Below are 56,695 nucleotides of genomic sequence, written 5' to 3' on the forward strand. Positions count from 1 at the left end.
CTGCGATCAGTTGCTCGATCGGCCGGGTGAGCCCGCGGTATTCCAGGCTGCCACCCAGGCTGGCGCTCCAGTCGTTACGGTTGTGCTCGCGCACTTCAGTGTCATGCACCGCCCGATTGTCGATGTGCTCGGCATCGATTTGCAGAGTATCGCCGGCAGTCACCCGTGCGGCTTCGGTGACCAGTTGCTTGCTGTTGATATGAAGGTTGCCTGTGGCCGAGAGTTCGCTGCGCTGCACCTTGCTGTCCTTTTGCTGTTGCGTATCGCGGTTGTGGTGGCCTTCGAAGGCCGCACCGAGCTTGTCGATGCCGCCGCTCAACAGCAGGCCGCCGCCGCTCTGGCTGGAGCTGTCGAGCGACTCGTGCTGATTGTGGGTGGCGCTCAGAGTGGTTTGCTCTGCGTTGATGTTCAGGTCGCCGTGGGTGGCCTTGACCTGTGAGCCGTTGACTTGCAGGTGGGCATCGCTGCGCAGGTCGACGTTGCCGGCTTGCAGCTCACTGCCCAGCTGGGTGGTGTCTTGCTGCTCATGCTGGCTGTTGACTACCTGATAGCCCAGGCCCGCCTGGTACTGGTGCGAAGCAGGCTTGCCGTCCTCAGCCTCCTGGGTCTGCTTGGCAGATGCGGTGAGGCCGCGTTGATGAGTTGAAGCCTGCTGCTGGGATCGAGACTGGGCACTGTCGATCAGCAGATCGCCCTTGGCGTCGACCTTCAACTGCTGGCCAGCCTTGAGCCTGGAGCCGTGAATGCGCATCTGCTCGGCGCTGGCCAGGTGCAGGTTGCTCTGGGCCTGCACTTCGCTGGCCTGGGCTTGTTCATGTTGCTCGGCGTCGTCCTTGCTCTTGCTTATGATGCCGAACAACTTGCTGTCGCGGCTGTGCGAGTTGGAGCTTGACTGGGTCTGCCCGCTGGTGACCTCGAGGCTGCCCTGGTCACTGTGCAGGACTGCATCGCTCTGGCTATGCACTTCACTGCCGCGGACGTTTATCGCGCCGGTGGCACTGGCGCTGACTTGGCCAGCCTGAAGGCGGCTGCCGCGGGCGGTTTCCTGATAGTCGTCGCTGTTACTGTCGCCATTCCACAGGTGTTTGCGATGGCGGATGGTTTGGTTTACCCGCGTGCTGTCGACAGCTGCGTCGATGTCCAGTTTGCCGCCGCTGGCGAGATTAATCTGGCCCTCGCTGGTTAGCGTTGCGGCAGCCATTCGCAGGTCGCCGCCCGACTGCAATTGGACCGCTTCGTCAGCCTTCAACGTGGTGCCTTGCACGGTGCGTTCGGTGGTAGTGCGGTCGCGGTTGTAAGTTTCGGTGGTCACGAACCACCAGCCTTTATCCCAGTTCTCCTGCTCGCGGGCGATGGTTTCGCGGGTAGTGGTATCCAGGGTCAGCTGTTGCCCGGCCTTGGCTTCGATACGCTTGGCCTGGCCATCAATAGCGCGCAGGGTCAAGTTGTCCCTGGCCTGCAGCCTCAACAGCCCCTGCTCACTGCGTAACGTGGCGGCCTGGCCGGGTTCACCGCTGATGAACAGATCGCCTGCCGAACCGATGCTGACGCCGTCACGGCCGTTGACCTGCACCGCGCCAACGCGCACGCCGGCACCTTCGCCAGTGCTGACTACCCGAATACGCCCTGCGTGCATCGCACCGAACAGCTGGGCGTCGATGCTCGAAGGCGTCGCAGCCAGGTGTTCGACGACGTTACCGGTCACCGCATCGATACGATTGCGGCCAACGGTGATGTTGAGGTCGTCCTTGGTGCCGAGCTCGCCCGTGCTGTGAATCTGCGGTGCGATCAGGTCCAGCGCACCGCCGTCGTTGCGTTGGCCGCCGCTCAGCACCTGCAGCGAGCCGCTCGCCTGCAAGGTATCGAGCAGCTTCAACTGCTGGTCCTGGACCTCTGCAGTACCGACCGCGAAGCCGGCCCGGGTGGTGTTGATGAAGCTGCCGCCGTTGAGGGTGATGCCGTTGGGGTTGGCGAGGATGTAGTTGGCCGCGCGACCGAAGATTTCCTGCGGGCCTTCGATCAGCGAGGCGTTGCGGCTGACCACCTCATTGAGGATGGTCGAAGCGGCCTGACCGTGAAACTGCGGGTTGGCCGCCAGGGCGCCGGCCAGTTGCGACTGGCCCGACTGCAGCGAGTTGTTGAGCACCAGCCCGGGCTTGCCGACGTTATAGTCGATGAACTGGTTGTGCGACAGGCCACTGGCATTTGGCGGGACGATTTCGATCACCGGCACGCCATGGGCCGGGTTGATCACGGGCGTTCCACCGGGGCCGCTGCTGGGCTGCAATGCGGGTTGGGCAAGGGCTGCGCCCGTGCAGAACAGGCCGACAAACACCGCCCAGCGCAGTGTGTCTGGTTGGATCAGGGGGAGTTGCGCAAGGTTTTTCATTATTGTTTTTCTCGTGGTGGTGGGTGAATCACAGGGACAGGCTCCAATCCAGCACCCAGAATCCCGGCTCGAGGGCCTGTCGAGAACGGTCACTGGCGTACAGCGGAAATTGATAGTCGAGGCGCAAACGGCTGCCCGGCAGGCTGACCTCGACGCCAGCGGCGGCGCCGGCCAGTCGTTGCCAGGGGCTGTCGCTGGTGAGGCGGGCCCAACCCAGGTCTAGGCTGAGTTGTGGGCGTAGCTGCAAGTTGAAGGGCAGGGGTATGGCCAAGGGTTGGCTAACGCTGTTGCGCCAGACCGCGCCGCTGGCGCCGGCGACGCTGTAGGCGCGAAAACCGCGTACCGCCGAGTCGTCGCTGAGCAGCAACTGTTCGATGGCCGGCAGCACATCGCGGCTGTACTGCAGATTGAGTTCGCTCTGCCAGCGCCAGGGGCTTTGCGCTGGCCCCTGACGCACATGCAGCAGATTTGCCCGGTACTTGAGAAACTGCGCTTGTGGATGCGCGGCTGCGCTAGCCGGTGGGTCTGCGCCAAACCAGGCCAAGCCGCGGGCAATGCCGAGGTAGCCGTGCCACAGGCCTGCCTCCAGCCACAGCAGATTGACCCCGGCGTCCAGCGTGGTCAGGGTCGGGCTCTGTAGTTGCAGCAGGCTGTCGTCGAGGCGGTTCTGCAGTTGCTTGTGGTCAAGCCGCGCGCTGGCGCTGAGCATGCCGTGCTGACCGCGCCAGAGCACGCGCTCGGCGCTCACGCCCTGGAAGCGGCTAGTGCCGTTGCTGGTGTAACGGGTATCCGGGATCGGCGCTCGGTAGCTCAGCTGGCTGGCGTTGACGGCGAACGTCCACGGGCCGTAGGGCACGCTGTAATACAGGCTGGCGCCCTGGCTCTGCCCCGGTGCGTCGAATACGGCGGCGTTGAGGGTCAGGCGCAGGTCGTCGTTGACCTGCAGCGGGCTGTCGACGCCGAGGCCGAGGCTCAACCTGTGGCGACCGGTAAGGGGGCTGCCGCGGTTGTCCAGGCGGCTGTCCAGGTGCCAGCGCGAACCCACTGCGCGCGGCTCGATGAGTATCTGGGTGCCGCCCTGCAGGGTGCCCGGCAGCAGCGCGGCAGTCAGGTCGTAGGCGCGCAGCCGATTGAGTTGGTCGAGGCCTTGCTCCAGATCAGGCAAGTACAACGGCCGGCCCAGCAGATTGGGAAAGGCGCCGCGTAACGACAATGGCAGGTCGGGATCGGCAAGCCTGATCGACTCGACAAAGCCTTCGATGATGACCACCTCGAGTGGCTTGCCAGTCGCCGGTTGCCGGGCCAGGTACGGTCGACTGGCCGGATAACCGGCGCGTACATAGAGTTCGGTGATGGCCTTGAGTAGGCGATTGAGATCGGCCACGCCCGTGCAGGATGGCAGCAGCGGCCGCAGGTGTTGTTCAAGGTCGGCGCTGGAGATCTGTTTGTTGCCGGTGATGCGCACACCGGAGATCGCCCAGCACTGTTGATCAGGCGGGGCTGACGTGGTCGACTCGACAGTGCTGTCGACCCGCCCCCGGCGCTGCCACTGCTGCAAACGCTGGTGCTGCTCGATTTGCTGCAGCGCGCGTTGTTGATCACGTATCTGCTGGCTGGCGGGGTCGCTGGCGAGCGCCTCTACTGTGCCAAAAAGGCCCAGCAAGAGGGCGCAAAGGATTAGTCGACCTACACGGGGCAGGCAAGTAGGCATTGTGAACTTCCGCAACTAGGGCACGGTTTGCGTGCTTCTTTGCGGAAATTTTAAGAAGTTGGCTATTGGAAAATATGCCGTACCTTGCCGACCGGAGCGTCAGACAAGTGTGCTAATTGTGTAGGAGATTTCTTGTCAGGAGCCGGCCGCTTCAGGGCCGGATCTCGATCATGGTGCCATCCTTGACCATGCTCCATACCTCGCGCATATCGGCATTGCGCATGGCGATACAGCCCTCGGTCCAGTCCAGGGTATGGAAATACCACTCCGGGTATTCCTCATCCAGCGGCGTACCGTGGATCATGATCATGCTGCCGGCGGATACGCCTGCGCGGCGGGCTTTGGCGGCGTCGGTGATGTTTGGGTAGGAGATGTGCATGGCCAGGTTGTAGCGGTCGCTGGCCTTGCGCCAATCGAGCCAGTAGAAACCTTCCGGGGTGCGTTTGTCGCCTTCGCGCTCCTTGGCGCCCTTGGGCTGCTTGCCCAGTGAGATGCGGTAGGTCTTGAGCGGCTCGCCGCGGCTGATCAGTTGCAGGCGGCGTTCGGACTTGAGCACCAGCACCTTGTCGATCAGTGGCTGCTGGGTCTGCTGCTGCTGCTGCTGCTGCTGCTGCTGCGCGGGCGCCTGGGTTTGCACCTGGCCCTGGGGCTTGCGAATGATGACTTCGGTAAACGCCGCTTGCGACACCGAAGCGACACCACAGCAGATAAGGGCTAGCAACCAACGCATGAAACGGTATCCCTGCAGACTAGGTAATGGGCGGCGCAACGGTCATCGGCGCCACGTATTCATGGCCTATGGGGAAGTGCTGCTCGATGCGGTCGCGATAATAGCATTCTAGTGTGCGTGCGACTGTGCGAAAAGCCAGATGGTCCCACGGGATCTCATGCTCCTCGAACAAACGCACCTCCAGGCTTTCGACGCCGACGGCATAGTCCAGATCGGCCAGTTCGGCGCGGAAGAACAGGTGCACCTGATTGATATGCGGCAGGTCGAACAGCTGATACAGCCTCATTTCGCCGACCCTGGCGCAGGCTTCTTCGACGGTTTCGCGACGAGCGGCCTGATCGATGGTCTCGCCGTTCTCCATGAAGCCTGCGGGCAGAGTCCAGAAGCCGCGGCGCGGCTCGATAGCGCGGCGGCACAGCAGCACCTGGCTGCCATGGGTCGGTAGCACCCCGGCGACGATGTTGGGGTTTTGGTAATGGATGGTCTGGCAATGGTCGCAGACGTAGCGCAGGCGGCTGTCGCCGTCGGGGATGCGCTGGATGACCGGCTTGCCGCACGCACTGCAGAAATTCATGCTTTGCTCCCTTTATATGCGCCTATCTTGGCGCGCCTTGCCGCCCGCCAGCAAGTGCCCGTCGGCCAGGGCTTGGGTGGCCCGCAGCTTTTGGTGCATCATGCACGGCAGGCCTTGCAATCGAGAGTGCGTATGCTGGACGAGCTGTTGCGCCGAATGAGCAACCATACCCCCGCGGCCATGGCGGGTGACCGTCGTTTTCCGGAAGCGGCGGTGCTGCTGCCCATCACCCGCAGCGATGAGCCCGAGCTGGTCTTGACCCTGCGGGCCAAGGGCCTGTCGACCCATGGCGGCGAAGTGGCGTTTCCCGGTGGACGGCGTGACCCGGAAGATCCGGATCTGGTGTTCACCGCGCTGCGCGAAGCCCATGAAGAGATCGGCCTGCCGCCGGGCCTGGTGGAAGTGATCGGGCCGCTCAGCCCGCTGATTTCGCTGCATGGCCTGAAGGTGACGCCGTTCGTCGGTTTGATCCCTGACTACGTCGAATACCGGCCCAACGACGCCGAGATTGCCGCGGTGTTCAGCGTGCCGCTGGAGTTCTTCCGTCAGGACCCGCGCGACCACACCCACCGCATCGATTATCAAGGCCGCAGTTGGTATGTGCCCAGCTATCGCTATGAGGGCTACAAGATCTGGGGTTTGTCGGCGATCATGATCGTCGAACTGGTCAACCTGTTGTATGACGCAGGTATCAGCCTGCATCAGCCGCCTGAGCGTTTCATCAATATCTGAGTGGGGTCGACCCCACCAAGCCGCCGACCGTGAGGAGCCAACCATGAAGTACCGCCTGGGTGACATGCACGTAGAGACCCATCCCACCAGCTGGACGGCACCGACCGCCACGCTGATCGGCAAGGTCCGCCTGCAGGCCGGGGCCAGCGTGTGGTTTGGCGCGGTGCTGCGCGGCGACAACGAGCTGATCGACATCGGCGAGGGCAGTAATGTCCAGGACGGCACCGTAATGCACACCGACATGGGCTCGCCGCTGACCATCGGCAAGGGCGTGACCATTGGCCACAACGCCATGCTGCATGGCTGCACGGTTGGCGACCACAGCCTGATCGGCATCAACGCGGTGGTGCTCAACGGCGCGCGTATCGGCAAACACTGCATCATCGGCGCCAATGCGCTGATTGCAGAAGGCAAGGAAATCCCTGACGGCTCGTTGGTGATGGGCTCGCCGGGCAAGGTCGTGCGCGAGCTGACCGATGCGCAGAAAAGCATGCTCGAAGCCAGCGCCGCTCACTACGTGCACAACGCCGAGCGCTATGCCCGCGACCTCGCTGTGCAGGAAGACTGACATGAGCGAAGTCGAACGTCCGGTCAGCTCGCCCTGCGTGAACATCTGCGCGCTGGATGAGCAGGATATCTGCACCGGTTGCCAGCGCAGCGTGGCCGAGATCAGCCGCTGGGGGCGGATGGATAACGACGAACGTCGGCAGGTACTCAGGCTGTGCCATGAGCGGGCGCTGGCGTCCGGGATGATTGTTGGCCTGTGAGGCTGGCGTTGACTTGAAAATCAAGTAATCTGTGCGGCTTGCCCGAAGGTCGCTCACCATGTTCTATCTGCTCGCCTATATCAGCAGCGTAGTGCTGATCAACTACGCGTTTTCCAGCGCTCCGCATCTGGACGTGATCTGGTCCGCCTGGGGCGGGCTGGTGTTCATTCTGCGTGACATGGTGCAAACCCGCTTTGGCCACGGCGCGCTGGTGGCGATGCTGGCCGCGCTGGTGCTGTCGTACATCACCTCGGAACCGGCCATCGCCCTGGCCAGCGCCACCGCGTTCTTTGTCTCCGAACTGATCGACTGGCTGGTGTTCAGCATCACCAAGCGGCCGCTGCGCGATCGCCTGTGGCTGAGTTCGGCGCTGAGCATTCCGGTGGACACCTTTATCTTCTTCGGCATGATCGGCGCGTTGACGCCGCTTGTGGTCGGCACCGCCATGGCCTCCAAGTTTGCCGGCGTCAGCGCCGTGTGGTTGGCGATGACCTGGCGCGCACGCAAGGCAGCGCTGCTGCGCTGAGCGCCGCGCCTGTTGTAGAATACCGGTCCTTTTTCAGCGGGTAGCGCTCAGCCTGACGCCGCCCCGCACGCCCACGAGGACCTGAAATGACCCGTATCGGAACTCCACTGTCGCCGACCGCGACCCGTGTACTGCTGTGCGGCTGCGGCGAGCTGGGCAAAGAAGTGGTGATCGAGCTGCAGCGCCTGGGCGTCGAAGTGATCGCCGTCGACCGCTACGCCAACGCGCCGGCCATGCAGGTCGCGCACCGCAGCCACGTCATCAACATGCTTGATGGGGTTGCGCTGCGGGCAGTGATCGAGGCAGAAAAACCGCATTACATCGTCCCTGAAATCGAAGCCATCGCCACCGCGACTCTGGTCGAGCTGGAAAACGAAGGCTTCAACGTGGTGCCAACCGCACGCGCGACTCAGCTGACCATGAACCGCGAAGGCATTCGTCGCCTGGCCGCCGAAGAGCTGGACCTGCCGACCTCGCCGTACCACTTCGCCGACACCTTCGAAGACTACGCCAGCGCCGTCAATGACCTCGGCTACCCGTGCGTGGTCAAGCCGGTGATGAGTTCGTCGGGCAAGGGCCAGAGCCTGCTGCGCAGCGCCGATGACCTGCAACAGGCCTGGGACTACGCCCAGGAAGGCGGCCGCGCCGGCAAAGGTCGGGTAATCGTCGAAGGCTTTATCGACTTTGAATACGAGATCACCCTGCTGACCGTGCGCCACGTCGGTGGTACCACCTTCCTTGCGCCGGTCGGCCATCGTCAGGAGAAGGGTGATTATCAAGAGTCTTGGCAGCCACAGGCGATGAGCGCCAAGGCTTTGGCCGAGTCGCAGCGCGTCGCCCAGGCAGTCACCGATGCCCTCGGCGGGCGTGGCCTGTTTGGCGTCGAGCTGTTCGTCAAAGGCGATCAGGTGTGGTTCAGCGAAGTCTCGCCGCGCCCGCACGATACCGGCCTGGTCACCTTGATTTCCCAAGACCTGTCGCAGTTTGCCCTGCACGCACGGGCGATCCTCGGCCTGCCGATTCCACTGGTGCGTCAGTTTGGTCCGTCGGCGTCGGCGGTGATCCTGCCGCAAGGCAAGTCGCAGCAGACCAGCTTCGCCAACCTTGGCGCTGCCCTGAGCGAGCCTGACACGGCGATCCGCCTGTTCGGCAAGCCCGAAATCGACGGCCAGCGCCGCATGGGCGTGTGCCTGGCGCGTGACGAGTCGATCGAGGCCGCACGGGCCAAGGCGACCCGTTCAGCGCAGGCGGTCAAGGTCGAGTTCTGATTCAGCAATGGGGCTGCCTTGCAGCCCCAACTTCCATCAGAGGTGCGCGTTGCGCGTCTCCTTCAGGCACAGCACAGCCAGCAGGCTGATCAGCGCTGCCGCCGACACATACCCGCCAACCCAGCTCAAACCGCCCATGCTCACCAGCTTCTGGGCAAAGAACGGTGCCGCCGAGGCGCCGACAATACCGCCCAGGTTATACGCCGCCGACGCGCCGGTATAACGCACCTGAGTCGGGAACAGCTCGGGCAGCAACGCGCCCATCGGCGCGAAGGTCACGCCCATCAAGAACAGTTCGATCGCCAGAAACAGCGCCACGCCCGCGGTCGAGCCTGAGGTCAGCAGTGGCTCCATGGTAAAGCCCGACGCAATTGCCAGCAGTGCGCCGACGATCAGCACCGGTTTGCGCCCGTAGCGGTCGCTGAGCCAGGCCGACAGCGGCGTGGCCAGGGCCATGAACACCACCGCAAAGCACAGCAGGCCGAGGAAAGTCTCGCGGCTGTAGCCAAGGGTGCTCACGCCATAGCTGAGCGAGAATACCGTCGAGATGTAGAACAGCGCATAGCACACGACCATGGCCGCGGCGCCGAGCAGGGTTGGCCGCCAGTGTTTGGCAAAGAGATCCACTACCGGCATCTTCACCCGCTGATTGTCGGCAATGGCCTTGGCGAACACCGGGCTCTCTTCAAGCTTGAGGCGCACATACAGACCGACCAGCACCAGTGCGGCGCTGAGCAGGAATGGGATGCGCCAGCCCCATGCGCGGAACTGCTCGTCACTCAGGCCCAGAGCGAGGCCGAGGAACAGCCCGTTGGCCGCCAGAAAACCAATCGACGGGCCAAGTTGCGGGAACATGCCGAACCAGGCGCGCTTGCCTGGCGGGGCGTTCTCTGTGGCCAGCAGTGCTGCGCCGCCCCATTCGCCACCCAGGCCCAGGCCTTGGCCAAAGCGCAGGATGCACAGGATGATCGGTGCCCACACACCAATGCTGTCGTAGCCCGGCAGCACACCGATCAGCGTGGTCGACACGCCCATCAGCAGCAGCGAGGCAACCAGAGTCGATTTACGGCCGATCCGGTCGCCAAAATGGCCGAACAGGGCGGAACCCAACGGCCGCGCCATGAAGGCGATGCCGAAAGTCAGAAACGCCGCGAGCATCTGCGCGGTGCCCGAGCCGGACGGGAAGAACACCGGGCCGATCACCAGCGCGGCGGCGGTGGCGTAGACATAGAAGTCGTAGAACTCGATCGCGGTGCCGATAAAGCTGGCGGTAGCCACCCTCGCTGGCGAGTTGACCGGTGCTGCCGGGGTCGAATCGGAATAGGTGCTGCTGGTGGTCATCTGTGTAGATCCCTGACAGTCGAAGCTCCATGGCCGGCGCAGGTCAGACAGGCAGCTGCGCGCGCACAGGCGCTGGAGCGAATGGTTGTGGGTCGCTCGACTGATCAAAGCCCTGGGGGTAGGCGAGGGGAGCGGGCACTGTTCAGGATGGTGAGGCAGGCGCGCGGGGTACATCAGTGGAGCGGACTGGCCGTGTGGCGCCAAATGCGGATAGCGGGCGCGACGGCAGGGCTGGGTAAGCGTGACACGAGTATAGCTAGCGGGTCACGGTCCAGACCAGTACCTTGCTCGCACAATTGTCTTCGGTTTCAAGGATTTCCAGCCGGTAGCGGCCAATCTTCAGGCACACGGCACTGGCCGGGATGCTTTCCAGTGCCTCGGTGACCAACCCGTTGAGGGTCTTCGGCCCGCCGTCACAGGGCAAATGCCAGCCCAGGCTGCGGTTGACCTCGCGCAGCGAGGCGGCGCCTTCGATGACGAAGCGGCCGTCGGCCTGCGGATGAATGTGCGGGTTCTGCGGGCTTTGCTCGTCCTCGAACTCGCCGACGATTTCTTCGAGGATGTCTTCCAGAGTGACGATGCCCAGCACTTCGCCGTATTCATCGACCACCACGCCAAGGCGCCGTTGCTGCTTGTGAAAGTTCAGCAGCTGCATCTGCAGTGGCGTGCTTTCGGGTACGAAGTAGGGCTCATAGCAGGCGGCGGCAATCGCCTCCAGGGTCAGCTCGGCGTGTGGCAGCAGATGGCTGATCAGCTTGGTGTTGAGGATTGCCTCGACCTGGTTGATGTCGTTGTGAAACACCGGCAGGCGGGTATGCCGGCTGACGATCAGTTGTTCGATGATGCGTTCGATAGGGTCGTCGAGATTGATCCCATCGACTTCGTTGCGTGGCACCAGAATGTCGTTGACGGTGATCTCGTCAAGTGAACGCAAACCATCGAGCATGCCGTGGCGCTGGGCTTCGAACTCGTCCTGATCGTCATCGTCGTTATTCTGTGGGTGCAGCGCAACCGCAGTCGGCGCCGGGCGGAACGGGCGCAGGATGAGCTTGGCGATGCCGTCGAGCAGGCACGCCAGCGGTTGCAGCAGAGTCAGCGGCAACTTCAGCAGGTTGGCGCCAAGGCTGACGAACGCTTCCGGATTACGCCGTACCATTCGCCGCGGCAGGTATTCGGCCAGTACCAGCACCAAGACCGCAGCCATCAGACCGCCCAGCCAGAAGCCGTGCTCGCCGCTGTAGCGCTGACCCAACAGGCAGCCCAGGCCAAACACCAGTAGCTTGCCCAGGCTGGCGCCGAACACCAACGCCTGAGCCGGCAAGGCAGGTGCGGCAGGCTCTGTGCCACGTGGTTGCGCGTTGAGTTGTTGGCGGGCGCTATCGACCGCAGTGAACAATGCCGCCCACAGCAGCGCCAGGGCCAGGCAACCCAGCAGTGGCGCATGCAACTGGACGAACAGCGGCAGACTATCCATGGACCACCGTCAGATATGCAGGATGAATTCGCGTACCAGCTTGCTGCCGAAATAGGCCAGCATCAGCAGGCAGAAACCGGCCAGGGTCCAGCGGATCGCCTTGTGCCCGCGCCAGCCCAGGCGGGTGCGGCCCCACAGCAGCACGCTGAACACCACCCACGCCACGCAGGCGAGCAAGGTCTTGTGCACCAGGTGCTGGGCAAACAGGTTGTCGAGGAACAGCCAGCCCGAGATCAGTGACAGCGACAGCAGTGCCCAGCCGGCCCAGAGGAAGCCGAACAGCAGGCTTTCCATGGTTTGCAGCGGCGGGAAGTTGCGGATCAGCCCGGACGGGTGCTTGTGCTTGAGCTGGTAGTCCTGCAGCAACAGCAGCAGCGCCTGGAACACGGCGATGGTGAACAGCCCGTATGCCAGGATCGACAGCAGGATATGGGCAAGGATGCCCGGTTCTTCGTTGATCAGCGGCACTGTACCTGCGGGGGCGAACTGCGCCAGCAAGGCGGTGATCGCGCCGAGCGGGAACAGCAGGACCAGCAGGTTCTCCACCGGAATGCGCAGGCACGCCAGCAGGGTCAGGGCGATCACTGCGACGGCGATCAGGCTCGAGGCACTGAAGAAGTCCAGGCTCAGCCCCAACGGGGTGATCAACTGGAAGAACAGCGCGCCGGCCTGGGCGATGACCGCGATCGTGCCGAGCAGACCGAGCAGGCGCTTGTCGGCACGCGTGCCCTGGGCCAGGCGCATGCTGTGGTAGATCGCAGCGGCAATATAAAGGCCGGCGGCGAGCAGATTGGGGATGAGGCTGGGTGAAGAGAGCATAAGTCCTGATAGGCAAGCCCGGGAAGATCGCGAGTTTGGCATAGAACGCGGGTGCCAAGGAAGGCCGAAGCACGGCTCTGCCGTTGATCCAGCGCAGGCCTCGCGCTGCGGATGATTGGGCCGATGGTCCTGTACATGGTGTGCGCGGCGTCAAGTCTCCGCTATAATCGCCGGCTTGCTGTTCCCCGTGCGTGTCGATTACCGCCGGGGCGCCTGACAAATCGCGGCTTTGCCAAGCCTGAAAGGATCACCATGTTCGAAAACCTGACCGACCGCCTGTCACAGACGCTGCGCCATGTCACCGGCAAGGCCAAGCTGACCGAAGACAACATCAAGGACACGCTGCGCGAAGTGCGCATGGCGTTGCTCGAAGCCGACGTTGCGCTGCCGGTGGTCAAGGATTTCGTCAACAGCATCAAGGAACGCGCAATCGGCACCGAGGTGTCGCGCAGCCTGAGCCCGGGCCAGGCGTTCGTGAAGATCGTCCAGGCCGAACTCGAAAGCCTGATGGGCGCAGCCAACGAAGACCTTGCCCTGAACGCCGCCCCGCCCGCCGTGGTGCTGATGGCCGGCCTGCAGGGTGCGGGCAAGACCACCACCGCCGGCAAGCTGGCGCGCTTCCTTAAAGAGCGCAAGAAGAAGTCGGTAATGGTGGTGTCTGCCGACGTCTATCGTCCGGCGGCGATCAAACAGCTGGAGACCCTGGCAGGCGAAGTCGGCGTGACCTTCTTCCCGTCCGACATCAGCCAGAAGCCTGTGGCAATCGCTGAAGCGGCGATCCGCGAGGCCAAGCTCAAGTTCATCGACGTGGTCATCCTCGACACCGCCGGTCGTCTGCACATCGACAGCGACATGATGGACGAGATCAAGGCGCTGCACGCTGCGGTCAAGCCGGTCGAGACCCTGTTCGTGGTCGACGCCATGACCGGTCAGGATGCCGCCAATACCGCCAAGGCGTTTGGTGATGCGCTGCCGCTGACCGGCGTAGTGCTGACCAAAGTCGACGGTGACGCCCGTGGCGGTGCCGCGCTGTCGGTACGCTCGATCACCGGCAAGCCGATCAAGTTCATCGGTATGGGCGAGAAGAGCGACGCGCTCGAGCCGTTCCACCCTGACCGTATCGCCTCGCGCATCCTCGGCATGGGCGACGTGCTCAGCCTGATCGAGCAGGCCGAGCAGACCATCGACAAGGCCAAGGCCGACAAGCTGGCCAAGAAGCTGAAGAAGGGCAAGGGCTTCGACCTCGAAGACTTCCGCGACCAGCTGCAACAGATGAAGAACATGGGCGGCCTCGGCGGCTTGATGGACAAGCTGCCGAGCATCGGCGGGGTCAACCTGTCGCAGATGGGCAATGCCCAGGGCGCGGCCGAGAAGCAGTTCAAGCAGATGGAAGCGATGATCAACTCGATGACCCCGGCCGAGCGCCGCGATCCCGATTTGATCAGCGGTTCGCGCAAGCGCCGCATCGCCCTCGGCTCCGGCACTCAGGTGCAGGACGTCGGCCGGTTGATCAAGCAGCACAAGCAAATGCAGAAGATGATGAAGAAATTTTCCACCAAGGGCGGCATGTCGAAGATGATGCGCGGCCTTGGCGGCATGATGCCAGGTGGCGGCATGCCCAAGATGTAACCCTACTCAGGCCAGTGGCGCGAAGGCGCGGCTGGCCGGGATCCCGCTTCGGCGGGGACACCGCTGCCTTGCGAGAGGCAGCTTTATCGCAGATCGGCAGGCGGGTCTTTTTTCAGGGTGAACAACCCGGTGAAAAAAGGCATTTGCAAATGTCCGGATATTCCTTGAGAATATGCGGCCTTTCGGGCACCCGTGTGCCCGCTGTGCATCATGATTTGCAGCACCGACTACAGGAACGATGTTCAATGCTTACCATTCGTCTTGCCCGTGGCGGCTCCAAAAAGCGCCCGTTCTACCAACTGACCGTAACCGACTCGCGTAACCCGCGTGACGGCTCCCACATCGAACAGGTTGGCTTCTTCAACCCAGTCGCTCGTGGTCAGGAAGTTCGTCTGTCCGTTAAACAAGACCGCGTTGCTCACTGGTTGAGCGTTGGCGCACAGCCGTCTGAGCGTGTTGCTCAGCTGCTGAAGGAAGCTGCCAAGGCTGCTGCCTGAACAGTATGAACGCGACGCCAGAAAAGGCTGACGACCTCATCGTCGTTGGCAAGATTTTTTCGGTACACGGCGTTCGCGGCGAGGTGAAGGTTTATTCCTTTACCGATCCGATTGAAAACCTGTTGGATTACCAGAACTGGACGCTTCGGCGCGAAGGGACGGTCAAGCAGGTCGAGCTGGTCAGTGGTCGTTCCAATAAAAAGGAGCTGGTCGCCAAGCTCAAGGGCCTCGACGATCGTGACGAAGCACGTCTTCTGAGCGGTTACGAGATTTGCATCTCGCGAAGCCTTTTGCCCAACCTGACTGACGACGAGTACTACTGGTACCAGTTGCAAGGTCTGAAAGTCATCAACCAGGACGAGCATCTGTTCGGCACGGTTGATCATCTGTTGGAGACCGGCGCGAACGATGTAATGGTGGTCAAGCCTTGTGCAGGCAGCCTGGATGACCGTGAGCGTCTGTTGCCCTATACGGCGCAATGCGTGCTTGCAGTCGACCTTGAAGCCGGCGTGATGCGGGTCGAATGGGACGCGGATTTCTAACTGATGGGTAACCTTCGCGTAGAAGTCATCACGTTGTTCCCCGAGATGTTCTCGGCCATTACTGAGTACGGCATTACCAGCCGCGCGGTGAAGCAGGGCTTGTTGCAAGTCACTTGCTGGAATCCGCGGGACTACACCACAGATCGTCACCATACGGTGGATGATCGGCCGTTTGGCGGTGGTCCGGGGATGGTGATGAAGATCAAGCCTCTGGAAGATGCACTGGCTAGCGCCAGGCAAGCGACCGGAGCAACGGCGAAGGTGATCTACCTCTCGCCACAGGGCCGCAAGCTGGATCAGCAGGCGGTTCAAGGCTTGGCCGAACAGGAATCTTTGATCCTGATCGCCGGCCGATACGAAGGCATTGACGAGCGCTTTATTGAGGCTCATGTCGATGAAGAGTGGTCGATTGGTGACTATGTACTTTCCGGTGGCGAGCTGCCGGCCATGGTACTGATCGATGCGGTTACGCGGCTGCTGCCCGGAGCTTTAGGGCATGTAGGCTCGGCGGAGGAAGATTCCTTCACCGATGGCTTGCTGGATTGCCCGCACTACACCCGACCTGAGGTGTATGCGGATCAGCGTGTACCCGACGTGTTGCTAAGTGGCAACCATGCACATATCCGGCGATGGCGGATGAAGCAGTCCCTTGGTAGGACCTTCGAACGTCGCGCCGATCTTCTGGAAAGTCGCTCACTTTCTGGAGAAGAGAAAAAGCTGCTCGAGGAATACCTCCGCGAGCGGAACGATAGTTAACGTATCGATGGTGGATCACGTTTTCCACCTTAGGAGCACAGCATGACTAACAAAATCATCCAGCAGCTCGAAGCAGAGCAGATGAGCAAGGAAATCCCTACCTTCGCACCAGGCGACACCATTGTCGTCCAGGTTAAAGTGAAGGAAGGTGATCGTTCCCGTCTGCAGGCATTCGAAGGCGTTGTTATCGCCAAGCGTAACCGCGGTCTGAACAGCGCCTTCACCGTGCGCAAGATCTCCAGCGGCGTTGGCGTTGAGCGTACCTTCCAGACCTACAGCCCGCAGATCGACAGCCTGGCCGTGAAACGTCGTGGTGACGTGCGTAAAGCCAAGCTGTACTACCTGCGTGACCTGTCCGGCAAAGCCGCTCGCATCAAAGAAAAACTGTCCTGAGTACAGTTTGCCTGGCGGCTGCGGCCGCCATGCGAGAAAAAAAGCAGCCTTCGGGCTGCTTTTTTGCTTTCTGCAACCTTGCCTTAGTGATGTGACATAACCATGACCAATACCCGCGAGCAGGAAATCCAGCGCCGCACCGAACTGTCGGTAACCCGCGTGACCAAGGCGGTGTTCCCCAACACCACCAACCACCACAACACCTTGTTTGGCGGCACCGCGCTGGCCTGGATGGATGAAGTGTCGTTCATCGCCGCAACGCGCTTTTGCCGCTTGCCGTTGGTGACCGTGTCGACCGATCGCATCGACTTCAAACACCCGATCCCGGCCGGAACCATCGTCGAGCTGGTCGGCACTGTGATCAAGGTGGGCAATACCAGCTTGCAGGTGCAGGTCGATGTGTTCGTCGAGAACATGTATTTGGATGGCCGCGAGCGCGCCATTCATGGGGTCTTCAGCTTTGTCGCCATCGACGAGGACAAACGCCCGGTGCCGGTGCTGGCCGGGTTCTGACGGCTGCAGCGCCGAGCGCCGATGACAGCGTGTCGGTGGCTGTGAAACACTCAGCCCATCTTCCCTGGATAGCGACTGTGCATGCCCGCCCTTGACCACCCTTTGATTGACCAGTTTCTCGATGCGCTATGGCTTGAGAAAGGCCTGTCCGACAACACCCGCGTGTCCTACCGCAGTGACCTTGCGCTGTTCAACGGCTGGCTGCAGGAGCATGGCGTTGCCCTGCCAGATGCTGGTCGCACGTTGATTCTCGATCACCTGGCCTGGCGCCTCGATCAGGGTTACAAGCCGCGCTCGACGGCGCGTTTCATCTCCGGCCTGCGTGGCTTCTTTCGCTACCTGCTGCGGGAGAAGCTGATCGCCGTCGATCCCACCCTGCAGATCGACATGCCGCAACTGGGCAAGCCACTGCCCAAGTCGCTGTCGGAGGCTGACGTCGAGGCGTTGCTGCAGGCGCCGGATCTCAGCGAGGCTATTGGTCAGCGTGATCGGGCCATGCTCGAGGTGTTGTATGCCTGTGGTTTGCGCGTTACCGAACTGATCAGTCTGACCCTTGATCAGGTCAATCTGCGCCAGGGCGTGGTGCGGGTAATGGGCAAGGGTAGCAAGGAACGGCTGGTGCCAATGGGTGAGGAAGCTGTGCTGTGGCTGGAGCGCTATGTGCGTCATGGCCGCCCTGAGCTGCTCAACGAGCGCCCCAGCGACGTGCTGTTCCCCAGCCTGCGCGGCGAGCAGATGACCCGACAGACCTTCTGGCACCGGATCAAGCACCAGGCCAAGGTTGCCGGAATCGACAAGGCCCTGTCGCCGCACACCCTGCGTCATGCCTTTGCCACACACCTGCTCAATCACGGTGCAGACCTGCGCGTGGTGCAGATGCTGCTGGGCCACAGTGACCTGTCGACCACGCAGATCTACACCCATGTAGCCAAGGCTCGGCTGCAGCAGCTGCACGCACAGCACCATCCGCGTGGATGAAGCAAATTCATGTTGCGCCGAGCGGTCGCTGAGGGCTCATTCAGCACAGCCTGATGTGGTAGGCTTGGGCGGTTTGCACCAAGGGCCGCACGGTCGCCGCGGTTTTTTACCCGCAGGTGACGTCTTCGGCCCGGTCCGTCTTCAGGAGTACCCCATGCGCGTGACCCGTATCATTGCCGCCGCCGCCTTGGCGCTGGCCAGTACCTTTGCTGTGGCTGCAACCAGCGAAACCAACAATGGCGCCGCCGAGCAGGCAATCCGCAAGAGCCTGCAGACCCTCGAACTGGAAGTGCCGATCGAGAGCGTCGCCAGCAGCCCGCTCAATGGCCTCTATGAAGTCAAGCTGCAGGGCGGCCGCGTGCTCTACGCCAGCGCCGACGGCCAGTTCGTCATGCAGGGTTATCTGTTCCAGATCGCCGACGGCAAGCCGGTCAACCTGACCGAGAAGACCGAGCGCCAGGGTATCGCCAAGCTCATCAACGGCATTCCAGCTGCCGAGATGGTGGTTTATCCTGCCAAGGGCGAGACCAAGTCGCATATCACCGTGTTCACCGACACCACCTGCCCGTACTGCCACAAGCTGCACGCCGAAGTACCCGAGCTCAACCGTCGCGGTATCGAAGTGCGCTATGTCGCCTTCCCGCGCCAGGGCCTGGGTTCGACCGGTGACGAGCAGTTGCAGGCCGTCTGGTGCTCCAGCGACCGCCGCGCGGCGATGGACAAGATGGCCGATGGCAAGGACGTCAAAGCGGCCAAGTGCGTCAACCCGGTGGGCAAACAGTTCCAGTTGGGCCAGTCGATCGGTGTCAACGGTACGCCAGCCATCGTGCTCGAAAGCGGGCAGGTGATTCCTGGTTACCAGCCAGCCCCGCAAGTGGCCAAGCTGGCCCTGGCTGCCGGCAGCAAGTAATCCAATTCAGTGCGCCGTCGCCATGCGGCGGCGGTAGTTTTCACGGTCGGCCGAGTGCCGGCCGTTCTATGGGGAGTTCACAGTGAAACCGGTCAAAGTAGGCATCTGTGGGTTGGGGACCGTCGGTGGCGGTACCTTCAATGTACTTCAACGCAACGCCGAGGAGATTGCCCGTCGTGCCGGGCGCGGTATTGAAGTTGCTCAGATTGCCATGCGCTCGCAGAACCCGAACTGTCAGATTACCGGTACCCCCATTACCGCTGACGTGTTCGAGGTTGCCAGCAACCCGGAAATCGACGTCGTCATCGAACTGATCGGCGGCTACACCATTGCCCGTGACCTGGTCCTCAAGGCCATCGAAAACGGCAAACATGTGGTTACCGCGAACAAGGCGCTGATCGCCGTGCATGGCAACGAGATCTTTGCCAAGGCGCGCGAGAAGGGCGTTATCGTTGCTTTCGAAGCCGCCGTTGCCGGTGGTATTCCGGTGATCAAGGCGATCCGCGAAGGGCTTTCGGCCAACCGCATCAACTGGCTGGCCGGGATCATCAACGGCACCGGTAACTTCATCCTCACCGAAATGCGCGAAAAAGGCCGGGCGTTCCCCGATGTGCTGGCCGAAGCGCAGGCGTTGGGTTACGCCGAAGCCGATCCGACCTTCGACGTCGAAGGCATCGATGCAGCGCACAAGCTGACCATCCTGGCCTCGATTGCCTTTGGTATCCCGCTGCAGTTCGACAAGGCCTACACCGAAGGCATCACTCAGCTGACCACTGCTGACGTCAACTATGCCGAAGCACTGGGCTATCGCATCAAGCACCTGGGCGTGGCTCGTAGCACCGAGGCCGGTATCGAGCTGCGCGTGCACCCGACGCTGATCCCGAGCGACCGCCTGATCGCCAACGTCAATGGCGTGATGAACGCCGTCATGGTCAATGGCGATGCCGCGGGTTCCACGCTGTACTACGGCGCTGGCGCCGGCATGGAGCCGACTGCTTCGTCGGTGATCGCCGACCTTGTCGACGTGGTACGGGCGATGACCTGCGACCCGGAAAACCGCGTGCCGCACCTGGCCTTCCAGCCGGATTCGCTGTCGGCCCACCCGATCCTGCCGATCGAAGCCTGCCAGAGCGCCTACTACCTGCGCATCCAGGCCAAGGATCACCCCGGTGTGCTGGCTCAGGTCGCGAGCATCCTCTCCGAGCGCGGGATCAACATCGAATCGATCATGCAGAAGGAAGCCGAGGAGCAGGACGGCCTGGTGCCGATGATCCTGGTCACTCATCGCGTGGTCGAGGAGCACATCAACGACGCGATCCTGGCTCTGGAGAGCCTGCAGGATGTAGTCGGCAAGGTCGTGCGCATCCGCGTCGAGCAGCTCAACTAATTTCGCCGTCGGGCCGCGTCTGCGGCCCGGGCCCCAGCATTGAAGGTTTGCACCATGCGCTATATCAGCACTCGCGGCCAGGCACCGGCCCTGAACTTCGAAGACGTCCTGCTTGCCGGTCTCGCCAGTGATGGCGGCCTGTATGTGCCGGAGAACCTGCCGCGTTTTACCCAGGAAGAAATCGCCTCGTGGGCCGGCCTGCCGTACCACGAGCTGGCCTTCCGGGTGATGCGCCCGTTCGTGGCCGGCAGCATTGCCGACGCCGACTTCAAGAAGATCCTCGAAGAAACCTACGGCGCCTTCGCCCATGCGGCAGTGGCGCCGCTGCGTCAGCTTGGCTCCAATGAATGGGTACTGGAGCTGTTCCACGGCCCGACCCTGGCGTTCAAGGACTTTGCCCTGCAACTGCTCGGCCGCCTGCTCGATCACGTATTGGCCAAGCGCAACGAGCGCGTGGTGATCGTCGGTGCTACCAGCGGCGACACCGGCTCGGCAGCTATCGAAGGCTGCCGCCGTTGCGACAACGTCGACATCTTCATCCTGCACCCGCATCAGCGCGTATCGGAAGTGCAGCGCCGGCAGATGACCACCATCTTTGGCGAAAACATCCACAACATCGCCATCGAAGGCAACTTCGACGATTGCCAGGAGATGGTCAAGGCCAGCTTCGCCGACCAGTCGTTCCTCAAAGGCACGCGCCTGGTGGCAGTCAACTCGATCAACTGGGCGCGGATCATGGCCCAGATCGTCTACTACTTCCACGCCGCCCTGCAGTTGGGCGGGCCGGCGCGTTCTGTGGCGTTCTCGGTGCCGACCGGCAACTTCGGCGACATCTTCGCCGGTTACCTGGCGCGCAACATGGGCCTGCCGATCAGCCAGCTGATCGTCGCGACCAACCGTAACGACATCCTGCACCGCTTCATGAGCGGCAATCAGTACGTCAAGGAAACCCTGCACGCGACCCTCTCGCCGTCGATGGACATCATGGTTTCGTCCAACTTCGAGCGGCTGCTGTTCGACCTGCACGGGCGCAACGGTGCGGCGATTGCCGAGTTGATGGCCAACTTCAAGCAGGGTGGTGGTTTCAGCGTCGAGCAAGACCGCTGGACCGAGGCGCGCAAGCTGTTCGATTCGCTGGCGGTCAGTGACGAGCAGACCTGCACGACGATTGCCGAGGTGTTTGCCAGCACGGGTGAGGTGCTTGATCCGCATACGGCGATTGGCGTGCATGCGGCACGTGAGTGCCGGCGCAGTCTGGATACGCCGATGGTGGTGTTGGGGACGGCGCATCCGGTCAAGTTCCCCGAGGCGGTGGAGAAGGCTGGGGTGGGCAAGGCGTTGGAATTGCCGGCGCACCTGACTGACCTGTTTGAGCGGGAAGAGCGGTGTACGGTGTTGGCCAATGACCTGAAAGTGGTGCAGGGGTTTGTTAGCCAGCATGGCAATCGCGGTAAGCCATTGTGATGGGGTAGCTGGGGGACGCTTCTACATCTGGTTTGCCTAGTGCGATTTCTGTAGGAGCGGTCTCGTGTCGCGATTGGGTCGCGCAGCGGCCCCGGCGATCTCCGGTTCGTTCACCATTGCTGTGGGCTTATCCGTTTTCCGATGGTGGTTATGCGGGCCCCTTTCGACCTTACGGCGAGTCACTTTTTTGGCAAACGCCCCAAAAAAGTAACCCAAAAAGGGCTTGGCTCCACATCCGGCCCCTGCGCTGCGCTGCGGGGTTCCCTCGCTCCGGTCTTGCTCCCGGGAGGACCGCGCTGTACGGGCCATCCTGGCCCGCAGCGCTTGCCGGCCATCCATGGCCGTCACCTCCCTTCGCAAGACCTGCGCTCGGCCTCCTGAGTCGCCGGTGGATCAACATCAAAAGCAGATCAAGATCAAAAGCACGCCTCGCTGCGCTGGCGCAGATTAACAGCGGGACCGCTTCGCGGGTGAATCCGCTCCCACAGAGTTCGCGTTGCCAGGAGTGGTGTGCAGTATGGAAGCGAGGTTGCTGGAGCGTCGAACCAAGGGTCTGCTGAGAGCATCGCATCCTGTGGGAGCGGGTTCACCCGCGAAGGTCTGCGAAGCAGACCCCATTCACGGATTGGCCTGTTCGCACTTTCAGCCTTTTCCTATATCCCTCGCACTTGACCCTTTCTACAGTTGGCGCTACTTCAACCCGGGCGCGCGGCGCTCAGGAGCGCCCTATGTACCGGCTCAACGTCGTCATCTATCACACTCGTCCCGCCCAGCAGATCAGCCTGCATCAGGCTTGCAATGCTCAGGGCATATTCAATGTGCGCATCGCCGACAACCTGATCATCGCCACAACCTTGCTGGCTCGCCGGCGTGCACCTGATCTGCTGATCATCGATCACGCCATGCCCAGTGCCGACGGCAAGGCGTTGCTGCAGCACCTGAGCTTGACCTGCCCATCTACGGCGTTGCTGTTGATCGGTCAGCCCCGTCCCGCGCATCTTGATATCGCCCAGCAGGCCCGCCAAAAAGGCTTGTGGGTGGTCAACGAACTGGCCTGGCCTTTGTCGATGCCAGCACTGCAACGAACGCTGCAGCGAGTGGGTGGCAGCCGCCATAAGCCTGCTGTGAGCGATTTTCAAACTGTCATGATGCGCGCGCATGCTCACTGAGTCCCGCAGTAACGAACTTTCTGCGGCCGCCAAGGGTCAGTACCCATATAGCCAAAAAACAAGTGAGTGCGCCGGATGGAAAGAATTTGCAGACTGCTCAATGATGCTCTGACCCCTTACCAAGCTCACCTTGCCGCGGCCGATGCCGATGGTAATCGTCAATTGGTTCTGCGTGACCCTCAAGGCAATGTCACCCTGCAACGGGCTGTCACCTCGCGACAATTGCAGGAACAGAGCCTGCTGATAGATCTGGTCGATGGCCTGCATCGGGATGTGCAGATTGCCGAAGGACGCCTGCAGCCTTGTGTGATCGCTGCGCTGCAGCAGCGTCAGCCGATTCACGGAACCTTTGCCAGCTGATTGCGTCTTATTTGCTAATGGCAGCCCAGCGGCGCTTTGCTCCGGTGACGTTGAGCTGCCACGGAAAGTCCAGATGACTTTCGCTTGACCCCGGTCGTCTTCCCCAGCGACCGGGGTTTCTTTTTTCTGGCTCAGGGCGTGGCGTAGGCCTGATCGTCGGCCAGCTCTGCGGCCCGCTGCATATACGCTTCGCGCTGCTCTGGATCTAGCCAGCGGGCATACAGATCCGGCAATGTGTCACGGCGCAGCGCCGGCAACAGTTTGTCGATATGGCCGATCGCCTCACGCCCGAGCGGTGTGTCGGAGCAGGCGACATGCATTAGCTGGTAGGGCTGCACGCTCTGGATCGGATAAAAACGGTAGCTGTGCGTATCCGCGCCTTGCTGATTGAGCAGGTAGCGCAACTCTGGCCAGTAACCCAGCACCAGCTGCAAACGGCCCAACTGCTGCATCTGCAGCAAGCTGGCGGTCGCTTCGGTGCCGTAGTGACGGTTGAAAGCGCTGTCGGGCAGTTGCCTGAGCAACTTATCGACCGAGGCGCTGTAACTGCGCTCGGCAACAATCCCGAGCTTCAACGTGCTCTGGGTCAGTAGGCGTTTGAGGTCGACGCTGCCGCCTTGCAGGTAAGGTTCGATCAGCGCCTGGTCCTCGTTGCGCACCAACAGGCCGCTGCTCAACGTGGCCATGGTCGGGCTGGAGAAATAAGCGTACTTGGCCCGCTCCGGGGTCCACAGCAGGGTAGGGTCGCAGGTGAAGGAGGGCTCTTGCAGCATCTGGATACCGCGGGCGCGGTTGACCCGGACGATGCTGTGCTCGTACTCGGGCATCTGCGCGATCAGCAGCGGCAGCATGCGGTCGAGCACGCCTTGGCCTTGTTCAGGCCCTTCAAAGATCGTGAAGGGCGGCAGATCGCGGATCAGCCACAGCAGCTTTTCCTTGGCCGTGGCTACGCCGGGCAGCAGCGCGCAGCTAACTGCAAGCGTCAGCAGCCAGCGTAACTTGAGCCTGAACACCACGGCGGCGCGGTTCAGACCGCGCCGTCCTTGCGCAGCCGGGCAATGGCTGCAGGATCGTAGCCAAGCCCGCTGAGCAGCGCCGTGGTGTGTTCGCCCAGCGCCGGGCCAACCCATTCAGTCGAGCCTGGCGTGTCGGACAGCTTCGGCACGATGCCGGGCATCTTGAACGCTTTGCCATCGGGCAAGCGGCCCTGCAGGAACATTTCGCGGGCCAGAAACTGCGGGTCGCTGAACATGTCCTCTGCCGAGTAGATCCGGCTGGCCGGCACCTGCGCGGTGTTCAAAACCTCCAGTACCTGTTCCAGCGGCAAGCCATTGACCCAGCGATCGATCACGCCGTAAAGCTCGTCACGGCGCAGGTCGCGGCCGTCGTTGCTGGCCAGGGTTGGGTCATCGGCCAGGTCGTCGCGGCCGATTGCCTGCATGAAGCGCTTGAAGATCGCATCGCCGTTGGCGCCGATCTGCACATGCTTGCCGTCGGCGCTGGTGTGGATGCATGAGGGAGTGATGCCGGGCATGATGTTGCCGGTGCGCTCGCGGATAAAACCGAACACGTCGAATTCCGGCACCATGCTTTCCATCATGGCGAAGATCGCTTCATACAGCGCCACATCGACCACTTGCCCGGCACCGCCATTGACCTCGCGGTGACGCAGCGCCATCAATGCACCGATCACGCCCCACAGGGCGGCAATCGAGTCGCCGATGGAGATACCGGTACGCACGGGCGGGCGATCATCGAAGCCGGTGATGTAACGCAAGCCACCCATCGATTCGCCGACCGCACCGAAGCCTGGCTGGTCTTTCATCGGCCCGGTCTGGCCGAAGCCCGACAGGCGCACCATGACCAGGCGCGGGTTCAGCGCATGCAGCACGTCCCAGCCCAGGCCGAGTTTTTCCAGCACGCCGGGGCGGAAGTTCTCGATCAGGATGTCGGCTTCGGCCAGTAGCCGCTTGAGGATCTCGCGACCTTCCTCGTGCTTGAGGTTCAGCGTCAGCGACTGTTTGTTGCGCGCCTGGACGAACCACCACAACGACGTACCTTCATACAGCTTGCGCCATTTGCGCAGCGGATCACCGCCGTCGGGCGATTCGACCTTGATCACCTCGGCGCCGAATTCGGCGCAGATGCGCGACGCAAAGGGGCCGGCGATCAGGGTCCCGAGCTCGATGACTTTAAGGCCGGCGAGGGGTTTGCTGGGCGTGGGCATGGGGGCATCCGTGGCGGCAGAAACAAAGCGCTGGTTTTATCACAGCTCGCCTGCGGCAGATACTGTCGCGACGCAAGCAGGGCAGGATCAGTTAGACTAGCCGACTTTCTCCAGCTAGAAGCCCGTCACCCATGGCCCAGCCGTCCACCACCTACAAGTTCGAACTGAACCTGACCGACCTCGACCGCAACGTCTACGAAAGCGTCAAGCAGACCATCGCCCGCCACCCTTCGGAAACCGAAGAGCGCATGGCCGTGCGCCTGCTCGCCTACGCGCTCTGGTACAACGAGCAACTGTCGTTCGGCCGTGGTCTGTCGGACGTCGACGAGCCTGCGCTGTGGGAAAAGAGCCTGGATGATCGCGTCCTGCACTGGATCGAAGTCGGCCAGCCCGACGCTGATCGACTGACCTGGTGCTCGCGTCGCACCGAGCGCACCAGCCTGCTCGCCTATGGCAGCCTGCGCGTGTGGGAAACCAAAGTGCTCGGCGCGATCAAGAACCTGAAAAACGTCAACATCGCCGCCGTCCCGCAAGATGTGCTGGAAGTCATCGCCAAGGACATGCCGCGGGTGATCAAGTGGGATGTGATGATCAGCGAAGGCACGGTGTTCGTCACCGACGACCGCGGCCAGCACGAAGTGCAGCTGCAGTGGCTGCTCGGCGAGCGCGGCTGATTTCAACCTTTATAGACTGCTGAAGACCCCATGCGTATCGAACCCCGCCCGTTGCCGCCCACCCTGCCTTTTCTGGGAGCCTTGCCGCCGCTGCTGACCCGCCTGTACGCCGCTCGCGGCGTGCAATCGGAGGCTGAACTGGACAAGAGCCTGGCCCGTCTGCTGCCGTATCAGCAGCTCAAGGGCATCGACGCGGCGGTCGATCTGCTGGTCGAGGCGCTGGACCAGCGCCAGCGCATCCTCATCGTCGGCGACTTCGATGCCGATGGCGCCACCGCCAGCACCGTTGGCGTGCTGGGCCTGCGGCTGCTGGGCGCGGCGCATGTCGACTATCTGGTGCCAAACCGCTTCGAGTACGGCTATGGCCTGACCCCGGAAATCGTCGAAGTCGCGCTGCAGCGCCAGCCGCAGCTGCTAGTCACCGTCGACAACGGTATTTCCAGTGTCGAGGGCGTTGCCGCTGCCAAGGCGGCCGGGCTCAAGGTGCTGGTGACCGACCACCACTTGCCCGGCCAGCACTTGCCGGACGCCGACGCCATCGTCAACCCGAACCAGCCAGGCTGCGAGTTCCCCAGCAAGTCGCTGGCCGGGGTAGGGGTGATCTTCTACGTACTGATGGCCTTGCGCGCGCGTTTGCGCAGCCTTGGCCGTTACCAGACCCAGGCGCAACCGAACATCGGCGAGCTGCTCGACCTGGTCGCGCTGGGCAGTGTCGCCGACGTGGTGCCGCTGGATGCCAATAACCGCATCCTGGTCCATCAGGGCCTCGAGCGAATCCGTGCTGGTCGCGCCCGCGCTGGCTTGAAGGCGATCCTGGAAGTCGCTCGCCGTGACTACCAGCGCATCACCTCGACCGATCTAGGCTTTATCCTCGGCCCGCGCCTGAACGCCGCAGGCCGGCTGGACGACATGAGCCTGGGCATCGAATGCCTGCTTTGTGACGACCCGGCGCTGGCCCGCGACATGGCCGAGCAGTTGGACGGCCTCAACCAGGACCGCAAGTCGATCGAGCAGGGCATGCAGCGCGAGGCGCTGGCCCAGCTTAAGGACCTGCCGCTGGAGTCGATGCCGTATGGCCTGTGCCTGTTCGATGCCCAGTGGCATCAGGGCGTGATCGGTATCCTCGCCTCGCGCCTGAAAGAACGTTACCACCGCCCGACCATCGCCTTTGCCGATGCCGGTGAGGGTTTGCTCAAGGGCTCGGCGCGTTCGGTGCCAGGCTTTCATATCCGCGATGCGCTGGATGCCGTGGCTGCGCGTCACCCGCAACTGATCAGCAAGTTTGGTGGTCACGCCATGGCCGCCGGTTTGTCGCTGCCGGCAGAGAACTTCCCGGCGTTTGCCGCCGCGTTCGACGAAGAAACCCGGCGTCAGCTCAATGAAGACGACCTGACCGGGCGGTTGCTGACCGACGGCACCCTGGCGGTTGAAGAATTCCACTTGGACCTGGCCCGCGCCCTGCGCAACGCCGGCCCGTGGGGCCAGCATTTTCCCGAGCCGCTGTTCCATGGTGTGTTCCAGCTGGTTGAGCAGCGTGTGGTCGGCGAGCGGCATTTGAAGGTGGTGCTCAAGAGCGAGTGCGGTGCGGTCAAGCTCGACGGTATTGCCTTCGGTATCGACCGCGAAGTCTGGCCCAACCCTACTGTGCGTTGGGTCGAGCTGGCCTACAAGCTGGACGTCAACGAGTTTCGCGGCAACGAAAGCGTGCAACTGATGATCGCGCACATCGAACCACGCTAACCGGCTGCTGCAGGGATACTCCTGCGACCGGGCTGAACCCTGGTCGCAGCAAACTGGTCTAGGCTCAAGAGAACCGGTACCAGGCCACGGCTGCACATCAGTGCCCGGGCCGGTCACCCATTTGGAGTCCCAGGGAGATCCCCCATGAGCCTGCTGTTAGAGCCCTACACCCTCCGCCAGTTGACCCTGCCCAACCGCATCGCCGTGTCGCCGATGTGCCAGTATTCGGCCGCCGATGGCTTGGCCAATGACTGGCATCTCGTGCACTTGGGCAGCCGTGCCGTAGGCGGGGCCGGGCTGGTCTTCACCGAAGCCGTGGCGGTCACCGCCGATGGTCGGATTACCGCTGAAGACCTCGGTCTGTGGGATGACCAGCAGATCGCGCCGCTGCAGCGCATCACCCGCTTTATCACTGCCCAGGGTTCGGTACCCGCCATTCAGCTGGCCCATGCCGGGCGCAAGGCCAGCACTCATCGGCCCTGGCTGGGCAAGCACGGCAGCGTCAAACCGGAGGACGGCGGCTGGCAGCCGGTCGGCCCGTCGAAAATCGCCTTCGACCCGGAGCACACTGCACCGCGTGAGCTGAGTACCGGCGAGATCCAGGAGATCATCGACGCCTTCGTCAAAGCCGCCGAGCGCGCGCTCACTGCGGGTTTCAAGGTGGTCGAACTGCACGCTGCCCATGGCTACCTGCTGCATCAGTTTCTCTCGCCGCTGAGCAACCAGCGCCGCGATGAATACGGCAGCAGCTTCGAAAACCGCATTCGCTTTACCCTTCAGATTACCGAGGCTGTGCGTGCGGTATGGCCCAAAGAGCTGCCGCTGTTCGTCCGGGTGTCGGCCACCGATTGGGTCGAAGACGGCTGGAACCCTGACGAAACCGTCGAGCTGGCGCGCCGCCTGCGTGCGTTGGGCGTCGACCTGATCGACGTGTCGTCGGGCGGCACTTCGGTCAACGCCGAGATTCCCACCGGCCCGGGCTATCAAACGCGCTTTGCCGAGCGCGTGCGCAAAGAGGCGGAGATCGCCACCGGCACCGTCGGCATGATCACCGAACCCGCCCAGGCCGAGCACATTCTGCGCACGGGGCAGGCTGACCTGATCTTCCTCGCCCGTGAACTGCTGCGTGATCCGTACTGGCCGCTGCATGCCGACGACGATCTGGGTGGCAACAAGGCCACGTGGCCAGCGCAATACCAACGGGCAACCCACCGCGCCAACCCGATTCACGAGTCCGACCTGCGCGACGCCTGACGTTGATGTGGCTGCCTTGTCGTCGACAGAAGACGGCGACAAGGCAGCCAACACGGCTAGTGCTTGAACATCACATGGCGGACACAGGTGTAGTCCTCCAGCCCATACATCGACATATCCTTGCCGTAGCCCGATTGCTTCTGCCCGCCGTGGGGCATCTCGCTGATCAGCATGAAGTGCGTGTTGACCCAGGTGCAGCCGTATTGCAGGCGTGCGGCAAGGCGGTGCGCGCGGCCCACGTCAGTGGTCCACACCGATGAGGCCAGGCCGTACTCGGAGTCGTTGGCCCAATCCAGCGCCTGGGCTTCGTCGGCAAAGCGAGTGACGGTGACCACCGGGCCGAACACCTCATGACGAGCGATCTCGTCGTCCTGCAGCACGTCGGCCAGCAGGGTCGGCGCGTAGAAGAAGCCTGCACCCTCCAACACCTTGCCGCCAGTGACCAGGCGGATATGCGGCTGGTCGAGGGCGCGTTGCACCATGCCTGCTACCTTGTCGCGGTGTTGCGCACTGATCAGTGGGCCGAGTTCGGTGTCGGCCGCATCCTGAGGTCCCGGCTTGATGCTGGCGACAGCCTGGCCCAGGCGCTCGACCAATTCATCGTAGATGGCGTCCTGCACATACAGCCGGCAGGCGGCGGTGCAGTCCTGGCCGGCATTGTAGAAACCAAAGCTGCGAATGCCAGCGACGGCCGCATCGAGATCGGCGTCATCGAAGATCAGCACTGGCGCCTTGCCGCCCAACTCCATGTGCATGCGCTTCACGCTGGCGGCAGTGGCGCCGATGATGTTCGCCCCGGTCGGGATCGAGCCGGTCAGCGATACCATGCGTACGCGCGGATGAGTGACCAGCGGCGTGCCCACAGTCGCGCCACGGCCAAACAAAATGTTCAACACACCGGCCGGGAAGATCTCGCGGGCCAGCTCGGCCAGGCGCAGCGCTGTCAGCGGGGTCAGCTCGGAGGGCTTGAGCACCACGGTGTTGCCTGCGGCCAGTGCCGGCGCGATCTTCCACGCGAGCATCATCAGCGGGTAGTTCCACGGCGCAATCGAGGCGACCACGCCCAATGGGTCACGCCGCACCATCGAGGTGTGCCCCGGCAGATACTCCCCTGCCGCCGAACCGCCCAGGCAGCGCGCCGCCCCGGCGAAATAGCGAAACACGTCGACAATGGCCGGGATCTCGTCATTGAGGGCGGCGGCGAGGGGCTTGCCGCAGTTCTGCGATTCGAGGCTGGCCAGTTCTTCGCCGTGTTGCTCAATGGCATCGGCCAGCGCCAGCATGGCCAGCGAGCGGTCTTTCGGGCTGGTCTGCGACCAACTGGCAAAGGCGCTGTCGGCGGCGCGCACGGCGCTGTCGACCTGCGCCTCGCTGGCCTCGCTGATCTGCGCCAGGGCAGTGCCTGCGGCTGGGTCGAGTACGGTCCAGGCTGGGCCTTCACCGGCCACCAGTTGGCCGTTGATCAGCATCTGGGTGTGCATGGGGCAATCCTCCGAGGCATTTGCGATGGTCGATAGCGTAGACCACTCACTGCAGCTCATTGGCTACCCGGCTGGTGACCTCGACGACCTGGCGTGCGCCGCGGCTGATTTCGTCCATCGCGTTGCCGGCCTGGCTGGCCAAGTCCTGCACCGCGCAGGCATGCTCGCGGCTGTTCTGAATGCCTTTGAAGGCGCCATCGGCCAGTTCTCGGTTCAGACGCACTACCTCGAAAATGTCCCGGGTGGCCTCGGTAGTGCGCGCGGCCAGGCGCCTGACTTCATCAGCAACCACAGCAAAGCCACGGCCCTGATCGCCGGCACGGGCGGCCTCGATGGCCGCATTGAGTGCCAGCAGGTTGGTCTGCGCCGCGATCCCGCCGATGATCTCGACGATCGCACCAATGTTCAGCGACTGCGCCTGCAGCGCTTGCATGTCCTGGCCAACGCTGGCCATTTCCCCGGCGATGGATTGCATGGCCGACGCGGCCTGCATGACTACTGTCAGGCCTTGCTGTGCGCTGTGCTCGGTGGTCAGCGAAACATCATGGGCGAGGTCGGCAGCGCGGCGCACGAGGTCGGCCTTTTCCACCTGTTCGGTTACCACATTGGCGAACTTGGCCACCTTGTAGAGGCGACCGTGCTGGTCCTTGATCGGGTTGTAGGTCGCTTCAAGCCATACGCTATTGCCGCGGGCGTCGATACGACGAAAGCGCCCCGCCACGAACTGCCCGCGATTGAGCGCTTGCCAGAACTGGGTGTAGTCGGCGCAGGCGGCGTCCTCGGCAGAGCAGAACATGCGGTGGTGCTTGCCGAGAATCTGCGTCAGGCCATAGCCCATGGTGTTGAGAAAGGCTTTGTTGGCGTCGAGCACCATGCCGTTGAGGTTGAACTGGATGATGGCGGTGGAATGGTCAAGGGCGTTGTACAACTCCAGCCCGTCCCGGTCACGGCGGCTGGTGCCGGGGCTGGCGCAGCCGTAGCCGTGATGTTGGCCCAGCGCGTCGCGCAACCAGCATAGCTGAAGTAGCACCGGGCGACCGTCGGCGCCCCGGCAACTGAGCGACGGCGAGCCTGTCAGTGGTGCCGGCAAACTGCAGCCTGGTTCAAGCAGGGCTTCGAGCTTGACCCCGAGCAGTTGCGCGGCGGAAAAGCCCAGCGCGTTGGCGAACGGCGCATTGACCTCGGTGAAGCAGCCGTTGGCATCGAGGCGAGCGCTGAGCAGTTGCTGTTCCAGTTGGGCGAGCAGGGCTTGCAGGCTGTCCAGTTGTTGTTGGCAAGCGAGCAGTGCCTGCGTGCAGCGGCGGTTGAACACGGCGAACTCCAGTAATTGTCAGGATAAAGGCTCGCCTGCACCGAAATGCACCCGGTCCTTGCCGGCGCGTTTGGCCTTGTACAGGCAGCGGTCGGCGTGGATAAGGATGTCGGCTAGGGCTTGATCGTGGCTGAAGGGCACCAGCCCAGCGCTGAAGGTGAAGCGGGCGGGAGCTTCGCGGCTGTTGCGGACCGCCTCCAGCAGGCGCTCGGCGATGGCCAGGGCGATGGCTGGGCTCTGGGTATCGATGATGACGCCGAATTCCTCACCACCCAGCCGCCCGGCACAATGGCTGCCGGCCATGTTGCGCAGACGTGCAGCGAGCACGCGCAGCACTTGATCGCCGGCAGCGTGGCCGAGTTGGTCGTTGATCCGCTTGAAGTCGTCGATATCGATCATCATGAAGAAACCGCCGCCGTGGCTTTCGATGACGCGCTCGAAGCGATCCATCAATGCTCGTCGGTTGTAAAGCGAAGTCAGGTAGTCGGTCTCCGACAGGGTGCGATAGTGCTGCTCGATCTGCAGTGTGATGCTCAGTGCGCGCAGGTAGGTGCGGCTGTTGATCCAGCCCAGGCTGATCGAGAAGGCAAAAAAAATAGCCAGATACCAGCGGTAGTCGCTCACCTCATCGTGACCGATGTGGGGCATCACCAGCACCCAGCTCAACACGGCGGCCAGCAGATAATCCATTGGCCCACGGATCAGCAGCGATGCGCCGACCACCGCCAGCACGGTCACGGCCAGAGAGAACTGACGATGCAATGGCGGGTAGTCGAGAAAGATCAACTTGAAGCCGAGCACCACCGTCAACATGAACAGCAAGCCCGAATACCGCCATACATTGTCCGAGTTTGTCCGTGTCTGGATGATGAACAGAGCTACCATCATCAATAGCGGTCCCCAGGCGCCGAGCGTGACGATGCGTTCGTCAAGCACCAGGTGAACGGCAAGCCAGCTGGCGATAACCAACACTTGCACGGCGATGATGCCCTCGCGCAGCAGCAGCCTGATGCGCGGGCGATGATCAGCCGAGACATCCAGCTCCAGACTGGGGTATTTCCGATTCAAGGGCATAACTACCAAGCTCCATGCTGACCCGCGTGACGGCGAAGTAGATCGCCATGGTGTGCCTGACCAGCTCGGCGAACGCCGGGCGCATCTCGACCAGTGATCCCTGGGTGCGGAAGTAGCCTTTGCTTTCGCCTTCCTTGACCAGCCGTGCCACGTGCATGGTGGATACCCCGAGCCGGGAGGACAGCTCGGCATAGCTGGAGACCTTGTAGCCGCCGTCGTTTGAGCGAAAGCCCCGGGTATCAAGGTACAAGCTCAGCATCGGCAGATGACCACCGTCGCGGTTCATGATCCACTTGGCCCCCGGCAGCAGCCCGTCCAGCAGCACGTCGGCATCCAGCAGGTGAGCGAATCCGCTGAAGTATTGACGCAGGAACGCCGTTGGCTCGGTGCGCTGCCAAGGCTGGGCATCGGGTATCAGCTTCTGGGCCGGTATGAGGTATGCGCTGATCAGTTGTGTGGCCAGATCGATAGCGGTTTTGCTGGGTCTGTAGATGCGTTGCCGAGCATCATCCGGGTGGGGCGATACGTGCATATAGCCCGATATCAGGAAGAACGAGAAATACGACTCCAGGGTGTTGCGCGTCAGGTAGCCACGCCGCTCGCAAAATGCCTTGACCCGCGATAACGGTGTCATAGGGTCGTGGAAATAAAAGGCGAACAGCGACAGCACGACCATCAGGCGGTCGTATTTGAGCAAGCTCTTGAAGAAGAACGGTTTGCGCCGGTATTGCTCAAGCATCAACTGCAGGTGGTGGTCCAGCGCGGCATCGGAATCAAGCCGGTAGAAGTTGCTGATCGTCAAATGCAGGTAGTCCAGCAGTTCGGCTCGTTTCATGGCTAGCAACATCACCTAATATCAATGGCTGCACATGGCCATTATCGTTTCAGCGCCGATTATGCGGTCTCGCGGAGCAAATTCAGGATGGCCCCAAAAATGTTGCAAGGTTGACCGCGGGGCAAGGTCTGGCCATGCATGGTCGATGGCGCTGGACCCTTGGCGGCTATTCGATGATCAGGCCGAGCGTGCCGCCTTGCCAGCGCACTTGGTCGGCTGTGCAACATCCCGAAGCAAATACTTCCATGGCGAACGACAGGCCAAGCCTTACTCTGGGTTTTCCTTTCTGTAGCGTGGAGACGTGCGCATGAACACCCGAGGTTTGCTCGATCAACTGTTCAAGACCGGCCAGGAAATGCTCAGCAAACAAACCGGTAAAAGCGCTGGCGGCAAGCCGTCGCTCGGTGCAGGCGGTCTCGGTGGGCTGCTGTCCGGTATGGGCGGCGGCGCCTTGGCAAGTGGCGCCATGGGCTTGTTGCTCGGTAACAAGAGCGCGCGCAAGTTCGGTGGCAAGGCGCTGACCTACGGCGGCCTGGCAGCGCTGGGGGTGATCGCCTACAAGGCCTTCAATAACTGGCAGGCGCAGCAGGCCACTGGCCAAGTGCGCGAGCCGCAGACGCTCGACCGGCTGCCACCGGCTGAAGCCGAGCTGCACAGCCAGGCCGTGCTGCGTGCGCTGGTCGCGGCAGCCAAGTCCGATGGCCATATCGATGAGCGTGAGCGTGAACTGATCGAAGGTGAATTCACCCGTCTGGACAGCGACCGCGAACTGCAGCAATGGCTGCACGCCGAGCTGAACAAACCGCTCGACCCGGCAGAAGTCGCCCGCGCCGCGCAAACTCCGGAAATGGCCGGCGAGATGTACCTGGCGAGCCTGATGATGGTCGATCAGGAAAACTTCATGGAGCGCGCCTACCTCGATGAGCTGTCGCGCCAGCTGCGCCTGGATCCGGCGCTGCGCCAGGAGCTTGAAGCCCAGGCCAGGCTTGCCGCCGGTCAGTAATCTGGCTATTTGCCACCTTTGCCGGCAGGGATGCCGCCAACGCCGCTCATTCAGCTGAGAAACCCGGCTCATGCCTGGGCTATACTCGAGCGATTTCCCCGCTCGTACTGAATTCTTGAGGGCTGATTTTGAAAAACTGGACCATGCGCCAACGGATCCTGGCAAGTTTTGCCGTGATCATCGCCATCATGTTGTTGATGATCGTTGCAGCCTACTCAAGGTTGGTCGCCATTTCCGCGAGCGAGGAAGCGGTCGGTTCCGATGCCATCCCCGGCGTCTACTACAGCTCGATGATCCGCAGCGCCTGGGTCGACAGCTACGTCACCAGCCAGCAGTTGGTCGGCCTGAGCAAGCATCGCGATATCGCCTCTGCGGATATCGAACTGTTCAAGAGCTTTGAAGAGCGCCTGCGCCAGCACATGGCCAGTTATCAGGCAACCATTCGTAATACGGAAGACCAGACCAGCTTCGACGCCTTCGTCGACATGGAAAAACATTACATCGCCGACATCGAACTGGTACTCGAGGCCTACCGGCAGAAGAACTACGCCGAAGCCGAGCGCTTGATCACCGACGTGCTGACGCCCGCCTGGGTTGAAGGGCGCAAGCACCTCAACACCGTGATCGAACGCAATCGGGAAGCGGCCGATGTAGCCACCAAAGACATCGTCAGCGCCGTGGCCACCGCCAAGGGCAGCATGATCGTTTCGCTGATCCTGGCCATCATCGCTGCTGGCATTTGCGGGCTGCTGTTGATGCGTGCGATCACCACACCCATGCAACGCATCGTACATGCCCTCGATAAGCTGCGCTCGGGTGACTTGAGCATGCGCCTGGACCTGGACCGTAAGGACGAGTTTGGCGCCATCGAAACCGGCTTCAACGAAATGGCCGAATCCCTCGCCAGCTTGGTCGCCCAGGCCCAGCGCTCGTCGGTGCAGGTGACCACCTCGGTTACCGAAATCGCCGCCACCTCCAAGCAGCAGCAAGCCACGGCCACCGAAACCGCAGCCACTACCACCGAAATCGGCGCCACCTCGCGTGAGATCGCCGCCACGTCGCGTGATCTGGTGCGGACCATGACCGAGGTCACCTCGGCTGCTGACCAGGCCTCGATCCTCGCCGGCTCCGGCCAGCAAGGCCTGGCACGCATGGAAGAAACCATGCACCAGGTGATGGGCGCGGCCGATCTGGTCAACGCCAAGCTGAGCATCCTCAACGAGAAGGCCAGCAACATCAATCAGGTGGTGGTGACCATCGTCAAGGTTGCCGACCAGACCAACCTGCTGTCGCTGAACGCTGCGATCGAGGCCGAGAAGGCCGGCGAATACGGCCGCGGTTTCGCCGTGGTGGCCACTGAAGTGCGTCGCCTGGCCGACCAGACCGCCGTGGCGACCTACGACATCGAGCAGATGGTGCGCGAGATCCAGTCGTCGGTTTCGGCCGGGGTAATGGGCATGGACAAGTTTTCCGAAGAAGTCCGCCGCGGCATGTTCGAAGTGCAGCAGGTTGGCGAGCAACTCAGCCAGATCATCCATCAGGTCCAGGCGCTGGCGCCGCGGGTATTGATGGTCAACGACGGCATGCAGGCCCAGGCCACCGGTGCCGAGCAGATCAACCAGGCGCTCTCTCAGCTCAGCGACGCCAGCACGCAGACCGTCGAATCGCTGCGCCAGGCCAGTTTCGCCATCGATGAGCTGAGCCAGGTCGCGGCTGGCCTGCGTGGCGGTGTCTCGCGTTTCAAAGTCTGATGACAATCAAGGATCTGCCTCAGCGCGAACCCACAGCCGGCACCGGCAAAGGCGTGCTGTACCTGCAGTTTCGCCTCAACGACCAGCGCTTCGCCCTGGATGTGCGTGAGGTGGTGGAAGTGCTGGCGCTGCGTACGCTCAAGCCTATCGCTCAGGCCCCGGGGTGGGTACGCGGGATTCTCAGCCATCGTGGTGCGCTGATCCCAGTGATCGACCTGGCCGCGCTGAGCTTTGCCAGGCGGGCCGCAGCACGCACCAGCACGCGGCTGGTGGTGGTGCGTTATCACCCGGCTGCCAGCGCTATCACGCTGCACCTGGGTTTGATCCTCGAGCAGGCCACCGAGACCCTGCGCTGCCAGCCTGACGAGTTCCAGCCGTATGGGCTGGACAACGGCGAGGCGCCCTATCTGGGCCCGGTGCGCCAGGATGCCCAGGGCATGTTGCAGCGCATCGAGATCGACCAGTTGCTCAGTGACGAGGTCCGTCGCTTGCTGTTCCCGGATGCGCCAGCGCAGGTGCCGGCATGATCGAACAGCAGTTTTTTCGATTCTTGCAAGAGCGCATCGGCCTGGATGTCGAGTCGGTCGGAGTGCCCATGGTCGAGCGTGCCCTGCGTCAGCGCAGTGCTGCGCTGGCAGCCCACGACTTGAACGATTACTGGCTGCTGCTGCAGCAATCGACGGCTGAACAGCAAGCGCTGATCGAGGCGGTGATCGTCCCGGAAACCTGGTTTTTCCGTTATCCCGAGTCGTTTGCCGCGTTGGCCGGCCTCGCTCACAAGCGCTTGGCCGAACTGGCCGGTGTGCGGCCGCTGCGCATCCTCAGCTTGCCGTGCTCGACCGGCGAAGAGCCGTATTCGATTGCCATGGCGTTGCTCGACAGCGGCATGAGCGCCGCCGCGTTCAGTGTCGATGGGCTGGACATCAGCCCCAACTCGGTCGCCCGTGGACGCCAGGCGCTGTACGGGCGCAATTCGTTTCGTGGCAGTGATGTGGCCTTTCGCGAGCGGCACTTCAGCGCTACCGGTGAGGGCCATCAGTTGCATGAGCGAGTCTGCCACCAGGTCGATCTGCAGGTCGGCAACGTGCTTGATCCAGCCCTGGCTAGTCGCAACGGGCATTATGACTTCGTGTTCTGTCGCAACCTGCTGATCTACTTCGACGTGCCCACCCAGCACCGGGTGTTTGCGGTGCTCAAGCAATTGCTGCATGCCCAGGGTGTGCTGTTCATTGGCCCCGCCGAAGGCAGCCTGTTGGCGCGCCTGGGCATGCGGCCATTGGGCATCCCGCAGTCGTTCGCCTATGTGCGCCAGCCGGAACAAGCCGTGCCCGTAGTTCCCCCGACGCCTGCACGGCCGGCCCTGGCGTCTGCGCCATTGAGCCAGCCGCCTGTGCCGCGTAGCGTGCCGCCAGCGCCAGCGCCGCGGCACGTGCGCCCAGCGCCCGCCCCGTCGATAGTGGCCACTGCCGGGCAGGCCGGCGAGAGCGAGCTGCTGGCGCAAATCGCCCGCCAGGCCAACGCCGGCGACAGTCAGGCCGCGCTGGCCAGTTGCGAGCGCTACCTGCGCCAGTTCGAACCCAAGGCGCAGCTGTACTACTGGCTGGGCCTGCTCAGCGACACCGCAGGCGACAGCCACAACGCCATTATTCATTACCGCAAGGCCGTGTACCTTGAGCCGCAACACCCCGAGGCGCTGCTGCAACTGGCGACGCTGCTCGCCGCACAAGGCGATGAGGCCGGTGCGCGGCGTCTGCAGGAACGCGCCGCGCGTGCCGGTCGGGAGCCGCAACGATGAGCGAGATTCATGAGCTGCTGCTTGTCAGCGAAGACCACCCGCCGATCGACGACTGCTGGAATCGCATCGGCGTGCATGGCAACAAACAATGCCCTTTGCTTGAACAACATATTCACTGCCGCAACTGCGAAGTGCATGCCGCAGCCGCCACGCGCCTGCTCGATCGCTACGCCCTGCAGCAGGATCAAGAGCCTGTCGCCGCCGCGCCGCTGACCGAATGCACCGGGCGTTCGATGCTGGTGTTCCGCCTGGGTGAAGAATGGCTGGCGCTGACGACTGCCAGCCTCGCCGAGATCGCTCCAGTGCAATCCGTGCATTCCCTGCCGCATCAGCGCTCGCGGGTACTGCAAGGTGTGGCCAATGTGCGCGGCGCCCTGGTGCCGTGCCTGTCACTGGCCGCGCTGCTGGGGGCCGACAGCCTGCCGGCCAGCCCCATCAATGGTCGGGTAATGCCACGCATGCTGATTCTGGCCGCTGAAGGCGGGCCGGTAGTTGCTCCAGTGGATGAAGTCGATGGCATTCATCGGCTTGATATCGATGCCTGTGAAGACGGCCAGGACACTGCGCGCTTCACTGCCGCCGTGCTGCAGTGGCGCGGGCGCAGCGTGCGCGTACTGGATTCGACCCACTTGCTGTCGGCTGTCAAGCGGAGCCTGTCATGACCCCTGAGCAAATGCGTGATGCGTCTTTGCTGGAGCTGTTCAGCCTGGAGGCCGAAGCCCAGACCCAGGTGCTCAACACTGGCCTGATTGCGCTCGAGCGCAACCCGACCCAGGCCGATCAGCTCGAAGCCTGCATGCGTGCCGCGCACTCGCTCAAAGGCGCGGCGCGGATCGTCGGCGTCGACGCCGGGGTGAGCGTCGCCCACGTCATGGAAGACTGCCTGGTCGCGGCCCAGGAAGGTCGGCTACGTTTGCGTGGCGAACACATTGATGCCTTGCTGCAAGGCACCGACCTGCTGATGCGCATCGCCACGCCGGGCGATGCCGCCGGTGAGCTGGCAGTGCCGGGCTTTGTCGCGCAGATGACGGCGTTGCTCGACCCCGCTGCTGCTTTCAGCGCGGCGCCGCAGGTGGTTACCCGCGCAGTGAGCGAACCGCTGCTGGCCGCGCCGTCGGTGGCCAGCGCCGAAGTACCCGCGCTGGCAGCCCAGGCGCAAGCCGATGTCGAGCCTGCACCGCGGTCAGGCAAACGCAGCAGCCAGACCGGCGAGCGAGTATTGCGGGTGACGGCGGATCGCTTGAACAGCCTGCTCGACCTGTCCAGCAAGTCGCTGGTGGAAACCCAGCGGCTCAAGCCCTACCTGGCCAGCCTGCAGCGGCTCAAGCGCATGCACGGGCAGGGCATGCGTGCCCTCGACGGGCTGAAGAGCCAGCTTGAGAGCAGCGGCCAGAGCCCTGAAGTACTCGAAGCGCTGGCCCAGACCCAACGCCTGCTCGGCGAAACCCAGGCCATCCTGCAACAGCAAGCAGCCGAGCTCGACGAGTTCGGCTGGCAAGCCAGCCAGCGCGCGCAAAACTTGTATGACACGGCGCTGGCCTGCCGCATGCGGCCATTCGCCGACGTGCTTACCGGGCAGAGCCGGATGGTCCGCGATCTGGGCCGCTCGTTGGGCAAACAGGTGCAGTTGCAGATCGAGGGCGAGAAAACCCAGGTCGATCGCGATGTCCTGGAAAAACTCGAAGCCCCGCTGATTCACCTGCTGCGCAACGCCGTCGACCATGGCATCGAACTGCCCGAACGACGCCTGTTGGCGGGCAAGCCCAGCGATGGCGTGATCCGCCTGCGTGCATCCCACCAGGCTGGGATGCTGATTGTCGAGCTGAGTGACGATGGCGCCGGCATCGACCTTGAGCAGCTGCGCTGCAGCATTGCCGAACGGGCCTTGTCACCGGCCGAGACCGTGGCGCAGATGAGCGAAGCCGAGCTGCTGACGTTCCTGTTCCTGCCCGGTTTCAGCATGCGCGATCGGGTCACCGAAGTATCCGGTCGCGGGGTGGGGTTGGACGCAGTGCAGCATATGGTGCGCGAGCTGCGCGGCTCGATCGAGCTGACCCAGGTTGCTGGCCAAGGCTGTTGCTTCCATTTGCAGGTGCCGCTGACCTTGTCGGTGGTGCGCAGCCTGGTGGTTGAGGTCGGCGGCGAGGCGTATGCCTTTCCGCTGGCGCATATCGAGCGCACCCTTGACGTGCCCGCCGAGGCCATCGTCCAGATCGAAGGGCGTCAACACTTCTGGCACGAGCAGCGCCATATCGGCCTGGTCTCGGCCAATCAGTTGCTCAATCGCCCGCAAGGGCAGGGCGATGAGCGCAGCCTGCGGGTTGTGGTCATTCGCGAGCGCGAGCAGCTCTACGGGATTGCCGTCGAGCGCCTGATCGGCGAGCGCGTGCTGGTGGTCATGCCGCTCGATGCGCGCCTGGGCAAGGTTCAGGATATTTCTGCCGGAGCGTTGCTCGACGATGGCTCGGTGGTACTGATCGTCGACGTCGAAGACCTGCTGCGCTCGGTGGAAAAGCTGCTGACTACCGGCCGCCTGGAGCGCATTGAACGCAACGGCGCCAGTGCCAAGGGCGTCAGCCGCAAGCGCGTGCTGGTGGTGGACGACTCGCTGACGGTGCGTGAGCTGCAACGCAAGCTGCTGAGCAATCGCGGCTACGACGTGGCCGTGGCGGTGGACGGTATGGACGGCTGGAACGCCCTGCGCGGCGATGACTTCGACCTGCTGATCACCGACATCGACATGCCGCGCATGGACGGCATCGAGCTGGTCACCCTGGTGCGCCGCGACCAGCGCCTGCAAGGCTTGCCGGTGATGGTGGTGTCGTACAAGGACCGTGAAGAAGACCGCCGGCGTGGCCTGGATGCCGGCGCCGACTACTATTTGGCAAAGGCCAGCTTCCACGATGACGCGTTGCTGGATGCAGTGGTCGAGTTGATCGGAGGTGCACAAGGATGAAAATTGCCATCGTCAACGACATGCCCTTGGCCGTCGAGGCGCTGCGCCGGGCGCTTGCGCTGGAGCCGGCGCATGAGCTGATCTGGGTCGCCGGCAATGGCCAGGAGGCGGTCGAGCGCTGCGCCGCACAGATCCCGGACCTGATCCTCATGGACCTGATCATGCCGGTGATGGACGGCGTCGAGGCAACCCGGCGAATCATGGCGGTAACGCCCTGCGCTATCGTCATCGTCACGGTCGACCGCAAGCAGAACGTGCACCGCGTGTTCGAGGCCATGGGCCACGGCGCGCTGGACGTAGTCGATACGCCGGCGCTGGGCGCGGGTGATCCGCGCGAAGCGGCCGCGCCATTGTTGCGCAAGATCCTCAATATCGGCTGGCTGATCGGTCAGCAGCGCACTTCGGCGCCAAGCAGCGTGCCCACCGCTGTGCGCGAAGTCTCGCAGCGTACTGGCCTGGTGGCGATTGGTTCGTCTGCTGGCGGCCCGGCCGCGCTTGAAGTTTTGCTCAAGGGCCTGCCCAAGCAGTTTCCGGCGGCCATCGTGCTGGTGCAGCATGTTGACCAAGTGTTTGCCGCAGGTATGGCCGACTGGCTCAGCAGTACCTGCGGCCAGGTCGTACGGCTTGCCCGCGAAGGCGAGCCGCCGCAGGCCGGGCAGGTATTGCTGGCAGGCACCAACCACCATATCCGCTTGCTGAAAAACGGCCAGCTCGCCTACACCGCCGAGCCGGTCAATGAAATCTACCGACCCTCGATCGATGTGTTTTTCGAGAGCGTGGCACGCCATTGGAATGCGCCCGGTGTGGGCGTTCTGCTCACCGGGATGGGCCGCGATGGCGCCCAGGGTTTGAAGATGATGCGCCAGCAGGGCTTTTTGACCCTTGCCCAGGACCAGCAGAGCAGTGCTGTATATGGCATGCCCAAGGCCGCTGCGGCGATTGATGCAGCGATGGAGATCCGCCCGCTCGAGCGCATTGCCGGGCGATTGACGGAGTTTTTTACCAAATGACATCAGCAATTGAGTCACACCGCCTGGACGGTCGTGACCAGGTGAACAGGCATGATTGATCTACCAAGCGCAGGTCTTGTGACCGCCAACGAAAACTCGGCGATGGTGCTGCTGGTGGACGATCAGGCAATGATCGGCGAAGCGGTGCGGCGTGGGCTGGCCCATGAAGAGAATATCGACTTCCACTTCTGTGCCGATCCGCATCAGGCCATCGCCCAGGCCATGCGCATCAAGCCGACGGTGATCCTCCAGGACCTGATCATGCCGGGCCTGGATGGCCTCACCCTGGTGCGCGAATACCGCAACCACCCGGCCACCCAGGACATCCCGATCATCGTCCTGTCGACCAAGGAAGACCCGTTGGTCAAGAGCGCCGCGTTTGCCGCCGGGGCCAATGATTACCTGGTCAAGCTGCCGGACACCATCGAACTGGTGGCGCGAATTCGCTACCACTCGCGCTCCTATATGACCCTGTTGCAGCGCGATGAAGCGTATCGCGCACTGCGCGTCAGCCAGCAGCAACTGCTCGACACCAATTTGATGCTGCAGAGCCTGATGAACTCCGATGGCTTGACCGGCTTGTCCAACCGCCGCCACTTCGACGAGTACCTGGAACTGGAGTGGCGCCGGGCCATGCGTGAGCAGCAGCAGCTGTCGCTGTTGATGATCGACGTCGACTACTTCAAGGCCTTCAACGACAGCTTCGGCCACCTGGCCGGTGACGAGGCGCTGCGCCAGGTGGCTGCAGCGATTCGCAATTCATGCTCACGGCCAAGCGACCTGCCGGCGCGCTACGGCGGCGAAGAGTTCGCCCTGGTGCTGCCTAACACCTCGCCGGGCGGCGCCCGCCTGATTGCCGAAAAACTGCGCCAGTCGGTCTACGGCCTGGGCATTGCCCACACCGCACCCGAGGCCGATGCGCGGCTGACCGTGAGCCTGGGCATCGCTACCTTGACCCCGGCCATCGGTAGCCATTGCCGGCAACTGATCTCGGCCGCCGACAAGGGCCTGTACCTGGCCAAGAATAATGGGCGCAATCAGGCCGGTATTGCCTGATAAGCGCCTTGCGCCTGCCCGGCGGGTCTGCCGCCGTGGCTCGGACTGGTTTATACTCACCGGCTTTTCACCGAATTCGCGCGAGTAGCCTGCCCAATGGAAATCCAACCGATCCTCAACACCATCAAAGACCTCACCGAACGTTCCGAATCGATTCGGGGGTATCTTTGACTACGATCTGAAAGCTGAGCGCCTGATCGAAGTCAACCGCGAGCTGGAAGACCCGGCCGTGTGGAACAAACCCGAGTACGCCCAGGAGCTGGGCCGCGAGCGCGCCATGCTGGCGCAGATCGTCGGCACCCTGGACGAGATGTCCAGTGGCCTGGCCGATTCGCGCGAGCTGCTCGACATGGCCGTCGAAGAAAACGACGAAGCGGCGGTCAACGACGTTGTCGAAGTGCTCGAAGGTCTCGAAGAGTCCCTGGCCAAGCTGGAATTCCGTCGCATGTTCAGCGGCGAGATGGACATGAACAACGCCTACCTGGATATCCAGGCCGGTTCCGGCGGTACCGAAGCACAGGACTGGGCCAACATCCTCCTGCGCATGTACCTGCGCTGGGCCTCCAAGCGTGGCTTCGACGCCACCATCATGGAGCTGTCCGAAGGTGAAGTCGCCGGCATCAAAGGCGCCACCGTGCACATCAAGGGCGAGTACGCGTTCGGCTGGTTGCGTACCGAGATTGGCGTTCATCGCCTGGTGCGCAAGAGCCCGTTCGACTCCGGCGCGCGTCGTCATACCTCGTTCTCGGCAGTGTTCGTCTCGCCCGAGATCGACGACAAGGTCGAGATCGACATCAACCCGTCCGACCTGCGTATCGACACCTACCGCTCCTCGGGTGCCGGTGGTCAGCACGTCAACACCACCGACTCGGCGGTCCGGATCACTCACGTGCCGACCAACACCGTGGTCAGCTGCCAGAACGAACGTTCTCAGCACGCCAACAAGGACACCGCCATGAAAATGCTGCGGGCCAAGTTGTACGAGCTGGAAATGCAAAAGCGCAGCGCAGCCTCGCAGGCTCTGGAAGACAGCAAGTCGGACATCGGCTGGGGTCACCAGATTCGCTCGTACGTGCTCGACGCGTCGCGAATCAAAGACCTGCGCACCAACATCGAACGCAGCGACTGTGACAAGGTGCTGGACGGCGATATCGACGAATACCTCGAAGCGAGCCTCAAGCAAGGCCTGTAACTTCTCGGCTGCTGAGCTGCAAGACCCTCGCCTGCGGGCGAGGGCAATGAATCCTTGATGGAAAATCTGACGACATGAGCGATCTCAAACTCGACCCGCAAGACCTGCAACAGGAAGAAAACACCCTGATCGCGCTGCGCAAGGAAAAACTTGCCGCCGAGCGTGCCAAGGGCCAGGCCTTCCCCAACGACTTCCGTCGCGACAGCTACTGCAGCGATCTGCAGAAGCAGTATGTCGACAAGACCAAGGAAGAGCTGGAAGCTGCAGCGATCCCGGTCAAGGTTGCCGGTCGTATCATGCTCAACCGTGGCTCTTTCATGGTTATCCAGGACATGACCGGGCGCATCCAGGTCTACGTCAACCGCAAGACCCTGCCGGAAGAGACCCTGGCTGCGGTCAAGACCTGGGACCTGGGCGACATCATTGCCGCCGAAGGCACCCTGGCGCGTTCCGGCAAGGGCGACCTGTACGTCGAGATGACCAGCGTGCGTCTGCTGACCAAATCGCTGCGTCCGTTGCCGGACAAGCACCACGGCCTGACCGACACCGAGCAGCGCTATCGCCAGCGCTACGTCGACCTGATGGTCAACGAAGAGACCCGCCACACCTTCCGTGTGCGTTCGCAGGTGATCTCGCACATCCGCAGCTTCCTTGCCAAGCGCGACTTCCTCGAAGTGGAAACGCCGATGCTGCAGACCATCCCAGGTGGCGCGGCGGCCAAGCCCTTCGAAACCCACCACAACGCGCTGGACATGCAGATGTTCCTGCGGATCGCGCCTGAGCTGTACCTCAAGCGTCTGGTCGTGGGTGGCTTCGAGAAGGTCTTCGAGATCAACCGCAACTTCCGTAACGAAGGTGTTTCGACCCGGCACAACCCCGAGTTCACCATGCTCGAGTTCTACCAGGCCTATGCCGACTACGAAGACAACATGGACCTTACCGAAGAGCTGTTCCGCGAGCTGGCGCAGCTGGTGCTGGGCAGCACCGACGTGCCTTACGGCGAAAAGGTGTTCCACTTCGGCGAGCCGTTCGTGCGCCTGTCGGTGTTCGACTCGATCCTCAAGTACAACCCCGAGCTGACCGCCGCCGACCTGCAGGACGTCGACAAGGCCCGCGCGATTGCCAAGCAGGCAGGTGCCAAGGTGCTCGGCCACGAAGGCCTGGGCAAGCTGCAGGTGATGATTTTCGAAGAGCTGGTCGAGCACAAGCTGGAGCAGCCGCACTTCATTACCGAGTACCCGTTCGAAGTGTCGCCGCTGGCCCGCCGCAACGACGCCAACCCGAACGTCACCGACCGCTTCGAGCTGTTCATCGGTGGCCGCGAAATCGCCAACGCCTACTCCGAGCTCAATGATGCCGAAGACCAGGCCGAGCGCTTCCTGGCCCAAGTGGCGGAGAAGGACGCCGGTGATGACGAAGCCATGCACTACGACGCCGACTTCGTCCGTGCGCTGGAATACGGCATGCCGCCGACTGCCGGTGAAGGCATCGGTATCGACCGCCTGGTGATGTTGCTGACCAACTCGCCGTCGATCCGTGATGTGATCCTGTTCCCGCATATGCGCCCACAGGCCTGAGTGCTGTGAACAAGCCGCCTTTCGAGGCGGCTTTTTCTTGGCTGTCATCCGCGGCTCGGCCGCTGGGTGACAGCAGTGCTGTACGACGATCAATTCCACGAGGTATTCAGCGTGAACCCAGCAATCGCCGAACAAGGCGCAGCAGGCGTAGCCAGCGCCGTTGCTGAAAGCGTGCAGTACCAAGGGCGCAAGACCAGCCGCCAGGGCAGTGAACAACGCCGCCAGCTGATTCTCGATGCAGCGATGCGCATCGTCGTCCGCGACGGCGTGCGCGGCGTGCGCCACCGCGCCGTAGCCGCCGAGGCCGGTGTGCCGCTGTCGGCCACCACCTACTACTTCAAGGACATCGAAGACCTGCTCACCGATACCTTTGCCCAGTACGTCGAGCGCAGCGCCGACTACATGGCCAAGCTGTGGGCGACCAGTGAAGGGGTGTTGCGCCAGTTGCTCGCGCAGGACGATGGCAGCGCCGCATCACGGACGCGGCTGGTCGATGAAATCGCGCGGATGACCGCCGACTACGTCAGCCGGCAACTGAGCAATCGGCGTGACTTTCTCATGGCCGAGCAGGCCTTCCGCCAGGAGGCCTTGCTCTGCCCGCGGCTGGCCGAGCTGGTGCGCGCGCACGAACGGATCCTCGCGCAAGGCGCGCGGCAGATGCTCCAGGTAATCGGCTCGCATCATCCCGAGCAGGACGCACAGATGTTGACGGCGATTATCGAGCAGATGGAATATCAAGGCCTGCTTGAACAAACGAACGGGCAGGCCGATGGGCAGATGCTCGCTATTCTTACCCGCTACCTGCACCTGGTGCTGGCATCGGTCTGAGCTGCGAGCGGTTTGCGTCACCGATCTATCTAGGAGAGCCTGATGAAAGCCTGGCGTATGGTGTTGTTGACGTTGTCATTCCTGATGCTGGGCGGTTGTCTGGTGACCTTTGGCGACCCGCTGCCGGCCAACCAGACCGCACCCAAGGCGTTACTGGGCAAGTGGAGCAGCAAGGATGCCTGGGGTGAGCCGCTCAAGCTGAGCATCAGCCGCGCGGCTGGCAACAGCTACAAGGCGCTGGCCACAGCCAAAGGCAAGCCGGCTGAGGACTACGTGTTTACCGTGGCCCGTCATGGCAGCCGCTGGTACCTGTCGGCCGGGGTGCCCAAGCGCCTGGGCGGCAACTTCCTGATTGGCGGCTTCGAGGTCAGCGCCGACGGCAAGGAACTGGTGGTGTACAACCTGGACGTCGATCAGGTGCACGAGGCGCTCACGCGCAAGGAACTCAGCGGGCGCAGTATCGAGGTGCCGGAAGACAACGGTCCGGGCGTGTTGATCGACAGCCCGACCGAGCGAGTGCTGGCCTACCTGGATGACCCGGCCAACTCTGACCTGTTCGTCGAAGTGGCGCGCTTCCAGCGCGTCGGCAAGTAATAGCCGCTACAAGGAATTAGCCGTGGACGAGTATCAGCAGACCATTCGCGCGTTGTCCGACCGCATTGTCGTGGCGCAGACGCCGATCCGCGTGCTCGATGCGGTGAAGTGGGACGATAACATCCGCCAGGCCTTCATCAACGGCAAGGGCAAAGAGCCGCCTGCCGTGGACCGCGCCTATTACCAGTCGCGCCCCCTGGGCTTCGATTCGAGTGCATTGAAGGCCGAGTTTCAGAGCATCGAGCGCGATATCACTCGCCAGCTTGGCCAGTTCAACCCGGTCGGGCAGATCATGCGGCGCATGTGCCGCGAGTACCGCATGGTGGTGCGCATGCTGGAAGCGCGCGGCACCGAGGACTTCGGTCTGATTTCGCAGGAGCTGTATGGTGCAGCTTCCGATGCGTTTCATGCCGGCGACCCGACCCTGGCCGACCTTGGCCTGATGCTTTCTGATTACCTGAACAACATCGATGGCCGCGGCGATCTCAAGGACGAGCCGAAGAACCTCACGGCCAAGCAAGCGGTGGATATCCTCCAGCGCCGGCTGAATACGGTGTTCGGTGAGGCCGAAGGCACCATCCGCGTGTTCGAGTCCGACGGTATCGTCGCCGATGCAGCGGCGGGCGCCGACTACATCAAGGTGCGCGCCGATGCCATGTTCAACAGCCGTGATGTGCGTGCGCTGGAGGTTCATGAAGGGCTGGTGCATGTTGGTACCACGCTCAACGGGCTTAACCAGCCGATCTGCACCTTCCTCGCCAAGGGGCCGCCGTCGTCGACTGTGACCCAGGAAGGCCTGGCCATCCTTATGGAAGTGATCGCCTTTGCCTCGTACCCGAGTCGCCTGCGCAAGCTGACCAACCGCACTCGGGCCATTCACATGGTCGAGCAGGGCGCCGATTTCATGCAGGTGTATGAGTTCTTCCGTGGCCAGGGCTTCGAGATCGGCCAGAGCTACAGCAACGCCAGCCGAGTGTTCCGCGGCTCGGTGCCGAACGGCCTGCCATTCACCAAGGACTTGTCCTACCTCAAGGGCTTCATCATGGTTTACAACTACATTCAGTTGGCCGTGAAGAAGGGCAAACTTGAGCAGATCCCGTTGTTGTTCTGCGGCAAGACCACTCTGGAGGACATGCGCACCCTGCGTCAGCTGGTCGAAGAAGGCCTTGTCGAACCGCCCAAGTACCTGCCCGAGCAATTCCGCGACCTGAATGCGCTGTCTGCCTGGATGTGCTTCTCCAACTTCCTCAATCACCTGAGCCTTGATCGCATTGAAGCCGACTACGCGAACATTCTGTAAAGGCCTGGCGCTGACCCTGGCGCTGACCCTCGGCGGCTGCAGCAGCCTGCTGTTCTATCCCGAGCCGGGCCAGGCATTCACCCCCGAGCGGGCCAAGCTGGCCTATCGCGATGTGACCCTGACCACCAGTGATGGCGTGCGCTTGCACGGCTGGTGGCTGCCGGCCAAGGATGGCGTCGACGTCAAGGGTACGGTGCTGCACCTGCACGGCAACGGCGGCAACCTGCCTGGGCACCTCGGCGGCAGCTACTGGCTGCCGGAGCAGGGCTACCAGGTGTTGATGATCGACTATCGCGGTTATGGCCTGTCTGAAGGCAAGCCAAGCCTGCCTGAGGTGTACGAAGACATAGCTGCAGCCATGAGCTGGCTTGAACGGGCGCCTGAGGTGCAGGGCAAACCACTGGTGCTGCTGGGGCAGAGCCTGGGCGGAGCGATGGCGATTCATTACCTGGCGGGCCACCCTGAGCAGCGTCAGCGCTTCAGTGCGCTGGTGTTCGATGGCGTGCCGGCCAGTTATCGCTCGGTCGGGCGATACGCGCTGGGTACCGGTTGGCTGACCTGGCCGCTGCAGGTGCCGCTGTCATGGCTGGTGCCCGACGGCGACAGCGCGATCCGCTCGATCGAGCACCTGGACAGCCCGCCGAAGTTGTTTTTCCACAGCATCGACGATGCCCTGGTGCCGCTGGAAAACGGTCTGGACTTGTACCGTCATGCGCCACCACCACGGGTGTTGCAACTGACCCGCGGCGGCCACGTGCAGACCTTTGCCGACCCGACCTGGCGCCAGGTGATGATCCGCTTCCTGGATGATCCGACCCATTTCAACGGCCTGCGGCGCTTGGCCGAAGTGCCTAATTTCCCTGATGAGAAGAACAAGCAATGAGTGAAGAACGCAACGCCATCCCGCTGATTCTGACCGGCGTCGGTAGCATCATCGTGACGGTAGGGGCCCTCTGGTATTACGGCTACCTGCATTTTGCCAAGCCTGAGGATGCCCTGTTGCTGCAGGACTTCACCATGCTCAAGACGGTGCCGGGCGAGGATTACAAGGTCTCGCTGGAGCCTGCGGCGCAGGTGGCGCAGTGCATGGATGGGGTGTTGGTATTGATCGATATGCAGCAGAAGGGCCTGACCGGTGTGCTGGTCGACAATCGCAAGCGTGCGGTGCGCTGTGTTGGCGAGGAGACGCCGCGGCAAGTGCAGTGAATCGCATTGGGGCCGCTGCTCGGCCCCAGCAATTCTGAAACTCCCGCCAAAGCAGAACACAAAAAAACCGCGTGAGCCCAAAGGCTTCACGCGGTTTTTGTTTGTCGCGACGGGGCTGCCAGGCAGCCCCGCTGGCAACCCTTACTGGTTGGCAGCAGTACGCGGTGCAACCGGCTGGTTGTCGTTGGAAATGGTTACTTCCACACGACGGTTCTGGGCACGGCCGGAGTTGCTGGTGTTGTCAGCAACCGGGTATTCCTTGCCATAGCCCTGCGAGACGATACGCGCTGGATCTACACCGGCACGTACCAGGGCCATGCGCACAGCGCCAGCACGACGCTCGGACAGGCTCTGGTTGTAGCTGGCCGAACCGACGCTGTCGGTGTAGCCCTCGACAATCACTTTACGCTCTGGGTTTTCAGCCAGGAACTGCGCCAGCTTGGTCACGTTGGGCAGGGCGCTGCTCTTCAGTTCAGCCTTGTTGAAGTCAAACAGCACGTCGCCGAAGGTCACCAAGGTGCCACGGTCGGTCTGTTTGGCGTTCAGGCTGTCCTGCAGCTTCTTGATCTGGGCGTCACGGGCATCCAGGCGAGCCTGGGCACGTTGCGCCGAAGCGTTCTTCAGCTCGCCTTCAGCAGCGCGCAGGGCGATGGTCTGCTTGGCGACTTCAACGCGCTGGCTGGTCAGGTAGGCCAGCTGGTCGACTTTCTTGGTGTCTTCGCGATCCATGTAGGCCTTGTCGGCCTTGTTCAGCCAATCCTGCGCGTCCTTGGTCTCAAGGGCGGCCAGTTTGGTCGACTGTGGATCGCTCTGCAGCGCCGAGAAGCTGGTGCGAGCAGACTCGAGGTTGGCGTTTGGATCATGCGAGCAAGCAGCAAGGCCAACACTCAGGGCCAGCAGAGCGGGGATCATGACGTAGTTGCGCATAGTGTTCTTCCTTTAATCAGTAACGAAGGCTGGGGGAGGCGGGCAGGCTTATTCAGCGCTGCGCAGGCCTTCCTCACGCAGTTCCTGGACGCCTTGGCGGGAGTCCTGCACGGCTTTTTGCGCTTTGGCAGCCTGTGCCTTGCGCTCTGCTACGCGGGCGTCCCACTCAGCCTGCTCGGCGAGCACCTTGGCTTCTTCGTACTTTTTGTCGTGCATGGCAATTTCAGCTTTCTTGAACTTGTCCTGCGCCGCTTTCATTTCTACTGCAGCGAACTCGGTACCGCCGGAGCTCACCGCCGCGTTGACCGCAGATTGGGTCACGGCGTACTGCTCGGTTGGCGGCTTGCCGGCGCAACCAGCGAGGACAAACGTGCTGCCCAGGGCCAGCGCGGCCAGTTTCAGGCCATGCATGCGGGTGGATGATGTTGGCATAGTGCGGCTCTTCATGTTGGTCAGCTCCATTGGATCACTCCTGATGACAATGTCCGTGGCAGTCCATCGCTCGTTCCCTGACAGTGCGCGCTTCAGCTGTACTGTGCACTACCACTGTGTGCAGGGTTTTAGCGTGATGGCTATTGGCTCGGACTGGAGCGTTTTTCGAATAGTTCCGAAAAAAATAGCAAGCCGTTACAAGTATTTTCTGACTGAACGGTCAGCGAGAAACTGCGGAACTTTCAGCTCGCGCAGGGGTAGGGCAGGGTAACTGCGGCGGGGCGCACGGGCCCCCCGCGGTCGTCAGCACGTTATTTGGCAGGGTCTTGATCGGTGCTTGAGAGCGTCTGCAGATGCTGCCGCGACAGAGCCAGAAAGCGCGGCGTAGAGCCTACGTCTTCATACATGGGGTCGCCTTGCTCATCGGTGGCAATCACCTGCCGGCCCTGCACATAGGGGAAGCTCGCTTCCAGCTCTTCGAGGGCCGAGGCGACCAGTTCGCCGAGCAGTTCTTCGGCGGTGCGTTTGGGGAACATATCGATCAGCGCGGCCAGGCGCGCCTCCGATTCCAGGTCCAGATGCAGGATGTGGCTGGTCGGGCTCAGGCTGCCTGCGGCGTTCTGTTCCCAGTGTTGGGCGAGTTCGCGGATTTTCATGATGACCTCTGTGCAGCTTGGATAGGGCGTGATGCCATGCACTGATTGGGAGTGGCTCTGCTCAACTTTAGTTGCTTTGGCGGTGTCAGGCTTGCCTTGAGCGCGCTGCTGTGGGCACTCTTGGGGCTGCTGGTTCCTGAATGGATGCGCGGACGAGCCGCGCTGGAGAAAGGCCTGATGACCGATATCGATGTACGCTTGCGTGAGGATGTCCATCTGTTGGGGGAACTGCTGGGTGAAACCATTCGCCAGCAGCATGGCGATGCGTTTTTGCAGAAGATCGAAGCCATCCGCCACAGCGCCAAGGCCGACCGCCGCGGCGCGGCCGAGCAGCTCAGCTCGACCCTCGACGACCTCGCCGATGACGAGCTGTTGCCGGTGGCGCGGGCATTCAACCAGTTTCTCAACCTGGCCAACATCGCCGAGCAGTATCAGCTCATCCACCGCCGCGCTGCCGACCAGCCCGAGCCGTTCGAGAGCCGGGTTTTGCCCGAGCTGCTGGCCCGCCTGAAGCAGGAAGGGCACAGCGACGATGCCCTCGCTCGGCAGTTGGCCAAGCTCGATATCCAACTGGTGCTGACCGCGCATCCAACCGAGGTCGCGCGGCGCACCCTGATCCAGAAATACGACGCCATCGCCGCGCAATTGGCCGTGCAGGATCACCGCGACCTGACCCCCGCCGAGCGCGAGCAGGTGCGCGACAAGCTGCGCCGATTGATCGCCGAGGCCTGGCACACCGAGGAAATCCGCCGCACCCGGCCGACCCCGGTGGACGAAGCCAAATGGGGCTTCGCAGTCATCGAACATTCACTGTGGCAGGCCGTGCCCAGCCATCTGCGCAAAGTCGACAAGGCGCTGTTCGAGGCAACCGGCCTGCGCCTGCCGCTAGAGTCGGCGCCGGTCCGTTTCGCCTCGTGGATGGGCGGTGACCGTGATGGCAACCCCAACGTCACCGCCGCCGTGACCCGCGAGGTGCTGCTGCTGGCGCGCTGGATGGCCGCGGACCTGTTCCTGCGTGATATCGATAGCCTGGCCGCCGAACTGTCGATGCAGCAGGCCAGTGCTGAACTGCTCGAACAGGCAGGCGAGGGCTCTGAACCCTATCGCAGTGTGCTCAAGCAGCTGCGCGAGCGCCTGCGTGCGACTCGCAGCTGGGCCCAGGCCGCACTGACCAGCAACCAACCGCCTGGTGCTCAGGTACTCAGCGACAACCGTCAACTGCTCGACCCGCTCGAGCTGTGCTACCGCTCGCTGCACGAGTGCGGCATGGGTGTGATCGCCGATGGCCCGCTGCTCGACTGCCTGCGCCGCGCCGTCACCTTTGGCTTGTTCCTGGTGCGCCTGGACGTGCGCCAGGACGCTGCTCGCCATCGGGATGCGATGAGCGAGATCACCGACTACCTCGGCCTTGGTCGTTATGCCGACTGGGATGAAGAGCAGCGCATCGAATTCCTCCAGGCTGAACTGAAAAATCGCCGGCCGTTGCTCCCGGCCCATTTCAAACCGCAGGCCGAGACCGCCGAGGTCCTCGATACCTGCCGCGAGGTGGCCGCCGCGCCGGCGGCGTCACTTGGCTCATACGTCATCTCCATGGCCGGCGCGGCATCGGATGTGCTGGCCGTGCAACTGCTGCTCAAGGAAGCCGGCCTGACCCGGCCAATGCGCGTGGTGCCGTTGTTCGAGACCCTGGCCGACCTGGACAACGCCGGCCCGGTCATGCAACGGCTGCTTGGCCTGCCGGGGTACCGCAGCGGCCTGCGCGGCCCGCAGGAAGTGATGATCGGTTACTCCGACTCGGCCAAGGACGCCGGCACCACGGCGGCGGCTTGGGCGCAGTATCGCGCCCAGGAAACCCTGGTGCAGATCTGCCGCGAGCATCAGGTCGAACTGCTGCTGTTCCACGGCCGTGGCGGCACCGTCGGCCGCGGCGGTGGCCCGGCCCATGCGGCGATCCTGTCGCAGCCACCCGGCTCGGTCGCCGGGCGCTTCCGTACCACCGAGCAGGGCGAGATGATCCGCTTCAAGTTCGGCTTGCCGGGCATCGCCGAGCAGAACCTCAACCTGTACCTGGCCGCCGTGCTCGAAGCCACCCTGCTGCCGCCACCGCCGCCTGAGCCGGCCTGGCGCGAGGTGATGGACCAACTCGCCGCCGATGGCGTCAAGGCCTATCGCGGGGTGGTGCGCGAGAACCCTGACTTCGTCGAGTACTTCCGCCAGTCGACTCCCGAGCAGGAGCTGGGCCGCCTGCCGTTGGGCAGTCGCCCGGCCAAGCGCCGCGCGGGCGGTATCGAAAGTCTACGGGCAATTCCATGGATCTTCGGCTGGACGCAGACACGGCTGATGCTGCCGGCCTGGCTTGGTTGGGAAAGCGCCCTGAACAATGCCTTGGCGCGCGGCCAGGGTGAGCTGTTGGCGCAGATGCGCGAGCAGTGGCCGTTCTTCCGCACCCGCATCGACATGCTCGAGATGGTCCTGGCCAAGGCCGATGCGCAAATTGCCGAGGCCTACGACCAACGTCTAGTGCAACCCGAGCTGCTGCCATTGGGTGCGCACCTGCGCGACCTATTGTCGCAGTCATGCCAGGTGGTATTGGGCCTGACCGGGCAGCCGGTGCTACTCGCACACAGCCCTGAGACCCTCGAATTCATTAGCCTGCGCAACACCTATCTGGACCCGCTACATCGCCTTCAGGCCGAGCTGCTGGCGCGCTCGCGCAGCCGTGAAGCCGCTCTGGACAGCCCGCTGGAGCAGGCGCTGCTGGTCACTGTGGCAGGGATTGCCGCCGGCCTGCGTAACACCGGTTAGGGTGCCCCCAAAGGAGGCTCAGGTGGGCGGGGGCGGGCTACGATAGTGCACGGCAGAACAGGGTTGCACCGAGGGCAACCCTTGCCACGGCAGGTCGCAAGTGGCGGTTTATCGCAACTTTGGGACGCTTGTCTGGTCGCCGGGCGCTGTGTATCTTGATCAGCCTTTTGACCGATTTTCTGGTCGACACCTGATTTTCCGGACTTGGCCCTGACGCCGACTCCGTTGATTTGCATAAAAAAATATGAGGAGCACAAGATGCGCGTAATTCTGCTGGGAGCTCCCGGGGCCGGTAAAGGTACTCAGGCAAAATTCATCACCGAAAAGTTCTCGATCCCACAGATCTCCACCGGCGACATGTTGCGTGCCGCAGTGAAGGCTGGCACCCCCCTGGGCATCGAAGCCAAGGCGATCATGGACGCTGGCAAGCTGGTCTCCGACGAGCTGATCATCAACCTGGTCAAGGACCGTATCGCCCAGCCAGACTGCGCCAACGGTTTCCTCTTCGACGGCTTCCCGCGCACTATTCCGCAGGCTGAAGCGTTGGTCACTGCCGGCGTCGAGCTGGACGCTGTGGTCGAGATCGCCGTGGAAGACGAAGAGATCGTTCAGCGCATTGCTGGCCGTCGCGTCCACGAAGGCTCGGGTCGCGTCTACCACGTGGTCTACAACCCGCCGAAGGTTGCCGGCAAAGACGACGTGACTGGCGAAGATCTGGTCCAGCGTAAAGACGACACCGAAGAAACCGTGCGTCATCGCCTGTCGGTCTATCACGACCAGACCAAGCCATTGGTCAACTTCTACCAGAAGCTTGGCGCTGCCAACGGCAAGCCGAAGTACAGCCACATCGAAGGTGTCGGCTCGGTTGAAGCAATCACTGCCAAGGTCCTCGCAGCCCTGAGCTGATCGTTACCTTGCATACGACAACGGCCCGCTTGCGGGCCGTTGTCGTTTATACTGGCGCTCTTTTTCTTGCGTCTGGAAACCCGTTCGATGACCACCTTGCTGGCCCTGGATACCGCCACCGAAGCCTGTTCCGTTGCATTGCTGCATGACGGCAAGGTCACCAGCCACTATGAGGTCATCCCGCGTCTGCACGCGCAAAAGCTGCTGCCGATGATCAAGCAGTTGCTGGCCGACGCGGGCGTGGCGCTGAGCGCTGTCGACGCCATCGCCTTCGGTCGCGGCCCTGGCGCCTTCACCGGCGTGCGCATTGCCATTGGCGTGGTCCAGGGCCTGGCCTTCGCCCTGGAGCGGCCGGTGCTGCCGGTTTCCAATCTCGCCGCGCTGGCCCAAGGCGTGTTGCGTGAGCGTGGCATCGCTCAGGTTGCCGCAGCCATCGATGCGCGCATGGATGAAGTCTACTGGGGCTGCTATCAGGCCTCTGCTGGCGAGATGCGCCTGGTTGGCCGCGAAGCGGTGCTGCCGCCGGAGCGGGTAGCGCTGCCGGATGGTAGCAGCGGCGACTGGTTCGGCGCCGGCACTGGCTGGGTTTACCACGAGCGCCTGGCGGTACCTGTCAGCGCCATGGACACCGGCTTGCTGCCCAGCGCGCTCGATGTGCTGAGCCTGGCCGGGTTTGCCTGGGCCCGCGGTGAAGCGGTCGCCGCCGACCAGGCGCAACCGGTTTATCTGCGCGATAACGTGGCCACGCCCAAGGCGGTTTAAGCGGCTGTTCGTCGGCTGCTTACTTTTGCGCTAAACCTTTGGTGAGAACTGTGGTCCAGTTATCACAACGGCATTAGCGATGGATCTCTGATGCTGCTAAATTGCCATCATTGATCCTGAGTGTTCATTTCATGCGTATCGACGGCTTTTCACCGCAGTCCTATCCGATCAAGCGCGCACCGCGCAAGGCTCCGGTGCGTGACGAAGCAGTCGAAGATGCCGAGCTGATCGAAGAGTCCGAGGTCGCGCAGGAAACCCGCACTCGCCGCAGCGCGGGTGGCTTGCCCGCCCGCCAGCAGGACATGGTTTTCCCCCGCGCCCGCGACCGGCGCACTGCAACCGCTCTGGCCAGCTACATGGCGACTGCAGGATTCACCGATTGGGATATGGAAGTGTTGGGGCTTGATCTGTAC

The 56,695-nt window shown here is 62.8% G+C and carries 55 protein-coding genes and 1 pseudogene (2 of these 56 running past the window's edge); 39 read left to right on the top strand and 17 right to left on the bottom strand.

The genetic code is table 11. The annotated features are described in order from the left end of the window. The 4 genes from K3F44_RS00770 to K3F44_RS00785 form a co-directional block, all read right to left on the bottom strand. Nucleotides 1–2,389, bottom strand: partial view of a hemagglutinin repeat-containing protein gene (locus K3F44_RS00770; RefSeq protein WP_220633182.1) — the 5' portion only. The gene continues 1,916 nt to the left of window position 1, outside the view; only the first 2,389 of its 4,305 coding nucleotides appear in the window; it begins with the start codon at nt 2,387–2,389; its stop codon lies beyond the left edge, outside the window. A gap of 28 nt (nt 2,390–2,417) precedes the next feature. Beyond that, nucleotides 2,418–4,100: a ShlB/FhaC/HecB family hemolysin secretion/activation protein gene (locus K3F44_RS00775; protein WP_188035499.1), complete on the bottom strand. Its 1,683-nt coding sequence runs from the start codon at nt 4,098–4,100 to the stop codon at nt 2,418–2,420. Nucleotides 4,101–4,251: 151 nt separating this feature from the next. Continuing rightward, on the bottom strand, nt 4,252–4,830 hold the full coding sequence (locus K3F44_RS00780) for a murein L,D-transpeptidase family protein (RefSeq protein ID WP_188035500.1): 579 nt from the start codon (nt 4,828–4,830) through the stop codon (nt 4,252–4,254). Between the two features lie 19 nt (nt 4,831–4,849). After that, on the bottom strand, nt 4,850–5,404 hold the full coding sequence (locus K3F44_RS00785; RefSeq protein ID WP_101317077.1) for an NUDIX hydrolase: 555 nt from the start codon (nt 5,402–5,404) through the stop codon (nt 4,850–4,852). A 132-nt stretch (nt 5,405–5,536) separates the two neighbouring features. Here K3F44_RS00785 and K3F44_RS00790 point away from each other — a divergent pair, with 132 nt between their 5' ends. From K3F44_RS00790 to purT, 5 genes are all read left to right on the top strand, one after another. Next, nucleotides 5,537–6,136: a CoA pyrophosphatase gene (locus tag K3F44_RS00790; protein ID WP_101317079.1), complete on the top strand. Its 600-nt coding sequence runs from the start codon at nt 5,537–5,539 to the stop codon at nt 6,134–6,136. 43 nt (nt 6,137–6,179) lie between these two features. Next, the gene (locus tag K3F44_RS00795; protein ID WP_101317081.1) at nt 6,180–6,704 is read left to right on the top strand and encodes a gamma carbonic anhydrase family protein; all 525 of its coding nucleotides are present in this window, start codon (nt 6,180–6,182) and stop codon (nt 6,702–6,704) included. A gap of 1 nt (nt 6,705) precedes the next feature. After that, a complete protein-coding gene (locus tag K3F44_RS00800) occupies nt 6,706–6,903 on the top strand; it encodes a DUF1289 domain-containing protein (protein WP_101317083.1) in 198 nt (65 codons plus the stop codon). 58 nt (nt 6,904–6,961) lie between these two features. Beyond that, complete coding sequence (locus K3F44_RS00805) at nt 6,962–7,429, top strand: VUT family protein (RefSeq protein ID WP_101317085.1); 468 nt, start codon at nt 6,962–6,964, stop codon at nt 7,427–7,429. An 86-nt stretch (nt 7,430–7,515) separates the two neighbouring features. After that, on the top strand, nt 7,516–8,697 hold the full coding sequence (gene purT / locus K3F44_RS00810) for a formate-dependent phosphoribosylglycinamide formyltransferase (RefSeq protein WP_101317087.1): 1,182 nt from the start codon (nt 7,516–7,518) through the stop codon (nt 8,695–8,697). 36 nt (nt 8,698–8,733) lie between these two features. Here the strand turns inward: purT and K3F44_RS00815 are convergent, their stop codons facing one another. The 3 genes from K3F44_RS00815 to K3F44_RS00825 form a co-directional block, all read right to left on the bottom strand. Further along, nucleotides 8,734–10,038 (bottom strand): MFS transporter, encoded by a 1,305-nt coding sequence (locus K3F44_RS00815; protein ID WP_181109152.1) that lies wholly within the window; start codon nt 10,036–10,038, stop codon nt 8,734–8,736. Between the two features lie 256 nt (nt 10,039–10,294). Then, complete coding sequence (locus K3F44_RS00820) at nt 10,295–11,512, bottom strand: transporter associated domain-containing protein (protein WP_220633183.1); 1,218 nt, start codon at nt 11,510–11,512, stop codon at nt 10,295–10,297. Between the two features lie 9 nt (nt 11,513–11,521). Next, complete coding sequence (locus tag K3F44_RS00825) at nt 11,522–12,331, bottom strand: inner membrane protein YpjD (RefSeq protein WP_101317093.1); 810 nt, start codon at nt 12,329–12,331, stop codon at nt 11,522–11,524. A 252-nt stretch (nt 12,332–12,583) separates the two neighbouring features. Between K3F44_RS00825 and ffh the strand changes: the two genes are divergently transcribed. From ffh to K3F44_RS00885, 12 genes are all read left to right on the top strand, one after another. Beyond that, nucleotides 12,584–13,960 (top strand): signal recognition particle protein, encoded by a 1,377-nt coding sequence (gene ffh / locus K3F44_RS00830; RefSeq protein WP_101317095.1) that lies wholly within the window; start codon nt 12,584–12,586, stop codon nt 13,958–13,960. Between the two features lie 245 nt (nt 13,961–14,205). Further along, the gene (gene rpsP, locus K3F44_RS00835) at nt 14,206–14,457 is read left to right on the top strand and encodes a 30S ribosomal protein S16 (protein ID WP_101317097.1); all 252 of its coding nucleotides are present in this window, start codon (nt 14,206–14,208) and stop codon (nt 14,455–14,457) included. A gap of 5 nt (nt 14,458–14,462) precedes the next feature. Further along, nucleotides 14,463–14,999 carry a ribosome maturation factor RimM gene (gene rimM / locus K3F44_RS00840; protein ID WP_101317099.1) on the top strand — a complete coding sequence of 179 codons (537 nt, stop codon included), beginning with the start codon at nt 14,463–14,465 and terminating at the stop codon, nt 14,997–14,999. 3 nt (nt 15,000–15,002) lie between these two features. Next, nucleotides 15,003–15,755, top strand: coding sequence for a tRNA (guanosine(37)-N1)-methyltransferase TrmD (trmD, locus tag K3F44_RS00845; protein WP_103436271.1), 753 nt, complete (start codon nt 15,003–15,005; stop codon nt 15,753–15,755). 42 nt (nt 15,756–15,797) lie between these two features. Next, nucleotides 15,798–16,148, top strand: coding sequence for a 50S ribosomal protein L19 (gene rplS / locus K3F44_RS00850; RefSeq protein WP_023629812.1), 351 nt, complete (start codon nt 15,798–15,800; stop codon nt 16,146–16,148). Nucleotides 16,149–16,250: 102 nt separating this feature from the next. Then, complete coding sequence (locus K3F44_RS00855) at nt 16,251–16,661, top strand: acyl-CoA thioesterase (protein WP_101317103.1); 411 nt, start codon at nt 16,251–16,253, stop codon at nt 16,659–16,661. A gap of 81 nt (nt 16,662–16,742) precedes the next feature. After that, nucleotides 16,743–17,639, top strand: coding sequence for a site-specific tyrosine recombinase XerD (gene xerD / locus K3F44_RS00860; protein ID WP_101317105.1), 897 nt, complete (start codon nt 16,743–16,745; stop codon nt 17,637–17,639). 154 nt (nt 17,640–17,793) lie between these two features. After that, nucleotides 17,794–18,549, top strand: coding sequence for a thioredoxin fold domain-containing protein (locus K3F44_RS00865; RefSeq protein ID WP_101317107.1), 756 nt, complete (start codon nt 17,794–17,796; stop codon nt 18,547–18,549). Nucleotides 18,550–18,631: 82 nt separating this feature from the next. Next, entirely contained in the window at nt 18,632–19,936 is a 1,305-nt protein-coding gene (locus K3F44_RS00870; protein WP_101317109.1) for a homoserine dehydrogenase, read from the top strand. 54 nt (nt 19,937–19,990) lie between these two features. After that, nucleotides 19,991–21,400 carry a threonine synthase gene (thrC, locus tag K3F44_RS00875; RefSeq protein ID WP_101317111.1) on the top strand — a complete coding sequence of 470 codons (1,410 nt, stop codon included), beginning with the start codon at nt 19,991–19,993 and terminating at the stop codon, nt 21,398–21,400. 728 nt (nt 21,401–22,128) lie between these two features. Next, nucleotides 22,129–22,569: a response regulator gene (locus K3F44_RS00880; RefSeq protein WP_150571030.1), complete on the top strand. Its 441-nt coding sequence runs from the start codon at nt 22,129–22,131 to the stop codon at nt 22,567–22,569. Between the two features lie 75 nt (nt 22,570–22,644). Next, a complete protein-coding gene (locus K3F44_RS00885) occupies nt 22,645–22,929 on the top strand; it encodes a DUF3509 domain-containing protein (protein ID WP_150571029.1) in 285 nt (94 codons plus the stop codon). Between the two features lie 131 nt (nt 22,930–23,060). On the opposite strand, the gene K3F44_RS00890 is transcribed toward K3F44_RS00885, so the two are convergent. Together K3F44_RS00890 and K3F44_RS00895 are read right to left on the bottom strand one after the other, a co-directional pair. Next, complete coding sequence (locus K3F44_RS00890; protein ID WP_401179469.1) at nt 23,061–23,942, bottom strand: TIGR02285 family protein; 882 nt, start codon at nt 23,940–23,942, stop codon at nt 23,061–23,063. 14 nt (nt 23,943–23,956) lie between these two features. Then, nucleotides 23,957–25,156: a CaiB/BaiF CoA-transferase family protein gene (locus tag K3F44_RS00895; RefSeq protein ID WP_220633185.1), complete on the bottom strand. Its 1,200-nt coding sequence runs from the start codon at nt 25,154–25,156 to the stop codon at nt 23,957–23,959. Nucleotides 25,157–25,287: 131 nt separating this feature from the next. Between K3F44_RS00895 and K3F44_RS00900 the strand changes: the two genes are divergently transcribed. From K3F44_RS00900 to K3F44_RS00910, 3 genes are all read left to right on the top strand, one after another. Then, nucleotides 25,288–25,830, top strand: a complete 543-nt coding sequence (locus K3F44_RS00900; RefSeq protein WP_103436278.1) for a YaeQ family protein — start codon at nt 25,288–25,290, stop codon at nt 25,828–25,830. Between the two features lie 30 nt (nt 25,831–25,860). After that, entirely contained in the window at nt 25,861–27,570 is a 1,710-nt protein-coding gene (gene recJ, locus K3F44_RS00905) for a single-stranded-DNA-specific exonuclease RecJ (RefSeq protein WP_101317124.1), read from the top strand. Between the two features lie 144 nt (nt 27,571–27,714). Further along, the gene (locus K3F44_RS00910; RefSeq protein WP_150571027.1) at nt 27,715–28,824 is read left to right on the top strand and encodes an NADH:flavin oxidoreductase/NADH oxidase; all 1,110 of its coding nucleotides are present in this window, start codon (nt 27,715–27,717) and stop codon (nt 28,822–28,824) included. A gap of 56 nt (nt 28,825–28,880) precedes the next feature. On the opposite strand, the gene K3F44_RS00915 is transcribed toward K3F44_RS00910, so the two are convergent. The 5 genes and pseudogenes from K3F44_RS00915 to K3F44_RS00930 form a co-directional block, all read right to left on the bottom strand. Next, on the bottom strand, nt 28,881–30,305 hold the full coding sequence (locus tag K3F44_RS00915; RefSeq protein WP_220633186.1) for a gamma-aminobutyraldehyde dehydrogenase: 1,425 nt from the start codon (nt 30,303–30,305) through the stop codon (nt 28,881–28,883). Between the two features lie 46 nt (nt 30,306–30,351). Then, nucleotides 30,352–30,798 carry a methyl-accepting chemotaxis protein gene (locus tag K3F44_RS25015; protein WP_401180142.1) on the bottom strand — a complete coding sequence of 149 codons (447 nt, stop codon included), beginning with the start codon at nt 30,796–30,798 and terminating at the stop codon, nt 30,352–30,354. A gap of 105 nt (nt 30,799–30,903) precedes the next feature. Beyond that, a pseudogene (locus tag K3F44_RS25020) lies at nt 30,904–31,617 on the bottom strand (PAS domain S-box protein); the annotation flags it as partial. 18 nt (nt 31,618–31,635) lie between these two features. Further along, nucleotides 31,636–32,691 (bottom strand): diguanylate cyclase, encoded by a 1,056-nt coding sequence (locus K3F44_RS00925; protein WP_220633188.1) that lies wholly within the window; start codon nt 32,689–32,691, stop codon nt 31,636–31,638. Beyond that, on the bottom strand, nt 32,642–33,526 hold the full coding sequence (locus K3F44_RS00930; RefSeq protein WP_220633189.1) for a hypothetical protein: 885 nt from the start codon (nt 33,524–33,526) through the stop codon (nt 32,642–32,644). Before K3F44_RS00930 ends, K3F44_RS00925 begins: the two co-directional genes overlap by 50 nt. A 307-nt stretch (nt 33,527–33,833) precedes the next feature. On the opposite strand from K3F44_RS00930, the gene K3F44_RS00935 reads away from it, so the two are divergent. The 15 genes from K3F44_RS00935 (at nt 33,834) to K3F44_RS01005 (ending at nt 49,794) form a co-directional block, all read left to right on the top strand. After that, nucleotides 33,834–34,529, top strand: coding sequence for a tellurite resistance TerB family protein (locus tag K3F44_RS00935; RefSeq protein WP_101317133.1), 696 nt, complete (start codon nt 33,834–33,836; stop codon nt 34,527–34,529). A 128-nt stretch (nt 34,530–34,657) separates the two neighbouring features. Further along, nucleotides 34,658–36,280 (top strand): methyl-accepting chemotaxis protein, encoded by a 1,623-nt coding sequence (locus tag K3F44_RS00940; RefSeq protein WP_220633190.1) that lies wholly within the window; start codon nt 34,658–34,660, stop codon nt 36,278–36,280. 5 nt (nt 36,281–36,285) lie between these two features. Then, nucleotides 36,286–36,807: a chemotaxis protein CheW gene (locus K3F44_RS00945; protein WP_409077682.1), complete on the top strand. Its 522-nt coding sequence runs from the start codon at nt 36,286–36,288 to the stop codon at nt 36,805–36,807. After that, the gene (locus K3F44_RS00950) at nt 36,804–38,075 is read left to right on the top strand and encodes a CheR family methyltransferase (protein ID WP_220633192.1); all 1,272 of its coding nucleotides are present in this window, start codon (nt 36,804–36,806) and stop codon (nt 38,073–38,075) included. Before K3F44_RS00945 ends, K3F44_RS00950 begins: the two co-directional genes overlap by 4 nt. Continuing rightward, nucleotides 38,072–38,737, top strand: a complete 666-nt coding sequence (locus K3F44_RS00955) for a chemotaxis protein CheW (RefSeq protein ID WP_220633193.1) — start codon at nt 38,072–38,074, stop codon at nt 38,735–38,737. Before K3F44_RS00950 ends, K3F44_RS00955 begins: the two co-directional genes overlap by 4 nt. After that, the gene (locus tag K3F44_RS00960) at nt 38,734–41,031 is read left to right on the top strand and encodes a hybrid sensor histidine kinase/response regulator (RefSeq protein ID WP_220633194.1); all 2,298 of its coding nucleotides are present in this window, start codon (nt 38,734–38,736) and stop codon (nt 41,029–41,031) included. The genes K3F44_RS00955 and K3F44_RS00960 overlap by 4 nt, the downstream gene beginning before the upstream one ends. After that, the gene (locus K3F44_RS00965) at nt 41,028–42,041 is read left to right on the top strand and encodes a chemotaxis response regulator protein-glutamate methylesterase (protein ID WP_101317146.1); all 1,014 of its coding nucleotides are present in this window, start codon (nt 41,028–41,030) and stop codon (nt 42,039–42,041) included. The genes K3F44_RS00960 and K3F44_RS00965 overlap by 4 nt, the downstream gene beginning before the upstream one ends. Before the next feature lie 51 nt (nt 42,042–42,092). Further along, nucleotides 42,093–43,097, top strand: a complete 1,005-nt coding sequence (locus tag K3F44_RS00970; RefSeq protein ID WP_101317149.1) for a PleD family two-component system response regulator — start codon at nt 42,093–42,095, stop codon at nt 43,095–43,097. Nucleotides 43,098–43,193: 96 nt separating this feature from the next. Then, nucleotides 43,194–44,289, top strand: a protein-coding gene (gene prfB / locus K3F44_RS00975) for a peptide chain release factor 2 (protein WP_101317151.1) whose coding sequence is annotated in 2 segments (ribosomal slippage) — nt 43,194–43,265 and nt 43,267–44,289 — 1,095 coding nt in all. Because the reading frame shifts where the segments join, the coding sequence is not laid out codon by codon here. 74 nt (nt 44,290–44,363) lie between these two features. Beyond that, a complete protein-coding gene (lysS, locus tag K3F44_RS00980) occupies nt 44,364–45,866 on the top strand; it encodes a lysine--tRNA ligase (protein WP_150571533.1) in 1,503 nt (500 codons plus the stop codon). Nucleotides 45,867–45,989: 123 nt separating this feature from the next. Then, nucleotides 45,990–46,694 (top strand): TetR/AcrR family transcriptional regulator, encoded by a 705-nt coding sequence (locus K3F44_RS00985; RefSeq protein WP_101322957.1) that lies wholly within the window; start codon nt 45,990–45,992, stop codon nt 46,692–46,694. A 42-nt stretch (nt 46,695–46,736) separates the two neighbouring features. After that, nucleotides 46,737–47,288, top strand: coding sequence for a hypothetical protein (locus K3F44_RS00990; protein ID WP_101317156.1), 552 nt, complete (start codon nt 46,737–46,739; stop codon nt 47,286–47,288). Between the two features lie 22 nt (nt 47,289–47,310). After that, nucleotides 47,311–48,588: a flavohemoglobin expression-modulating QEGLA motif protein gene (locus K3F44_RS00995; protein WP_101317158.1), complete on the top strand. Its 1,278-nt coding sequence runs from the start codon at nt 47,311–47,313 to the stop codon at nt 48,586–48,588. After that, nucleotides 48,560–49,471 carry an alpha/beta hydrolase gene (locus tag K3F44_RS01000; RefSeq protein ID WP_220634124.1) on the top strand — a complete coding sequence of 304 codons (912 nt, stop codon included), beginning with the start codon at nt 48,560–48,562 and terminating at the stop codon, nt 49,469–49,471. Before K3F44_RS00995 ends, K3F44_RS01000 begins: the two co-directional genes overlap by 29 nt. Continuing rightward, nucleotides 49,468–49,794 carry a hypothetical protein gene (locus tag K3F44_RS01005; RefSeq protein WP_101317164.1) on the top strand — a complete coding sequence of 109 codons (327 nt, stop codon included), beginning with the start codon at nt 49,468–49,470 and terminating at the stop codon, nt 49,792–49,794. Before K3F44_RS01000 ends, K3F44_RS01005 begins: the two co-directional genes overlap by 4 nt. Nucleotides 49,795–49,935: 141 nt before the next feature. Here K3F44_RS01005 and K3F44_RS01010 read toward each other — a convergent pair whose 3' ends face one another. The 3 genes from K3F44_RS01010 to K3F44_RS01020 all read right to left on the bottom strand — a co-directional run bounded on the left by K3F44_RS01010 (nt 49,936) and on the right by K3F44_RS01020 (nt 51,809). Then, a complete protein-coding gene (locus K3F44_RS01010; RefSeq protein WP_101317166.1) occupies nt 49,936–50,721 on the bottom strand; it encodes an OmpA family protein in 786 nt (261 codons plus the stop codon). A 48-nt stretch (nt 50,722–50,769) separates the two neighbouring features. After that, a complete protein-coding gene (locus K3F44_RS01015) occupies nt 50,770–51,183 on the bottom strand; it encodes a DUF4398 domain-containing protein (RefSeq protein ID WP_101317168.1) in 414 nt (137 codons plus the stop codon). Nucleotides 51,184–51,464: 281 nt separating this feature from the next. Beyond that, nucleotides 51,465–51,809, bottom strand: coding sequence for a pilin assembly protein (locus K3F44_RS01020; protein ID WP_150573692.1), 345 nt, complete (start codon nt 51,807–51,809; stop codon nt 51,465–51,467). Nucleotides 51,810–51,986: 177 nt separating this feature from the next. Here K3F44_RS01020 and ppc point away from each other — a divergent pair, with 177 nt between their 5' ends. The 4 genes from ppc to K3F44_RS01040 form a co-directional block, all read left to right on the top strand. After that, nucleotides 51,987–54,614: a phosphoenolpyruvate carboxylase gene (ppc, locus tag K3F44_RS01025; protein WP_220634125.1), complete on the top strand. Its 2,628-nt coding sequence runs from the start codon at nt 51,987–51,989 to the stop codon at nt 54,612–54,614. Nucleotides 54,615–54,872: 258 nt separating this feature from the next. Beyond that, nucleotides 54,873–55,520: an adenylate kinase gene (gene adk / locus K3F44_RS01030; RefSeq protein WP_101317175.1), complete on the top strand. Its 648-nt coding sequence runs from the start codon at nt 54,873–54,875 to the stop codon at nt 55,518–55,520. An 87-nt stretch (nt 55,521–55,607) separates the two neighbouring features. Then, a complete protein-coding gene (gene tsaB / locus K3F44_RS01035) occupies nt 55,608–56,282 on the top strand; it encodes a tRNA (adenosine(37)-N6)-threonylcarbamoyltransferase complex dimerization subunit type 1 TsaB (RefSeq protein ID WP_101317177.1) in 675 nt (224 codons plus the stop codon). Between the two features lie 131 nt (nt 56,283–56,413). Continuing rightward, nucleotides 56,414–56,695 carry the 5' portion of a hypothetical protein gene (locus K3F44_RS01040; RefSeq protein ID WP_101317179.1) on the top strand. 6 nt of this gene lie beyond the right edge of the window, so only the first 282 of its 288 coding nucleotides appear in the window; the start codon lies at nt 56,414–56,416; the stop codon falls past the right edge of the window.

Source organism: Pseudomonas sp. S07E 245 (assembly GCF_019599025.1).
Lineage (GTDB): Bacteria > Pseudomonadota > Gammaproteobacteria > Pseudomonadales > Pseudomonadaceae > Aquipseudomonas > Aquipseudomonas shirazensis.

Coding starts and splice junctions, on each gene's coding strand:
- tsaB (WP_101317177.1), top strand. CDS start 55,608: ATGACCACCTTGCTGGCCCTGGATACCGCCACCGAAGCCTGTTCCGTT.
- K3F44_RS00965 (WP_101317146.1), top strand. CDS start 41,028: ATGAAAATTGCCATCGTCAACGACATGCCCTTGGCCGTCGAGGCGCTG.
- K3F44_RS00935 (WP_101317133.1), top strand. CDS start 33,834: ATGAACACCCGAGGTTTGCTCGATCAACTGTTCAAGACCGGCCAGGAA.
- xerD (WP_101317105.1), top strand. CDS start 16,743: ATGCCCGCCCTTGACCACCCTTTGATTGACCAGTTTCTCGATGCGCTA.
- thrC (WP_101317111.1), top strand. CDS start 19,991: ATGCGCTATATCAGCACTCGCGGCCAGGCACCGGCCCTGAACTTCGAA.
- K3F44_RS00900 (WP_103436278.1), top strand. CDS start 25,288: ATGGCCCAGCCGTCCACCACCTACAAGTTCGAACTGAACCTGACCGAC.
- K3F44_RS00910 (WP_150571027.1), top strand. CDS start 27,715: ATGAGCCTGCTGTTAGAGCCCTACACCCTCCGCCAGTTGACCCTGCCC.
- K3F44_RS00825 (WP_101317093.1), bottom strand. CDS start 12,331: ATGCTCTCTTCACCCAGCCTCATCCCCAATCTGCTCGCCGCCGGCCTT.
- rplS (WP_023629812.1), top strand. CDS start 15,798: ATGACTAACAAAATCATCCAGCAGCTCGAAGCAGAGCAGATGAGCAAG.
- K3F44_RS00970 (WP_101317149.1), top strand. CDS start 42,093: ATGATTGATCTACCAAGCGCAGGTCTTGTGACCGCCAACGAAAACTCG.
- K3F44_RS00915 (WP_220633186.1), bottom strand. CDS start 30,305: ATGCACACCCAGATGCTGATCAACGGCCAACTGGTGGCCGGTGAAGGC.
- K3F44_RS00795 (WP_101317081.1), top strand. CDS start 6,180: ATGAAGTACCGCCTGGGTGACATGCACGTAGAGACCCATCCCACCAGC.
- K3F44_RS01015 (WP_101317168.1), bottom strand. CDS start 51,183: ATGGAGCTGACCAACATGAAGAGCCGCACTATGCCAACATCATCCACC.
- K3F44_RS00950 (WP_220633192.1), top strand. CDS start 36,804: ATGATCGAACAGCAGTTTTTTCGATTCTTGCAAGAGCGCATCGGCCTG.
- trmD (WP_103436271.1), top strand. CDS start 15,003: ATGGGTAACCTTCGCGTAGAAGTCATCACGTTGTTCCCCGAGATGTTC.
- K3F44_RS00990 (WP_101317156.1), top strand. CDS start 46,737: ATGAAAGCCTGGCGTATGGTGTTGTTGACGTTGTCATTCCTGATGCTG.
- K3F44_RS01020 (WP_150573692.1), bottom strand. CDS start 51,809: ATGAAAATCCGCGAACTCGCCCAACACTGGGAACAGAACGCCGCAGGC.
- adk (WP_101317175.1), top strand. CDS start 54,873: ATGCGCGTAATTCTGCTGGGAGCTCCCGGGGCCGGTAAAGGTACTCAG.
- K3F44_RS00820 (WP_220633183.1), bottom strand. CDS start 11,512: ATGGATAGTCTGCCGCTGTTCGTCCAGTTGCATGCGCCACTGCTGGGT.
- K3F44_RS00855 (WP_101317103.1), top strand. CDS start 16,251: ATGACCAATACCCGCGAGCAGGAAATCCAGCGCCGCACCGAACTGTCG.
- purT (WP_101317087.1), top strand. CDS start 7,516: ATGACCCGTATCGGAACTCCACTGTCGCCGACCGCGACCCGTGTACTG.
- K3F44_RS00790 (WP_101317079.1), top strand. CDS start 5,537: ATGCTGGACGAGCTGTTGCGCCGAATGAGCAACCATACCCCCGCGGCC.
- K3F44_RS01010 (WP_101317166.1), bottom strand. CDS start 50,721: ATGCGCAACTACGTCATGATCCCCGCTCTGCTGGCCCTGAGTGTTGGC.
- K3F44_RS00960 (WP_220633194.1), top strand. CDS start 38,734: ATGACCCCTGAGCAAATGCGTGATGCGTCTTTGCTGGAGCTGTTCAGC.
- rimM (WP_101317099.1), top strand. CDS start 14,463: ATGAACGCGACGCCAGAAAAGGCTGACGACCTCATCGTCGTTGGCAAG.
- lysS (WP_150571533.1), top strand. CDS start 44,364: ATGAGCGATCTCAAACTCGACCCGCAAGACCTGCAACAGGAAGAAAAC.
- K3F44_RS00785 (WP_101317077.1), bottom strand. CDS start 5,404: ATGAATTTCTGCAGTGCGTGCGGCAAGCCGGTCATCCAGCGCATCCCC.
- ffh (WP_101317095.1), top strand. CDS start 12,584: ATGTTCGAAAACCTGACCGACCGCCTGTCACAGACGCTGCGCCATGTC.
- K3F44_RS00895 (WP_220633185.1), bottom strand. CDS start 25,156: ATGCCCACGCCCAGCAAACCCCTCGCCGGCCTTAAAGTCATCGAGCTC.
- K3F44_RS01005 (WP_101317164.1), top strand. CDS start 49,468: ATGAGTGAAGAACGCAACGCCATCCCGCTGATTCTGACCGGCGTCGGT.
- rpsP (WP_101317097.1), top strand. CDS start 14,206: ATGCTTACCATTCGTCTTGCCCGTGGCGGCTCCAAAAAGCGCCCGTTC.
- K3F44_RS00925 (WP_220633188.1), bottom strand. CDS start 32,691: ATGCCCTTGAATCGGAAATACCCCAGTCTGGAGCTGGATGTCTCGGCT.
- K3F44_RS00775 (WP_188035499.1), bottom strand. CDS start 4,100: ATGCCTACTTGCCTGCCCCGTGTAGGTCGACTAATCCTTTGCGCCCTC.
- K3F44_RS00930 (WP_220633189.1), bottom strand. CDS start 33,526: ATGAAACGAGCCGAACTGCTGGACTACCTGCATTTGACGATCAGCAAC.
- K3F44_RS00955 (WP_220633193.1), top strand. CDS start 38,072: ATGAGCGAGATTCATGAGCTGCTGCTTGTCAGCGAAGACCACCCGCCG.
- ppc (WP_220634125.1), top strand. CDS start 51,987: ATGACCGATATCGATGTACGCTTGCGTGAGGATGTCCATCTGTTGGGG.
- K3F44_RS00805 (WP_101317085.1), top strand. CDS start 6,962: ATGTTCTATCTGCTCGCCTATATCAGCAGCGTAGTGCTGATCAACTAC.
- K3F44_RS00865 (WP_101317107.1), top strand. CDS start 17,794: ATGCGCGTGACCCGTATCATTGCCGCCGCCGCCTTGGCGCTGGCCAGT.
- K3F44_RS00800 (WP_101317083.1), top strand. CDS start 6,706: ATGAGCGAAGTCGAACGTCCGGTCAGCTCGCCCTGCGTGAACATCTGC.
- K3F44_RS00815 (WP_181109152.1), bottom strand. CDS start 10,038: ATGACCACCAGCAGCACCTATTCCGATTCGACCCCGGCAGCACCGGTC.
- K3F44_RS00885 (WP_150571029.1), top strand. CDS start 22,645: ATGGAAAGAATTTGCAGACTGCTCAATGATGCTCTGACCCCTTACCAA.
- K3F44_RS00880 (WP_150571030.1), top strand. CDS start 22,129: ATGTACCGGCTCAACGTCGTCATCTATCACACTCGTCCCGCCCAGCAG.
- K3F44_RS25015 (WP_401180142.1), bottom strand. CDS start 30,798: ATGCAGGCCGCGTCGGCCATGCAATCCATCGCCGGGGAAATGGCCAGC.
- K3F44_RS00780 (WP_188035500.1), bottom strand. CDS start 4,830: ATGCGTTGGTTGCTAGCCCTTATCTGCTGTGGTGTCGCTTCGGTGTCG.
- recJ (WP_101317124.1), top strand. CDS start 25,861: ATGCGTATCGAACCCCGCCCGTTGCCGCCCACCCTGCCTTTTCTGGGA.